The organism is Bradyrhizobium sp. S3.12.5 (assembly GCF_040548225.1).
GTDB classification, from domain to species: domain Bacteria; phylum Pseudomonadota; class Alphaproteobacteria; order Rhizobiales; family Xanthobacteraceae; genus Bradyrhizobium; species Bradyrhizobium cytisi.
On the sequence record NZ_JBEPRF010000027.1, the window covers coordinates 1 to 54,738 of the forward strand.

The 54,738-nt window shown below is 62.3% G+C and carries 57 protein-coding genes, 1 tRNA gene and 1 pseudogene (1 of these 59 only partly in view); 27 read left to right on the top strand and 32 right to left on the bottom strand.

Going from position 1 to position 54,738, the window contains the following annotated elements:
• Positions 1-211: 211 nt before the first annotated feature.
• The gene (locus ABIC09_RS30940) at positions 212-1,120 is read right to left on the bottom strand and encodes an EamA family transporter (RefSeq protein WP_354111635.1); all 909 of its coding nucleotides are present in this window, start codon (positions 1,118-1,120) and stop codon (positions 212-214) included.
• Positions 1,121-1,220: 100 nt separating this feature from the next.
• Between ABIC09_RS30940 and ABIC09_RS30945 the strand changes: the two genes are divergently transcribed.
• Positions 1,221-1,700, top strand: coding sequence for an Lrp/AsnC family transcriptional regulator (locus tag ABIC09_RS30945; RefSeq protein WP_354111691.1), 480 nt, complete (start codon positions 1,221-1,223; stop codon positions 1,698-1,700).
• Positions 1,701-2,045: 345 nt separating this feature from the next.
• Here ABIC09_RS30945 and ABIC09_RS30950 read toward each other — a convergent pair whose 3' ends face one another.
• The 4 genes from ABIC09_RS30950 to ABIC09_RS30965 all read right to left on the bottom strand — a co-directional run bounded on the left by ABIC09_RS30950 (position 2,046) and on the right by ABIC09_RS30965 (position 4,411).
• Entirely contained in the window at positions 2,046-2,189 is a 144-nt protein-coding gene (locus tag ABIC09_RS30950; protein WP_354082369.1) for a hypothetical protein, read from the bottom strand.
• 12 nt (positions 2,190-2,201) lie between these two features.
• Positions 2,202-2,804 carry a mobile mystery protein B gene (locus tag ABIC09_RS30955; protein WP_354111636.1) on the bottom strand — a complete coding sequence of 201 codons (603 nt, stop codon included), beginning with the start codon at positions 2,802-2,804 and terminating at the stop codon, positions 2,202-2,204.
• Positions 2,801-3,268, bottom strand: coding sequence for a mobile mystery protein A (locus ABIC09_RS30960; RefSeq protein ID WP_354035509.1), 468 nt, complete (start codon positions 3,266-3,268; stop codon positions 2,801-2,803). The genes ABIC09_RS30955 and ABIC09_RS30960 overlap by 4 nt, the downstream gene beginning before the upstream one ends.
• A gap of 207 nt (positions 3,269-3,475) precedes the next feature.
• The gene (locus ABIC09_RS30965; RefSeq protein WP_354111637.1) at positions 3,476-4,411 is read right to left on the bottom strand and encodes an AEC family transporter; all 936 of its coding nucleotides are present in this window, start codon (positions 4,409-4,411) and stop codon (positions 3,476-3,478) included.
• 450 nt (positions 4,412-4,861) lie between these two features.
• Between ABIC09_RS30965 and ABIC09_RS30970 the strand changes: the two genes are divergently transcribed.
• On the top strand, positions 4,862-5,203 hold the full coding sequence (locus tag ABIC09_RS30970; RefSeq protein ID WP_148751602.1) for a hypothetical protein: 342 nt from the start codon (positions 4,862-4,864) through the stop codon (positions 5,201-5,203).
• A gap of 346 nt (positions 5,204-5,549) precedes the next feature.
• Positions 5,550-6,227, top strand: a complete 678-nt coding sequence (locus ABIC09_RS30975) for an AAA family ATPase (protein WP_148751612.1) — start codon at positions 5,550-5,552, stop codon at positions 6,225-6,227.
• A gap of 75 nt (positions 6,228-6,302) precedes the next feature.
• On the opposite strand, the gene ABIC09_RS30980 is transcribed toward ABIC09_RS30975, so the two are convergent.
• The 5 genes from ABIC09_RS30980 to trxB all read right to left on the bottom strand — a co-directional run bounded on the left by ABIC09_RS30980 (position 6,303) and on the right by trxB (position 10,105).
• A complete protein-coding gene (locus ABIC09_RS30980; protein WP_187434884.1) occupies positions 6,303-6,449 on the bottom strand; it encodes a hypothetical protein in 147 nt (48 codons plus the stop codon).
• A gap of 132 nt (positions 6,450-6,581) precedes the next feature.
• Positions 6,582-6,728 (bottom strand): hypothetical protein, encoded by a 147-nt coding sequence (locus tag ABIC09_RS30985; RefSeq protein ID WP_354111638.1) that lies wholly within the window; start codon positions 6,726-6,728, stop codon positions 6,582-6,584.
• Positions 6,729-6,833: 105 nt separating this feature from the next.
• The gene (locus ABIC09_RS30990) at positions 6,834-7,763 is read right to left on the bottom strand and encodes a 4-hydroxy-tetrahydrodipicolinate synthase family protein (protein ID WP_354111639.1); all 930 of its coding nucleotides are present in this window, start codon (positions 7,761-7,763) and stop codon (positions 6,834-6,836) included.
• A gap of 447 nt (positions 7,764-8,210) precedes the next feature.
• Positions 8,211-9,134 carry a LysR family transcriptional regulator gene (locus ABIC09_RS30995; RefSeq protein ID WP_007614700.1) on the bottom strand — a complete coding sequence of 308 codons (924 nt, stop codon included), beginning with the start codon at positions 9,132-9,134 and terminating at the stop codon, positions 8,211-8,213.
• Positions 9,135-9,139: 5 nt separating this feature from the next.
• On the bottom strand, positions 9,140-10,105 hold the full coding sequence (gene trxB / locus ABIC09_RS31000) for a thioredoxin-disulfide reductase (RefSeq protein WP_148751599.1): 966 nt from the start codon (positions 10,103-10,105) through the stop codon (positions 9,140-9,142).
• Between the two features lie 267 nt (positions 10,106-10,372).
• Between trxB and ABIC09_RS31005 the strand changes: the two genes are divergently transcribed.
• Positions 10,373-10,852, top strand: coding sequence for an Lrp/AsnC family transcriptional regulator (locus tag ABIC09_RS31005; protein ID WP_148751598.1), 480 nt, complete (start codon positions 10,373-10,375; stop codon positions 10,850-10,852).
• A gap of 126 nt (positions 10,853-10,978) precedes the next feature.
• Here the strand turns inward: ABIC09_RS31005 and greA are convergent, their stop codons facing one another.
• The 3 genes from greA to ABIC09_RS31020 form a co-directional block, all read right to left on the bottom strand.
• Positions 10,979-11,452 (bottom strand): transcription elongation factor GreA, encoded by a 474-nt coding sequence (gene greA, locus ABIC09_RS31010; protein WP_027534300.1) that lies wholly within the window; start codon positions 11,450-11,452, stop codon positions 10,979-10,981.
• A gap of 211 nt (positions 11,453-11,663) precedes the next feature.
• A complete protein-coding gene (gene carB, locus ABIC09_RS31015) occupies positions 11,664-15,128 on the bottom strand; it encodes a carbamoyl-phosphate synthase large subunit (RefSeq protein WP_354111640.1) in 3,465 nt (1,154 codons plus the stop codon).
• A 143-nt stretch (positions 15,129-15,271) separates the two neighbouring features.
• Positions 15,272-16,441 (bottom strand): MFS transporter, encoded by a 1,170-nt coding sequence (locus ABIC09_RS31020; protein ID WP_354111641.1) that lies wholly within the window; start codon positions 16,439-16,441, stop codon positions 15,272-15,274.
• 113 nt (positions 16,442-16,554) lie between these two features.
• Between ABIC09_RS31020 and ABIC09_RS31025 the strand changes: the two genes are divergently transcribed.
• On the top strand, positions 16,555-16,926 hold the full coding sequence (locus ABIC09_RS31025; RefSeq protein WP_354035517.1) for an ArsR/SmtB family transcription factor: 372 nt from the start codon (positions 16,555-16,557) through the stop codon (positions 16,924-16,926).
• A 265-nt stretch (positions 16,927-17,191) separates the two neighbouring features.
• On the opposite strand, the gene ABIC09_RS31030 is transcribed toward ABIC09_RS31025, so the two are convergent.
• Positions 17,192-17,893: a class I SAM-dependent methyltransferase gene (locus ABIC09_RS31030; RefSeq protein WP_148751594.1), complete on the bottom strand. Its 702-nt coding sequence runs from the start codon at positions 17,891-17,893 to the stop codon at positions 17,192-17,194.
• A gap of 104 nt (positions 17,894-17,997) precedes the next feature.
• On the opposite strand from ABIC09_RS31030, the gene ABIC09_RS31035 reads away from it, so the two are divergent.
• Positions 17,998-18,522 carry a Dps family protein gene (locus ABIC09_RS31035; protein WP_354111642.1) on the top strand — a complete coding sequence of 175 codons (525 nt, stop codon included), beginning with the start codon at positions 17,998-18,000 and terminating at the stop codon, positions 18,520-18,522.
• A 119-nt stretch (positions 18,523-18,641) separates the two neighbouring features.
• Here ABIC09_RS31035 and ABIC09_RS31040 read toward each other — a convergent pair whose 3' ends face one another.
• Positions 18,642-19,169, bottom strand: a complete 528-nt coding sequence (locus ABIC09_RS31040; protein ID WP_354111643.1) for a cupin domain-containing protein — start codon at positions 19,167-19,169, stop codon at positions 18,642-18,644.
• A 202-nt stretch (positions 19,170-19,371) separates the two neighbouring features.
• Positions 19,372-20,562, bottom strand: coding sequence for a glutamine-hydrolyzing carbamoyl-phosphate synthase small subunit (gene carA, locus ABIC09_RS31045; protein ID WP_354111644.1), 1,191 nt, complete (start codon positions 20,560-20,562; stop codon positions 19,372-19,374).
• 225 nt (positions 20,563-20,787) lie between these two features.
• Between carA and ABIC09_RS31050 the strand changes: the two genes are divergently transcribed.
• Both ABIC09_RS31050 and ABIC09_RS31055 read left to right on the top strand, forming a co-directional pair.
• Complete coding sequence (locus ABIC09_RS31050) at positions 20,788-21,243, top strand: GatB/YqeY domain-containing protein (RefSeq protein ID WP_354111645.1); 456 nt, start codon at positions 20,788-20,790, stop codon at positions 21,241-21,243.
• A 116-nt stretch (positions 21,244-21,359) separates the two neighbouring features.
• Positions 21,360-22,499, top strand: coding sequence for an epoxide hydrolase family protein (locus ABIC09_RS31055; protein WP_354082359.1), 1,140 nt, complete (start codon positions 21,360-21,362; stop codon positions 22,497-22,499).
• A gap of 93 nt (positions 22,500-22,592) precedes the next feature.
• Here the strand turns inward: ABIC09_RS31055 and ABIC09_RS31060 are convergent, their stop codons facing one another.
• From ABIC09_RS31060 to ABIC09_RS31070, 3 genes are read right to left on the bottom strand one after another with little or no spacing between them, the layout of a single operon-like run.
• Entirely contained in the window at positions 22,593-23,105 is a 513-nt protein-coding gene (locus tag ABIC09_RS31060; protein WP_354035528.1) for an SRPBCC family protein, read from the bottom strand.
• Entirely contained in the window at positions 23,102-23,572 is a 471-nt protein-coding gene (locus tag ABIC09_RS31065; protein WP_354035530.1) for an SRPBCC family protein, read from the bottom strand. The genes ABIC09_RS31060 and ABIC09_RS31065 overlap by 4 nt, the downstream gene beginning before the upstream one ends.
• The gene (locus ABIC09_RS31070; RefSeq protein WP_354035531.1) at positions 23,565-23,879 is read right to left on the bottom strand and encodes an ArsR/SmtB family transcription factor; all 315 of its coding nucleotides are present in this window, start codon (positions 23,877-23,879) and stop codon (positions 23,565-23,567) included. Before ABIC09_RS31070 ends, ABIC09_RS31065 begins: the two co-directional genes overlap by 8 nt.
• Positions 23,880-24,026: 147 nt before the next feature.
• On the opposite strand from ABIC09_RS31070, the gene ABIC09_RS31075 reads away from it, so the two are divergent.
• From ABIC09_RS31075 to ABIC09_RS31090, 4 genes are all read left to right on the top strand, one after another.
• Entirely contained in the window at positions 24,027-25,472 is a 1,446-nt protein-coding gene (locus ABIC09_RS31075; RefSeq protein ID WP_354111646.1) for an LVIVD repeat-containing protein, read from the top strand.
• A gap of 2 nt (positions 25,473-25,474) precedes the next feature.
• Positions 25,475-26,023, top strand: coding sequence for a hypothetical protein (locus ABIC09_RS31080; protein WP_354111647.1), 549 nt, complete (start codon positions 25,475-25,477; stop codon positions 26,021-26,023).
• Positions 26,024-26,073: 50 nt separating this feature from the next.
• Complete coding sequence (locus tag ABIC09_RS31085; RefSeq protein WP_354035689.1) at positions 26,074-26,691, top strand: LysE family translocator; 618 nt, start codon at positions 26,074-26,076, stop codon at positions 26,689-26,691.
• 75 nt (positions 26,692-26,766) lie between these two features.
• A complete protein-coding gene (locus tag ABIC09_RS31090; protein WP_354111648.1) occupies positions 26,767-27,747 on the top strand; it encodes a DUF3592 domain-containing protein in 981 nt (326 codons plus the stop codon).
• Here ABIC09_RS31090 and ABIC09_RS31095 read toward each other — a convergent pair.
• Positions 27,744-28,550, bottom strand: a complete 807-nt coding sequence (locus ABIC09_RS31095) for an N-formylglutamate amidohydrolase (protein ID WP_354111649.1) — start codon at positions 28,548-28,550, stop codon at positions 27,744-27,746. The genes ABIC09_RS31090 and ABIC09_RS31095 overlap by 4 nt on opposite strands.
• Positions 28,551-28,642: 92 nt before the next feature.
• Here ABIC09_RS31095 and ABIC09_RS31100 point away from each other — a divergent pair, with 92 nt between their 5' ends.
• On the top strand, positions 28,643-29,554 hold the full coding sequence (locus ABIC09_RS31100; RefSeq protein ID WP_354111650.1) for a transglutaminase family protein: 912 nt from the start codon (positions 28,643-28,645) through the stop codon (positions 29,552-29,554).
• Between the two features lie 127 nt (positions 29,555-29,681).
• Entirely contained in the window at positions 29,682-30,080 is a 399-nt protein-coding gene (locus ABIC09_RS31105; RefSeq protein WP_354035539.1) for a gamma-glutamylcyclotransferase family protein, read from the top strand.
• Here ABIC09_RS31105 and ABIC09_RS31110 read toward each other — a convergent pair.
• From ABIC09_RS31110 to ABIC09_RS31120, 3 genes are all read right to left on the bottom strand, one after another.
• The gene (locus ABIC09_RS31110) at positions 30,077-30,640 is read right to left on the bottom strand and encodes a chlorite dismutase family protein (RefSeq protein ID WP_354035540.1); all 564 of its coding nucleotides are present in this window, start codon (positions 30,638-30,640) and stop codon (positions 30,077-30,079) included. The genes ABIC09_RS31105 and ABIC09_RS31110 overlap by 4 nt on opposite strands.
• Positions 30,641-30,711: 71 nt before the next feature.
• Positions 30,712-30,900: a BrnA antitoxin family protein gene (locus tag ABIC09_RS31115; protein WP_246229902.1), complete on the bottom strand. Its 189-nt coding sequence runs from the start codon at positions 30,898-30,900 to the stop codon at positions 30,712-30,714.
• A 67-nt stretch (positions 30,901-30,967) separates the two neighbouring features.
• Positions 30,968-31,282: a BrnT family toxin gene (locus ABIC09_RS31120; RefSeq protein ID WP_354111651.1), complete on the bottom strand. Its 315-nt coding sequence runs from the start codon at positions 31,280-31,282 to the stop codon at positions 30,968-30,970.
• A gap of 343 nt (positions 31,283-31,625) precedes the next feature.
• On the opposite strand from ABIC09_RS31120, the gene dnaG reads away from it, so the two are divergent.
• From dnaG to ABIC09_RS31135, 3 genes are all read left to right on the top strand, one after another.
• Positions 31,626-33,677: a DNA primase gene (dnaG, locus tag ABIC09_RS31125; RefSeq protein WP_354111692.1), complete on the top strand. Its 2,052-nt coding sequence runs from the start codon at positions 31,626-31,628 to the stop codon at positions 33,675-33,677.
• A 373-nt stretch (positions 33,678-34,050) separates the two neighbouring features.
• Positions 34,051-36,186, top strand: a complete 2,136-nt coding sequence (gene rpoD, locus ABIC09_RS31130) for an RNA polymerase sigma factor RpoD (RefSeq protein WP_148751576.1) — start codon at positions 34,051-34,053, stop codon at positions 36,184-36,186.
• Between the two features lie 172 nt (positions 36,187-36,358).
• Complete coding sequence (locus tag ABIC09_RS31135) at positions 36,359-37,336, top strand: DUF4268 domain-containing protein (RefSeq protein WP_354111652.1); 978 nt, start codon at positions 36,359-36,361, stop codon at positions 37,334-37,336.
• Between the two features lie 658 nt (positions 37,337-37,994).
• On the opposite strand, the gene ABIC09_RS31140 is transcribed toward ABIC09_RS31135, so the two are convergent.
• Positions 37,995-38,231, bottom strand: a complete 237-nt coding sequence (locus ABIC09_RS31140; protein WP_027534326.1) for a hypothetical protein — start codon at positions 38,229-38,231, stop codon at positions 37,995-37,997.
• Between the two features lie 322 nt (positions 38,232-38,553).
• Here ABIC09_RS31140 and ABIC09_RS31145 point away from each other — a divergent pair, with 322 nt between their 5' ends.
• From ABIC09_RS31145 to ABIC09_RS31170, 6 genes are all read left to right on the top strand, one after another.
• On the top strand, positions 38,554-41,040 hold the full coding sequence (locus tag ABIC09_RS31145; RefSeq protein WP_354111653.1) for an ATP-binding domain-containing protein: 2,487 nt from the start codon (positions 38,554-38,556) through the stop codon (positions 41,038-41,040).
• Positions 41,041-41,744: 704 nt separating this feature from the next.
• A complete protein-coding gene (locus tag ABIC09_RS31150; protein ID WP_354111654.1) occupies positions 41,745-42,551 on the top strand; it encodes a lytic murein transglycosylase in 807 nt (268 codons plus the stop codon).
• 207 nt (positions 42,552-42,758) lie between these two features.
• Positions 42,759-43,133, top strand: coding sequence for a response regulator (locus tag ABIC09_RS31155; protein ID WP_148755816.1), 375 nt, complete (start codon positions 42,759-42,761; stop codon positions 43,131-43,133).
• An 89-nt stretch (positions 43,134-43,222) separates the two neighbouring features.
• Positions 43,223-43,834, top strand: a complete 612-nt coding sequence (locus ABIC09_RS31160) for a LysE family translocator (protein ID WP_354111655.1) — start codon at positions 43,223-43,225, stop codon at positions 43,832-43,834.
• A gap of 580 nt (positions 43,835-44,414) precedes the next feature.
• Positions 44,415-45,617 (top strand): GGDEF domain-containing protein, encoded by a 1,203-nt coding sequence (locus ABIC09_RS31165; RefSeq protein WP_354111656.1) that lies wholly within the window; start codon positions 44,415-44,417, stop codon positions 45,615-45,617.
• A gap of 36 nt (positions 45,618-45,653) precedes the next feature.
• Positions 45,654-46,274, top strand: a complete 621-nt coding sequence (locus ABIC09_RS31170) for a peptidoglycan recognition protein family protein (protein WP_354035549.1) — start codon at positions 45,654-45,656, stop codon at positions 46,272-46,274.
• 9 nt (positions 46,275-46,283) lie between these two features.
• On the opposite strand, the gene ABIC09_RS31175 is transcribed toward ABIC09_RS31170, so the two are convergent.
• The 3 genes from ABIC09_RS31175 to ABIC09_RS31185 form a co-directional block, all read right to left on the bottom strand.
• Positions 46,284-46,625, bottom strand: a complete 342-nt coding sequence (locus ABIC09_RS31175) for a hypothetical protein (RefSeq protein WP_354111657.1) — start codon at positions 46,623-46,625, stop codon at positions 46,284-46,286.
• Positions 46,626-46,810: 185 nt separating this feature from the next.
• Positions 46,811-47,710 (bottom strand): RNA polymerase sigma factor RpoH, encoded by a 900-nt coding sequence (gene rpoH / locus ABIC09_RS31180; RefSeq protein WP_148755811.1) that lies wholly within the window; start codon positions 47,708-47,710, stop codon positions 46,811-46,813.
• A gap of 219 nt (positions 47,711-47,929) precedes the next feature.
• Positions 47,930-48,937, bottom strand: coding sequence for an RluA family pseudouridine synthase (locus ABIC09_RS31185; RefSeq protein ID WP_354082345.1), 1,008 nt, complete (start codon positions 48,935-48,937; stop codon positions 47,930-47,932).
• On the opposite strand from ABIC09_RS31185, the gene ABIC09_RS31190 reads away from it, so the two are divergent.
• Entirely contained in the window at positions 48,936-49,280 is a 345-nt protein-coding gene (locus ABIC09_RS31190; protein WP_354111658.1) for a hypothetical protein, read from the top strand. The genes ABIC09_RS31185 and ABIC09_RS31190 overlap by 2 nt on opposite strands.
• A 57-nt stretch (positions 49,281-49,337) precedes the next feature.
• Positions 49,338-49,412: transfer RNA gene (locus ABIC09_RS31195), tRNA-Glu, on the top strand.
• Positions 49,413-49,606: 194 nt separating this feature from the next.
• Here ABIC09_RS31195 and ABIC09_RS31200 read toward each other — a convergent pair.
• From ABIC09_RS31200 to ABIC09_RS31210, 3 genes are all read right to left on the bottom strand, one after another.
• Positions 49,607-50,026 (bottom strand): CBS domain-containing protein, encoded by a 420-nt coding sequence (locus ABIC09_RS31200; protein ID WP_148755808.1) that lies wholly within the window; start codon positions 50,024-50,026, stop codon positions 49,607-49,609.
• Positions 50,027-50,130: 104 nt separating this feature from the next.
• Entirely contained in the window at positions 50,131-50,601 is a 471-nt protein-coding gene (locus ABIC09_RS31205; protein ID WP_148755807.1) for an aminoacyl-tRNA deacylase, read from the bottom strand.
• Positions 50,602-50,945: 344 nt separating this feature from the next.
• On the bottom strand, positions 50,946-51,971 hold the full coding sequence (locus ABIC09_RS31210; RefSeq protein WP_148755806.1) for an alpha/beta hydrolase: 1,026 nt from the start codon (positions 51,969-51,971) through the stop codon (positions 50,946-50,948).
• A 287-nt stretch (positions 51,972-52,258) separates the two neighbouring features.
• Between ABIC09_RS31210 and ABIC09_RS31215 the strand changes: the two genes are divergently transcribed.
• Entirely contained in the window at positions 52,259-52,978 is a 720-nt protein-coding gene (locus ABIC09_RS31215; RefSeq protein WP_354111659.1) for a hypothetical protein, read from the top strand.
• 46 nt (positions 52,979-53,024) lie between these two features.
• Positions 53,025-53,558: a 2'-5' RNA ligase family protein gene (locus tag ABIC09_RS31220; protein WP_354035557.1), complete on the top strand. Its 534-nt coding sequence runs from the start codon at positions 53,025-53,027 to the stop codon at positions 53,556-53,558.
• 668 nt (positions 53,559-54,226) lie between these two features.
• Here the strand turns inward: ABIC09_RS31220 and ABIC09_RS31225 are convergent.
• Both ABIC09_RS31225 and ABIC09_RS31230 read right to left on the bottom strand, forming a co-directional pair.
• Positions 54,227-54,325, bottom strand: a pseudogene (locus ABIC09_RS31225) (SEC-C metal-binding domain-containing protein); the annotation flags it as partial.
• Between the two features lie 123 nt (positions 54,326-54,448).
• Positions 54,449-54,738: the final stretch of a DUF7986 domain-containing protein gene (locus ABIC09_RS31230; protein WP_502917716.1), read on the bottom strand. Its footprint extends 454 nt past the window's final position; 290 of the gene's 744 nt are visible here — the last part of the coding sequence; its start codon lies off the right edge, out of view; it ends in the stop codon at positions 54,449-54,451.

Genomic DNA, 54,738 nt, shown 5'->3' on the forward strand with positions numbered 1-54,738 from the left:
CTCCTCGTGGCCCAAAAGTGATTCGATGACTTCGAACTCACTTTAGCTCCACCGCCTTCTTGGTCGCGAAGGCCGGCTAGATGATCTTCAGTGCATAAAACTCCCGATCCCACAGCGTGCTCGCTGTCCGCAATGCGCAATCTCGTGCACCGTAACTCCGTAACTCCCCGATCCCGCGCCATCGTTCGCTAGGCCATCGGCAACAAGAAGCTCACGGCGCCGTGGATGCCAACTTCGGAATAGGCGCTTCCGGCACCGCGGGTTTGTGGATTGCGACCCCTGACATGACGAGCAATACGCCGATGATGTCTTGCCCGCTGGGGATTTGCGCCAGGACCATGAGGCCGAGCAGGGTGGCCGTCGCTGGCAGCAGCGCGAGCATCAGGGCGAAACTCGCCCGCGGCAGGCGGGACATCGCCAACTGATCGCAGACATAGGGTATGACGGATGAGCAGGCACCCACGGCGACACCCGCGAGGACCAGCACGGGCGTCGCGAAGGCCTTTGCGGCTTGGACGAACCCAATCGGCATGATGAACAAGAACGCTATTGCCATCGCCGCTCCGAGCCGCTCAACGCCGCCGCTCGCGCCGCCCTCGGATATCTTGTGTCCCAGTATGATATAGCCGACGAACAGTGCGCTGTTCAGAAACGCCCAGAACAGCCCGAGCGGGTCGGTTGACCATTTCACGTCGATCAGCAGAAACACACCGAGCGCCGCGAGCGCTAGCGCCGCAAAATTGCGAGCCGTCCGGAGTCCGTACAACGCAACGCCTATCGTCCCAACAAACTCCATCGCCGCAACCAGGCTCATGGGCAGTCGATCGAGCGCCAGATAGAACGACGTGTTCATTATCGCGAGACAGCCGCCGAGGCTGATGAGCATAAATCGCGTTCGCGGGTCGGCGCGCTTGATCGTCCGCCATGGCTTGGTCCACGGCGCAAAGATGACCGCAGCGGACGCAATCCGCATCCAGGCGACGCCGAGGACGCCGACTGCCGGGAAAAGCAGGACGGCGAAGGACGGGCCCAGGTAGTGGAATATGGCGCTCACGCCGAACCAGGCATGTGGTGGGGCGGACTGAGCGACCTTGGTGAATGTCAGGCCGAGATTGGGCATGCGGTTCCTCACACCTAAGTATGAGAGCCGCAGCGGCTCTTTAAAATGCCATCCGGAAGACTAGACTGCGGCAATCCTCCATTGATCAAAGGTGAACGACGTGAAACGCCTTCGATATGAAAATGGCGATCTGGACGTAACCGATGTCCGCATTCTGGATGCCCTGGCCGACGACGCCCGGATGAGCATCGCCGATCTGGCCCGTTCAGTCGGTCTATCGTCGCCGAGCGTGTCCGAAAGGATCAAGCGCCTGGAGGAAGTCGGCGTGATCGAGGGCTACACGCTTGCGATCAATCCAAAGGCCTTGGGCCTGCCAGTCGCGGCTTGGTTGCGCATCAGGCCCATTCCCGGACAACTGCAGAAAGTCGCGGACGTCCTGCGCGGACTGCGGGAGATCGTGGAGTGTGATCGAATTACCGGCGAGGACTGTTTTATCGCGCGAGCCCATGTCCAATCTGTCGAGGACCTGGAGAAACTGATCGACCAAGTCATCCCCTATGCGATGACCAACACGTCGATCATCCAGTCCTCCCCGGTCAAGAGGCGCTTGCCGCCACTCCTCCGCGGCGACAAGTTGTGATGCCGTGCTGCTGACAGTTGTTGCAAACGCCCGGACATGAGGCCTGCTGGCTGCGTTCGGCTGGATCATGTTCAGCATTTGGAGTAAGCTTTTGGATACAGCAACATGTCAGCGGAGGTCCTCGGTGGAACATCGCGGCGTAAGCTTCTCGATCGCTAGAATGAGCTATTTATCCGGTTGGCAGTGGACCGTCGGAAAGGGCCGAACCGTGTCGGTCGGGGTCTGCGCCACGAGGCTGGATGCGATCCGCCAGGCTCGGACTTTCATTGACGCGATTGTGGACTGGGCTGCCTGAGCGGCGCGGCGCTACTCACCCCCGCCACCACCATCACCGCGCTGGCAACGTCAACGCCGCCAGCAACGTCCCCAGCGCCACCCGCCCGACACTGTGTTCACCAGCCGCTGATGCTGCGCCGCGAAGATGTAGGCGTTCACGCCGGTCGGCATCGCTGCGAACAGCACGACGACGGCGGCGGACGGCAGATCCAATAGCTTCGCGCTTCAGAGATCATCTCGCGGACCAACGAACCTGATCAAAGGACCAATATCATCCTGGTCCGCAGCCTTGAGGGCCGCAATGTAAGCGGTACGTCGTTCGTTCATCTTTTGAAGATCATGTCCGCCTGCCCAATCGATTGGCTTTGCCTTGCAGACGCGGTCCAGGACAGCATCCGCCATGATGCGGGCGTGCCTGCCGTTGCCATTGGGAAACGGATGAATTTTGACGAGGCGATGGTGCAAGCGAATGGCAGCTTCGGAAGGCGGGTAGATTTTGTTGTCAGCCCAATACTGGGCGTCACCCATGAGGGTTCGAAGCTCCACAGGGATGTGGACGGGATCGATGCCGATGTTCTTTCCAGTCTTTCGGAACGTTCCCGCCCAGTTCCAGACGTCGCCGAACAAGCGCTTGTGCAAGGTGATGACGAAGTCGTCGGTCAGAACGTGGGCTCTCTGCCGACCGAGCCAGCGCAAGCCGGACCCGATGTTGGCCTGTTCCAGTTGATCGAGCTCGCCTTGCGTCGTGATGTGTTTATGCTTCAGCCCGTCAAGCTCGTTTGGGTCGAGCGGCGTCGCTGCGTCGGGATACTGGAGATCCCCGATCATTGATCGCTCCAGAAATTCGGAGGCATTTCCTGCGCGATCTCACGGGTGAGACGTTCGACTTCCTGATCAATTTTGTCATCCGGCAGTTTCTGGTTTTCGAGGGCCATGTGCGTGCTGGCTGTGCCAACGATGGCCATGGCTTTTTTTCGAGCTTGGGCGGTGATGATATCCTCGACATGTCCCGATGCCGGAACGATCGCATAGACGAAGCGACACCCCATCGCCTCGGCTGCCGCCTGCATTGATTTCAGGGTGACGCCGCCTGCGAGTTCGGCGCGCTCTGCCGCGGGAACGCGTGCGCGGGTGACGCCCATTTTCTTTGCGACGTCGGCACCCGACATGCCGAGCGCGCTGCGGACCGTGCGCAGCCAGCCTTCGGGCGGCGCTTTCAGGCCGGCCGCGCTTGCGGCCGCGCTGTCGACGATGTTGCGATACTGCTGCTGAACGATAGTTTTGACGCCCATTTGTCGACCCATCGAGCTACATGGATGTCTAACTTGGATACTTATATATATCCAGATGACAACAATCTGTATATCAATCTATATCCAAATGCCAAAATTTGGGTATATTTAAGTATACGACTTTGAGCGACGCTCTCGAAAGCCCGCTAAAACGGGCCCTTTTCGTGGTATTCCGGTACGAGGTCGCCGGGTAGGCGCAGCGAACCCCTACCTCACCCCCGCCACCATCACCACCACCACCGGCAACGTCACCGCCGCCAGCAGCGTCCCCAGCGCCACCGCGCCCGACACCGGGTTCACCAGCCGCTGATACTGGACCGCAAAAATATACGCGTTCGCGCCGGTCGGCATCGCCGCGAACAGCACGACGACGCCGGTCACGACCGGCGGCAGGTTGAGCAGGTTTGCCAGCACGAATGCCGCCGCCGGCATCGCCAGCAGCTTGAGCGCGCTCATCGCGACGACGCTCGGCATCTCGCCTTTTACCTCGAACCGGAACAGGTTGATGCCGAGCGCGATCAGCGCGGCCGGCGATCCCGCCTGCGCGAGCAGCTCGATCGTCTTGTCGACAACGGGGTTGAGGCCGAGGCCGGTGAAACGCCAGACCACGCCGAAGCCGATCCCCAGCATCAGCGGATTGCGCGCGAGATCTGCGAGCACGGGACGGATCACCGCCAGCGCCGAGCCGGTGCGCTTGCGGCTGACAAGCTCCATCTGCAAAATGCCGCAGAGCCAGAGCAGCGGCGTGTTCACCGACAGGATCAGCGACATCGGGCCTGCGGCTTCGTTGCCGAGCGCCGAGAGCACGAGCGGAATGCCGAGCATCACGATGTTGCCGTAGACCGAGCCGATCGCGAACACGACGCCGTCCTCGCGGTCCTTGCGCCGCAGCACTGAGATCAGGAGCGCCGCGACCCAGGTGAGGGCGAGCGCGCCGTAATAGGCGCCCCACATCCGCCAGGGGCTGACGTCGGGGAATTCCGAGACGACGATGGTGCGAAACAGCAGCGCGGGGATCGCGATGCTGAAGGCGAATTCGGAGATGCCCTTGTGCGCGCCCTCGGAGACGAAGCGAAACAGCACCGACGCATAGCCGGCCGCGATCAGCGCAAACACCGGCGCGACGATCAACACGGTGGCCATGCGGTCCTCCCCCTCACGGGGAGATTAGGCCGACCACCCCACGCAGCTCTCGATCCTGCCATCATGCCGGTGTTTTGCCCGACGTGTCAAAGGAAATTCGTAAAATCCGCAAATCGCGAAAATTCGCAAGGTGGCCCTGGGCCCTGGCTACTGTGCATGGGGTTGTTTTGCGGTTTTGTTCGGACGCTGCCCCGCACACCACTGTCATCCCGCGAAGGCGGGGGATCCAGTACGTCGCGCCCTCTCAGGGAACGTCGGGCGTCTCTGGAATACTGGATCGCCCGGTCCTGATGCGCAATGCGCATAAGGCCGGGCGATGACAGCGGAGAGGATGGCCGGAGGCCTCCCTGTTGCCGAGAGCGCACAGCGCCCGGGTTTCGCCTCGCGCCTCGTTGCCAACCAACGCCCGTTCACCCACTATCTCCCTGACTCGACATTTTGGGGGGATCGATGCCGGAATCTCGCTTCAGGACTTCCTTGGCTGCTGCAACCTTCGCTCTCGCGCTCGGCGTTCTGGCCCAGCCGGGCACAGGCTTCGCCTACACGCCGGAGCAGCAGCAGGCCTGCACGCCCGATGCAATGAACCTGTGCGGCGAGTTCATCCCGAACGTCGATGCCATCACCGCCTGCATGATCCGGAAGAAGTCCCAGCTGTCGCCGCAATGCGCGGTGTTCTTCCGCCGTGGCCCCGAGCCGGGCGAGGTCCGCGCCGGTCAGCCTACCAACATCAAGCCCGTCGTGGCGAGGAAGACCAAGCCGAAGGCCAAGAAGAAAAAGACCGCCGACGGCTAGGCGTGCGCCAGCTTCGCGATAGCCACCGGACTCGTTTTGTTCGCGCGGCGTGCCGCGAGCCCGCAGCGATCGCGGCCGCGCGCGATGAAACAAAAGCCGCGCGAGGATTTGCGCGGCAAAGTTGTAGTCCTGTTTTTCCCGAGCGATTGCCTGGAAAACATGCGGTTGCCAGCGTGAACAGCCATTCGTGACGGTTCGTGTCTGTCGTCGCACACAGCAGTGTGACTCAAAAGCCAACACGTCTTGTTATTTCGTGGCGGCGACGCCACTCCCGATAAATTTTTCTTTCACGAATCAGCGCGGTGATTCATTTTCGTGGCCTGGGGTCAATCTGGAGGCCAGAGGTATGAACGTTATTGTTTTTGCATCGCGTAAAGGCGGCTCGGGCAAGAGTACCCTGGCCGCACATCTCGCTGCGCAGATCAAGCAGAGCAAGCAGGTGATGCTTGTGGACGCGGATCCGCAAGGCTCGCTCACGCTGTGGCACAAGCTGCGTGGCACCAACGAGCCGCCGATCAAGGCGGCCGTGAACTCGGTCAGCGGCATCGTCTCCGCTGCCAAGCGCGACGGCTACGAGTGGGTGTTGATCGACACGCCGCCAAATCTCTCGGCCGTGGTCGACGACGCGATCAAGAACGCGACGATGGTGGTCATCCCGGCACGTCCCGGTGTGTTCGACGTCAACGCGGTGCAGGAAACCATCCAGATGTGCCGCGCGGCGCGCAAGCCCTACGCGGTCGTGCTCAACGGCGCTCCGGCGCGTCGCGACGAGTCCGAAAGCCCGATCGTCACCATCGCCCGCGAGGCGCTGGCCAAGTTCCGCGCTCCGGTGTGGGGCGGCCAGATCACCAATCGTTCGGATTTGTTGATGGCACTCAGCCACGGCGAAGGCGCGCGTGAGTATCAGGCCGAGAGCCGTGCAGCTCAGGAAATTGCAAGGCTGTGGGCGGCGATCGAGCGTTCAGTGAAAGCCATTCGCGGCACGGCGTCGGCGTCCGGCGCAATGCACAAGCAGGCGGCATAATTTCATCAATCATTTCCCCGGACGACAAACGCGCGGCGCTCCGCGCGTTTTGCGTTCGTGGGGTGAGGATGAAGGCTAAGCCACCATCAGCATGTAGAACACGATGACCGGCGACAGCGTCAGGATCACCGACCAGATGCCGACGGCCCAGATGATGTCCTCGGTGGAAAAGCCCTGCTGTCCGGCGCCGTAATGCGACGCCGCATCATTCTGGTTGTTCAAGATCGCCCCCGCGATTTCTTCGCTTATGGGTCGAACGATACGCAGGATGTTTTAAGATTCCGGCTCGCAGCCGCGCTCGCATTTTGAGCGCATTTGTGACCCCGGCTTAACCATGCAGGCGGTCTCTCGTGATCAGGCGAGCCAGACCCGAAACAGCAGCACCGGCATCAGGCCGAGCATCACCGCCCAGAAGCCGAACGACGACACCATCAAAATTCCCTGCAAAAGATCGGCAGGCGCGAAGATTTCCGCCGCGGTCGGGCGAACGCGTTGCCCCATGGTCATTCCCCCTGTTTGAAGACTTTGCGGGGGAACGATAGGCGGCATTGCGTAAACGAGGCGTGGATGCGCCATGCCGCAGCTGCGAAGGGAGTTGGTGCGCGGTTAACCACAGGCGGTGCTCTCTCGCGCCGCGACTTTCATCCGCCGCTCGATCTCGCGATCGAGTTGGGCGGCGAGCTCGCTGCTCACCTCCACCATCGGCAGGCGCACCTCGGGGCTGTCGATCAGGCCGCTTCGCCACAGCCAGTACTTCGCCGGCGCCGGGCTCGGTTCGGTGAAGAGCAGCCGCGTCAGCTCGGCGACCTCCTGCCAGTGCGCCTCTGCCGCATCCGCGTTGCCAAGCTTCAGCTCGGCATGCACGGCTGCGAAGGCTGCGGTCTCGATATGGGCTGACAGCAAAATGCCGCCATCGGCGCCGTCGCTGAGCGCCTCAAAATAGTTCGCGTCCTCGCCGGTCAGCACGCGAAAGCCCTTCGGCCTGTCGCGCAGCAGCGCGATCGACTGCTCGCGGCTTGCGCCGCAATCCTTCAGCCCGATGATGTTCGGATGCTCGGCGAGCCGCAGCAGCGTCTGGTTGTTGATGCCGACGGCGCAGCGATAGGGAATGTTGTAGAGCGCGAGCGGCCAGGCGGCGTGATCGGCCAGCGCCTCGAAATGCGCGAGGATGCCGCGCTGCGACGGCCGGACGTAATAGGGGCTCGCGATCAGATAGAAGTCGACCGGCCAGTCGGCGGTCTCATCGAGCCGCTCCTTCGTCCGCGAGGTGTCCGCGCCCGAAAGGCCAAGGCCAATCGGCAACGTCCGGCGGCCGGCCGCCATCTCGTCGCGCACGACGGCGACGAGGCGCTCGAGCTCGGCGTCGCGCAGCGTCATGCCTTCGCCCGAGGTCGCGCCCAGGATGAAGCCATCGATCGCCTGCGTGCAGTAGTGTCGCGTCAGCCGCCGCAGCGATGTCTCGTCGAGGCGACTGTTCCGAAACGGCGTCACCAGCGGCAGCCAGAGTCCATGCATATGGGTTCGCAAATCGGTCATGTTCTTATCTCCTTCTCGGGAAAAACCTGAGACGGAGGGCACATGAAAAAACCCCGTCCAGGCGGCGGGGTTTTCGGGATTTGGCTCGCGATGACGAAGTCAGCCTAGCGCGCGCAAAAATCCGAGGTCCCCGAATGGGGGCCTTTTTTCGAGACGATTGCGCACGACTTCGTGATCATTTGGAAATGATGCGGGGTATGCCTAAAACTGTCAATGCACGCGGAAGGCGAAAGCCGAATTGGGCAGAAAAAAAGCCGGACCCGAAGGCCCGGCTTAGGTATTGGCCACGTGAGGCCGACACAATCACCTTCCAAGAGGGATTACTGAACTCCCGCGCCACTGGAGGAGGGGGACAAATGCGCAACGCGAAGGCTCAGCGTCTAGTCAGTATGGGCTCGACGAGCGGTATGCAGCAACAGCCGGAGCCGCATGTCAGACATGCGGAAATCAGGACGGCCAGCGCTGCGCCTTGCTCACCACGAAGTCGCGGAACACCTGCACGCGCGCGACCGTCTTCAGCTCTTCCGGATAGACGAAATACGTATCGAGCTGGATCGAATCCGATTCGCCGAACAGCTGTACGAGGCGGCTCTGTTCTTCGATCAGGTAATCCGGCAGCGCCGCGATACCGAGGCCCTGCTGACAGGCGCGCACCAGGCCGAGGATGTTGTTGACCCTGAAATAGGCCTCGCGCGGACCCGAGCCGTTGCGCCCGGCTTCGACCAGCCAGTTGCGGTTCTGCAGATGCGGCGCGAAGTTGCCGTCTGACAGCGTGATGATGCGATGGGAGTCGAGCTCCTCCAGCGTCCGCGGCGTGCCGAAGCGCTTGATGTAATCCGGCGAGCAATAGGCGTGGAAGCCCATCGCGAAAAGCTTGCGCTGGATGAGATCCGGCTGCGTCGGCTTGCGGGTGCGGATCGCGACGTCGGCCTCGCGCATCGACAGATCCAGCTCCTCGTCGGTGACGATCAGCGAGATCCGGATCTCCGGATAGAGCGCAGTGAATTCGCCGAGCCGCGGGATCAGCCAGTTGATGCCGACGCCGGGCGTGGTGGTGATCTTGAGATCGCCGCTCGGCCGCTCGCGGCTGTCGGTCAGTTTCGCGCGCGCCGCCTGCAGCTGCATGAACACGTCATGCGCGGTGCGGAACAGGAGGTCGCCCTGCTCGGTCAGGATCAGGCCGCGGGCGTGGCGGTGGAACAGCGAGACCGAGAGCTCCTGCTCCAGCGCCGAGACCTGGCGCGACACCGCCGATTGCGACAGGCCGAGCTGCTCGCCCGCATGCGTGAAGCTGCCCGCTTCTGCCGCCGCGTGAAACACCTTCAGCTTGTCCCAGTCCATGTCCGTAAATCCGTCGCGTGTTCGAGCCATGATCGTTATTCCGCTGCCGCGCGCTCGCTGGCGCGCAGGGCCAAGAAACGTTCGGCCTCGAGAGCTGCCATGCAGCCGAGGCCGGCGGCCGTCACGGCCTGGCGATAGGTTTCGTCAGCGACGTCGCCGGCGGCGAACAGGCCGGGCACGGAGGTCGCGGTCGAGTTCGGGGCCACCTCGACATAGCCTGACGGTTTCAGCTTGATCTGGCCTTTCACGAGCTCCGTCGCCGGCGCGTGACCGATGGCGATGAAGACGCCGTCGGTCTTCACGTCCGAAAGCGCGCCGGTCTTGACGTTCTTCAGGCGCACATGGGTGACCTTGTACGGGTTCTCGGTGCCGCAGATCTCGTCGACGGCGGAGTCCCAGATCACCTTGATCTTCGGGTGCTTGAACAGGCGCTCCTGCAGGATGCGCTCGGCGCGGAAGTGATCGCGGCGGTGCACGATGGTGACCTGCGAGGCATGGTTGGTCAGGTACAGGGCCTCCTCGACCGCGGTATTGCCGCCGCCGACCACCACAACGTCCTTGTTGCGGTAGAAGAAGCCGTCGCAGGTGGCGCAGGCCGACACACCGCCGCCCTGGAATTTCGCCTCGGAGGGCAGCCCGAGCCAGCGCGCTTGTGCGCCGGTGGCGAGGATCACGGATTCGGCGAAATAGACGTCGCCCGAGTCGCAGGTCAGGCGAAACGGCCGCTGCCCGGTCTCCAGTTTGGTGACGAGGTCGGTGACGATCCTTGTGCCGACATGGACTGCCTGCTTCTCCATCTGTTCCATCAGCCAGGGGCCCTGGATCACGTCGGCGAAGCCGGGATAGTTCTCGACATCGGTGGTGATGGTGAGCTGGCCGCCCGGCTGGATGCCCTGGATCAGGATCGGCTCGAGCATCGCGCGCGCGGCGTAGATCGCGGCGGTGTAGCCGGCGGGGCCGGAGCCAATGATGACGACCTTTGCATGGACAGGGGCGGACATATTCACGGACGCCTTTCACCGGGGGATTGCAGCGCGGGCGCGGAACGTGCCGGGAGGCCTCGCGGAGGCGCTGAAATATCAGAGCTAATCTAAGCCTTCTGATGAGCTATGCAAGAATTGCATTCCCAATCGGCGGATTTTTCCAACAAGGAACAAAAGTCGGTTGGGTGAACGCGCAATAAAATTGCGCAAACGGGCGGGACTCGGCTATGAGGATGGCCATCAGACCCACCCGATACCGCCATAAAGCCCAGGAGTTCCAGTCACGTGTCGCGGAACCTAGACGAGATCGACCTCAAAATTCTCGCCGAGATCCAGGCCGACGGTCGAATCACCAATGTCGAGCTCGCCAAACGGGTCGGCATTTCGCCCCCGCCCTGCCTGCGCCGGGTCCGGGCGCTGGAGGAGGAGGGCTATATCCACGGCTACCGCGGGCTGCTGGATGCACAAAAGCTTGGCTTCGACGTCACGGTGTTTGCCGCCGTGCACCTCTCCAGCCAGGCGGAAGCCGATTTGCGCGCTTTCGAGGAATTCGTGCGCGCCGAGCCGCTGGTGCGGGAGTGCTGGATGCTGTCGGGCGAGGTCGATTTCATCCTGAAATGCGTGGCTCCGGACATGGCGACCTTCCAGGATTTCGTGACGCACCTGACAGCCGCGCCCCATGTTCGCAACGTGCGGACGTCGCTGGTGCTGCATAATTCGAAATACGAGGCGGCCGTGCCGCTGGACGTGAAGGGAAGACGGTAGCGCCTCCCCCGCAACGACGCGTGTGGAGCGGGCGAGCCTGCCTCACAACAGCAACACGACGAAACAAAAAAAGGCCGCGCAAATCGCGCGACCTTTTCGAAACGTAGTGCACGCAACGGCAGATCCTTACCGCCACTCCACCTTGGTGATCTCGTACGCCTTGGCGCCGCCGGGGGCATTGACCTCGACGGTCGAGCCCTTCTTCTTGCCGATCAGCGCGCGCGCCAGCGGCGAGGTAATGGAGATGCGGCCCTTCTTGGCGTCGGCCTCGACCTCGCCGACGATCTGCCACACCGCCTTCTTCTCGGTGTCCTCGTCGACCAGCGTCACCGTGGCGCCGAACTTGATGGTGTCGCCGGAGAGCTTGGAAATATCGATGATGTCGGCGCGCGCGAGCTTGTCCTCGAGTTCGGCGATGCGGCCCTCATTGTGGGACTGCTCTTCCTTCGCGGCATGATATTCCGCGTTCTCCGACAGGTCGCCATGCGAGCGCGCTTCCGCGATATGCTCGATGATGCGCGGACGGTCCTCGGACTGGCGCTTCTTCAATTCTTCCCCGAGCGCGGCAAAGCCGCCCGCAGTCATCGGAACCTTTTCCATCTCTTCTCTCGTTCTTCGGACCCGCGCCCCACAAGAACGGTGGGCGCGGCAACCTTGATTCGTCGGTATTTCCGGGGCTGAAAACGCCGCCGCCGGAACGTTATGTGGGTCTGGCGCCGGAACAGAACAACCACATGGCCGGACAGTTCCCCCGGCCATTGTGGCTTCATCGCCAATCACTTAGCGAGAGGCTTGGCCCTCTCGCTCGCGATCAGGTTTCCGAAAAGTAGCTCTGCAGGGTACGAACCTCAAGGTCTCCGCCAAGGTAGGCGCGGATGCCCTGCGCAGCCGCCACGGCCCCGGAAAGAGTGGTGTAATACGGCACTTTATGCAAGAGGGCCGCGCGCCGCAGCGATCGGCTGTCGGCGAGCGCCTGCGGGCCCTCGGTGGTGTTGAAGACGAGCTGGACATCGCCATTGGTGATGGCGTCGACGATGTGCGGCCGCCCCTCCAGCACCTTGTTCACCTTTTCGGTCGGGATGCCCTCATCGGTCAGGAAGCGTGCCGTGCCCGAGGTCGCCAGCACCTTGAAGCCGAGCGAATGCAATTCGCGAACGGCATCGGCGATGCGCGTCTTGTCGCTCTCGCGCACCGAGACGAACACCGTGCCCTTGCGCGGCACCCGTGTGCCGCCGCCGAGCTGGCTCTTGGCGAATGCCACCGCGAAGGAGCGGTCGATGCCCATGACCTCGCCGGTCGAGCGCATCTCCGGACCGAGCACGGTGTCGACGCCGGGGAAGCGGGCGAACGGAAATACCGATTCCTTCACGCCGACATGCTTGAAGTCGGCCTTCTTCAGCTTGAAGTCGGCAAGCTTCTCGCCGGCCATGATGCGCGCGGCGATCTTCGCGACCGGCGTGCCGACCACCTTGGCGACGAACGGCACCGTGCGCGAAGCGCGCGGATTGACTTCGAGCACGTAGATCTCGCTGTCCTTGATCGCGTATTGCACGTTCATCAGGCCGATGACGTCGAGGCCAAGCGCGAGTTCGCGGGTCTGCCGCTCCAGCTCCTCGATCATCTTGGCGTCGAGCGAGTGCGGCGGCAGCGAGCAGGCACTATCGCCGGAATGGATGCCGGCTTCCTCGATATGCTCCATGATGCCGACGATGAAGGTGTCCTTGCCGTCGCAGAGGCAGTCGACGTCGATCTCGGTGGCATCGGACAGATAGCGGTCGAACAGCAGCGGGTTCTTGCCGAGCACGGTGTTGATCTGCCCGGTCTTGTCGTTCGGGTAGCGCGCCTTGACGTCGGCCGGCACCAGCTCCGGCAGCGTGCCGAGCAGGTAGTCGCTGAGCTGGTTGTCCTCGCGGATGATCTGCATCGCGCGGCCGCCGAGCACGTAGGACGGGCGCACCACCAGCGGCAGGCCGAGATCGGTCGCGACGAGGCGGGCCTGCTCGACCGAATAGGCGATGCCGTTCTTCGGCTGCTTCAGCCGCAGCTTGTCGAGCACGCGCTTGAAGCGATCGCGGTCTTCGGCAAGATCGATGGCGTCGGGCGAGGTGCCGAGGATCGGCACTTCGGCGGCTTCCAGCGCCCGCGCGAGCTTGAGCGGGGTCTGGCCGCCGAACTGCACGATCACGCCGTGCAGCGTGCCGTTGCTGCGCTCCTTCGCGATGATCTCCAGCACGTCCTCGGCGGTGAGCGGCTCGAAGTAGAGCCGGTCGGCGGTGTCGTAGTCGGTCGACACCGTCTCCGGGTTGCAATTGACCATGATGGATTCGTAGCCGGCGTCATGCAGCGCGAAGCAGGCGTGACAGCAGCAATAGTCGAACTCGATGCCCTGGCCGATGCGGTTCGGGCCGCCGCCGAGAATGATGACCTTCTTCTTGTCCGATGGCATGCTCTCGTCGGCAACGCTGCCTGCAAACGGCGACTCGTAGGTCGAGTACATGTAGGCGGTGGGCGAGGCGAATTCGGCCGCGCACGTGTCGATGCGCTTGTAGACCGGACGGACTCCGAGTGCGTGACGCTTCGCCGTGAGCTCGGCCTCCGTCGTCTCGGCGAGCACCGCAAGACGCGCGTCTGAAAAGCCCATCGCCTTGAGCGTACGCATGCCGAAGGCATTGCCGGGCAGGCCGTGCTTCCTGACCTTCTGCTCCATGTCGACGATGCCGCGCATCTCGCCGAGGAACCACGGATCGATCTTGCAGGAGTTGAAGATGTCCTCGTTCGACCAGCCGAGCCGCATAGCCTGCGCGACCTGGAGAATGCGGTTCGGCGTCGGCGTGCCGAGCGCGGCGCGGATCGCATTCTTGTCGTCGTCACGACCGAGACCTTCGATCTCGATCTCGTCGAGGCCGGTCAACCCGGTCTCGAGCCCGCGCAGCGCCTTCTGCAGGCTCTCCTGAAAGGTGCGGCCGATCGCCATGACCTCGCCGACCGACTTCATCGAAGTCGTCAGCGTGGAGGAGGCGCCGGGGAATTTCTCGAAGGCGAAACGCGGGATCTTGGTCACCACGTAATCGATCGTCGGCTCGAACGAAGCCGGCGTCGCGCCGCCGGTGATGTCGTTGGCGATTTCGTCGAGCGTGTAGCCGATAGCGAGCTTGGCCGCGACTTTGGCGATCGGGAAGCCGGTGGCCTTGGAGGCCAGCGCCGACGACCGCGATACGCGCGGATTCATCTCGATCACGACCATGCGGCCGTCTTCGGGATTGACGCCGAACTGCACGTTGGAGCCGCCGGTCTCGACGCCGATCTCGCGCAGCACCGCCAGCGAGGCGTCGCGCATGATCTGGTATTCCTTGTCCGTCAGCGTCAGCGCCGGAGCGACCGTGATGGAGTCGCCGGTGTGCACGCCCATCGGATCGAAATTCTCGATCGAGCAGACGATGATGCAATTGTCCTTCTTGTCGCGCACCACCTCCATCTCGAACTCTTTCCAGCCGAGGACGGATTCCTCGATCAGGACTTCGTTGGTGGGGGACGCGTCAAGGCCGCGCTCGATGATGTCGAGGAACTCCTCCTTGTTGTAGGCGATGCCGCCGCCGGTGCCGCCCATGGTGAAGGAGGGACGGATGATCGCGGGCAGGCCGATCTCGGACAGCGCCATCATGGCCTGGCCGAAGGCATATTCCTGGTAACGCTTGCGGCGATCGCCTTCGCCGAGCGTCCATTGGCGGTCGAGCTCTTCGAGCGCCGCGCCCGACAGCTTCTCGCGTTCGGCGTGGTATTTGTCGCGGAACGACTTCTTCAGCTCGGACGCATTGGCGAGGCGCGATTTCGGCGTCTCCAGCCCGATCTTGGTCATGGCTTCGCGGAACAGCTGGCGGTCCTCCGCCTTGTCGATGGCATCAGCGGTCGCGCCGATCATCTCGATGTCGAACTTGTCCAGCGTGCCCTGCCGGCGCAGCGACAGCGCGCAGTTCAGCGCGGTCTGCCCGCCCATGGTCGGCAGCAACGCGAAGCCACCGGGGATGACGTGACGTTCCTTCTCGATGATTTTTGCGACGATCTCGGGCGTGATCGGCTCGATGTAGGTCGCATCCGCCAATTCCGGATCGGTCATGATCGTGGCCGGATTGGAATTGACGAGAACGATGCGATAGCCCTCTTCCTTCAGCGTCTTCACCGCCTGCGTGCCCGAATAATCGAACTCACAGGCCTGGCCGATCACGATGGGACCGGCGCCGATGATCAGGATGGTCGAGATGTCGGTTCGTTTAGGCATCACCGCTCGCGGGCTGGAATTCGGGCACAAAAAAAGGGCGCGCTTGCCGCGCGTCCCCTTGTGCGAGAGCGCGGGGTCGTCCCTCGCGCGCGGACGGGTCTTAGACCAGTTTTCGGGGCGGCGAAACCCCGAAAAACGCCCCATCAACCGGCAATTTTGACGGGTTTCGGCCGCGCCTGCCAGCCACGGGCGAGATGCACCAGAAGCGAGGCCGCAACGCTCGTGCCGCCGATCCAGCCGAGGTCGTTTGGCGAGAGGGTGGCCAGCACGGCGCCGCCCAGGGCCCCGCCGATGGCGAAGCCCAGATACATGGCGGAAGCGTTGAGCGAGAGTGCGATCATCGAGGCCTGCGGCTCGACCCGGATGATGCTGGCGATCTGGGCCGGATAGAACGCCCAGCCCGAGAGACCCCAGAGGAAGATCGCGCCCAGCACCGCGTAATGCGCCTGTCCGGGCATCAGTTTCAGGACCAGCGAATGCAGGATCAGCGCGCTCGCCATGCCGGCGAGACCGAGGGCTGCGGTCGCGAGCGTGCCGAGCCGGTCGGCCAGGATGCCGCCGAGCATGTTGCCGATCGCAGCCGCGCCGCCGAACACCAGCAGTGCCAGGCTGATCTGCGAAGCGTCGAAGCCGAGGCCGCGCAGCGGGACCGCGAAATAGGTGAACACGGTGAAGCCGCCCAGCGCCCATAAAATCGTGATCACAAGCGCGATCAATACATTGCTGTGACGTGCCACCGCGAGCCTTTCGCTAAGCGAGGCCGTGTTGCGCGGCAGGCCGCGAGGCAGGCCGAACAGGAGGCCGGCGAGCGCAACAGCGCCGATCATTGCGACCATGGCGAAGGTCGCGCGCCAGCCGAGCAGGCTGCCGACGAGATTGCCGAGGGGCACGCCGATGACGGTCGCGACCGTGAGGCCGGAGGTGACCAGCGCAACAGCGCGACCGCGCCGTTCCGGCGAGGCGACGGCGACCGAGACGGCGAGCGCCGTCGGCATGCAAAGTCCTGAGCCCAACGCCATCAGCATGCGCGAGGCCAGCAGTAAGCCGTAGTTGGATGCCACCATCGCCGCGAGGTTTCCAGCGATGAAGGTCAGGAGCGCGAGCGCCAGCACGGTGCGGCGGTCGATATTGTTCAGCGTCACCGCCAGGATCGGCGACCCCACGGCATAGGTGAGCGCGTAGGCGGTGACCAGTTGGCCGGCGGCAGAAACCGAAATCGAGAGGTCGCTGGCGATCGACGGTAAAAGCCCAGCAATGACAAAGCCTTCGGTGCCGATCGCAAAAGCCCCCAGGGCCAACCAGAACACGCTCATTGCAAACAACCCTTATGTTCAATATTTATTGAACTATCGAAGATGATGATGCGAGAGTCAATTGGTTCAAGAACTATTGAACATTCCGCCAGTATCGCTATGATTCCCGGACCATGAGCCGCACGCCTCCCCACCCCACCCGCGAGCAGATCGAGCTGCCCCTGGTTCTGGATTGTCTGAGCGATCCGATCCGGTTGGCGATCGTGTATCAGCTCGCCCAGCAGGAAGCTGTCAGCAGCGAGCTTTGCTGCGGCGACTTCAACGGCCTCTCCGGCAAGTCGAACCTCACCTATCACTTCGCAAAGCTGCGCGATTGCGGGCTGATGCGGACGCGCGTGGCGGGCACGAACCGCTTCGTACGGCTGCGTCGCGAGGATCTCGAGGCACGCTTTCCCGGCCTGCTCGACGCCGTACTCAGCTCGGCGGCCAAGGACGCGGACAGGCTTCAGCTTGTCGCAGAGTGCGACGAGGTCAAGGCGGATTGAGGTTTTGGGCAGGCAGTGCGATTGGTCTGCCGCGCCCCGCCCGGCTTCGCCCTTCGCCGAGGCAGCCTTCGCTACGACAAGGCTTGCCTAGCCGAAGCTGGCGGAGCCAGCGAAGGCTGGAGGCCCGGCCTGGATTTGAACCAGGATGAAGAGCGATGCACTGCTCTCGCGTAGACGCTTCCGCCACCGGGCCACGGCGATCATTGCCGATCGAGTTACGACAAGCCACCTCAGGTGATCGTTATGCTTAACGCACCCGGGAAGCTTAACGCACCAAAGGCGGCCGCGCGATAAACGTCATGCGCCAGCGGTTGTGGCCGATATTGGCGCTGGCACGCTGGCTGGCGAAGCCCGCCGCCTTCAGCCTGGCCGCGATCTCGTCCTCGCTGTAGCGCTTGAGCCCGACGCGCGCGCGCAGATGACGGTAATCTGACAGCGCGGTGCTGACCAACCCGACCAGCGCGTCCTTGAGGAAGCCGTGACGCAGGCCGAAGGACAGCAGCGCCGCCACGTCTCGCCCCATGCCGACATGCGGCTGGAGGATATCGCCGAGCACCAGCTTGCCGGACGGTTTCAGGATGCGCCTGACATTGAGGAGCGCGGCATCGAGCTCCTCGGCCGTCATGTATTGCGCGACCGAGTTCATCACGACGAGGTCGATGGACTGGTCCGGCATCTTGCGGACGTCGTCGAGCGAGCGGACGCGGATCTTGGTGTTCGGCGCAAACCGCGCGATCAATCGGCCGCGCACGCCGGGCGCGGGCTCGGCCAGGATCAGCTGGCCGCAGGCAGCCGCCACCTGGCTCGCCGACAGCGCCTCGCCGCAGGCATAGTCCAGCACGGTCGCCTCGGGCGAGGTGATGTAGCCGATGATGTCCCGCGCGATGATCTGGAAGTGCAAATCGCGATGCAGCTTGCTGACATAGATCGTATGCGTCGAGTCGTAATAATCGATCCAATCGTCCATGGTGTCCCGCCCAGCGGTTCCTGTCCAGGAACCGCGCTACTCGCCTTGCGTTAGGGGTGCGACGGCGTGCCGTCAATGTCCGCGTCCTAACAGGAAGGTTTCCCGTGAGCAAAGTCCCCAGCAAGGTTTCTCCCGACCTCGACACCCCCACCGATCTGTCGCCCCAGGCGGTCACCAAGGTCTCGGAGGCGCTCAACGTGCTTCTGGCCGATGCGTTCGCGCTGTACCTCAAGACCAAGAATTTTCACTGGCACATCAGTGGCCGGCACTTCCGCGACTATCATCTGCTGCTCGACGAGCAGTCGGACCAGATTTTTGCCACCACGGACCAGCTCGCCGAGCGCGTTCGCAAGATCGGCGGCGCCACGGTGAAGTCGATCGGCCAGATCGCAAAGCTCCAGACCATCAAGGACAACAACGAGGACTACGTCCCGCCACGCGAGATGCTGCGCGAGCTGATGCAGGACAACAAGCATGTCGCGGCTTCGATGCGCAAAGCGCACGAGGTCTGCGACGACGCTGGCGACGTCGCCAGCGCCAGCATCCTCGAAGTCTTCATCGACGAGACCGAGCGCCGCACCTGGTTCCTGTTCGAAGCCACCCGCCAGGAAGGCGGCAACGAGGCGTAGGAGCACACTATCGTAGGGTGGGCAAAGGCGCGCTTTTGCGCGCCGTGCCCACCATCTATCCGTACGGCATACATTGATTGGTGGGCACGCTCCGCTTTGCCCACCCTACAGCACCGCCCTTACGGTTGGCTCCACAGCCGCATCAATGCGCCGTGCTTGCCCGTCACGGGATCGGCCGGCGGCTGCGCGACCTTTGGAATCGTCTTCAGCGCCTTGGCGTGGTTCTCCGGCGTGGCCCGCGTGATCTCCATCTTCGATTCGGGCGGATAGGCGCCGATCACGCAGAAATCACCGCTCGCGTTGATGCACTGATGTCCGGTGCCGGCCGGCAGGATCGCGACATCGCCGGCCTTGATATCGAGCTCCTGGCCGTGATCGCCACCGAAGCGAACGCGGGCATGGCCGCGCGCGACACCGAGCACCTCATGCACCGTCGCGTGGTAGTGCAGGTAATCGTAGACGCCGTTGCGCCACGTGCCGCCCCAATCGTTGGTTTCGAACAGGTTTTCGATGGTCTCCTCGGGGCGCTCCGGATCGAGCTTCACCGCGCCCTGGTAGACCAGGAACGGGAGGATGTTGTTCGGCACCAGCCCGTCATCCTCGAACACGATGGCGAGCGGTTCGGCAGAGTCGCGGACGACGGACATGGCAGGGCTCCGGAAGAAAACCGTACGCCGTTAACCGGCATTGCCCGGATTACGTTCCTCTCGTGTCCTGGACGCGATGCAGCGCGAAGCGGTGCGTCGCAGAGCCGGGACCCAAAGTGCCGAGATTATGGGCCCCGGTTCAGCAGTGCATCACGCCGCCGAGAGCGGCGCGCTGCACTGCGCCCGGGGCACGAGAGCGCGCCTACGCGCTCTTCTTCTGCCGCATCAGATCGGCAAAGCGCTGGAAGAGGTAGTGCGAGTCGCGCGGACCCGGCGAAGCCTCGGGATGGTACTGCACCGAGAACACCGGCCTGCCGTCGAGCTGGATGCCGCAATTGGATCCGTCGAACAGCGAGATGTGGGTCTGCGTTGCACCCTTCGGCAGCGTGTTCTCGTCCACCGCAAAACCGTGGTTCATCGAGGTGATCTCGACCTTGCCGGTGGTCTCGTCCTTCACGGGATGATTGGCGCCGTGATGGCCCTGATGCATCTTCCTGGTCTTCGCGCCGAGGGCGAGGCCGAGCATCTGGTGGCCGAGGCAGATTCCGAAGGTCGGCGTGCCCGACTTGATCACGTCCTGGATCACAGGCACGGCGTATTTGCCGGTCGCGGCTGGATCACCCGGACCATTCGACAGGAACACGCCGTCCGGCTTCATCGCCAGAATGTCTTCAGATGAAGTCGTTGCCGGTACCACCGTCACCTTGCAGCCGACGCCGGCGAGCAGGCGCAAAATGTTGCGTTTGATGCCGTAGTCGATGGCGACGACGTTGAACTCGGGCTTGTCCTGGCGGCCAAAACCCTTGTCCCACAGCCAGGGCGTCTCGTCCCAGGTGAAGCGCTGGCCGGAGGTGACCATCGGCACGAGGTCCATGCCCTCGAGGCCGGGCCATTCGCGCGCTTCTTCCTTCAGCCCATGCAAATCGAACTCGCCGTTCCTGGCATGTGCGATCACGGCGTTAGGCATGCCCTTGCTGCGGATCAGCGCAGTCAACGCGCGAGTGTCGATGCCGGAAAGGCCGATGATGCCGCGCGCCTTCAGCCACTGGTCGAGATGCTTGGTGGCGCGGTAATTCGAGGGGTCGGTGATCGCGGTGCGCAGGATCACGCCGCGCGCGCCGGGCGTCGCGGCCATGTTCACCGTCTCGATGTCTTCCTCGTTGGTACCGACGTTGCCGATATGCGGGAAGGTGAAGGTGATGAGCTGGCCGGCATAGGAGGGATCGGTGAGGATCTCTTCATAGCCGGTCATCGCGGTGTTGAAGCAGACCTCACCGACGGCGTGGCCTTCGGCGCCGAGACCAAAGCCTTCGAGCACCGTGCCATCGGCGAGCACAAGGAGCGCGGTCGGTTTATGGTCCGGCCAGGCGGTATCGTTTTCATGTTGTGTCATGAGCCCGCTTCATAAGCCCCCCGCGCGCGCCCGTCAAAGCGGGAAACGGCGGATTCACATGCGTTTTTGCATATTTGACAGGTCCCCTCAGGTACTCAAACCTGGAACGGGTAATTTTTGCGCAGTTTCGGCAGCCAGTTCGGGAACAATGAACCGTGGGCCCGGTATGGCCTCTTTCCCGCAAACGGCCTAGATCAGGCGCAACGGATTGAAGGGATCACGGTCATGCTGCGCGACGACATCAACAATGCGGTCAAGGAGGCCATGAAGGCCAAGGACGAGCGCAAGCTCTCCACGCTGCGCATGGTCAACTCGACCATCAAGAACGCCGACATCGAGGCGCGCGGGCACGGCAAGCCGCCGCTATCGGATGCCGATCTGCTCGGCGTCTTCCAGAAGATGATCAAGCAGCGCCAGGAATCGGTCGAGCTCTACGACAAGGGCGGCCGCGCCGAGCTCGCCGCACAGGAGCGCGAGGAGATCGCGGTGATCTCGGCCTACTTGCCGAAGCAGATGTCGGACGACGAGGTGAAGAAGGCGATCGCGAACGCCATCACCGAGACCGGTGCCGCCGGCATGAAGGACATGGGCAAGGTGATCGCGGCGTTGCGGGCGAAGTACGCCGGGCAAATGGATTTCGGCAAGGCCAGCGGCCTGGTGAAGGCGGCCCTGACGGGCTGAGACCGTCATTCCGGGGCGCGCGTAAGCGCGAGCCCGGAATCCATCGGGCCGCCGATTCCGTTGATCAATGGATTCCGGGCTCGCGCCAAGAGGCGCGCCGACAAGGGAGGCAACCGATGACCGCCGCGATCAAGCCGTTCCGCATCGCCATCAGTGACGACATCCTCGCCGACCTCAAATCACGCCTCGCACGCACGCGCTGGCCGGAGGCGGAGCTGGTCGATGACTGGAGCCAGGGCGCGCCGCTGAAATGGATCCGGGAGATCTGCGCCTATTGGGCTGACGGCTACGACTGGCGCGCGCGTGAAGCAAAACTCAACCGCTTCGATCAGTTCACCACCGAGATCGACGGGCTCGACATCCACTTCCTGCATGTGCGCTCCAAGGAGCCGTCCGCGCTGCCGCTGATCATCACCCATGGCTGGCCCGGCTCGATCGTCGAATTCCATAAGGTGATCGCGCCGTTGGTCGATCCGGTCGCGCATGGCGGCAATCCTGCCGATGCATTTCACGTGATCTGCCCGTCGCTGCCGGGCTTTGGCTTCTCGGGCAAGCCGACCGCCACCGGCTGGGGTGTCGACCGCATCGCCGCGACCTGGGCCAAATTGATGGACCGGTTGGGTTATACGCGTTACGGCGCGCAAGGCGGCGACTGGGGCTCGGCGGTCACGACCTCGCTCGGCGGGCAGGACGCGGAGCATTGCGCCGGCATCCACATCACGCTCGCCTTCAACGCGGCGCCGAAGGTCGAGGGCGAGCCGACGGCGGAAGAGAAGCGTGCGCTTGCGGGGCTCAAGCACTATGTCGATCTCGATTCCGGCTATTCCAAGCAGCAATCGACGCGACCGCAGACGCTCGGCTACGGCCTGACGGACTCGCCGAGCGGGCAGGCGGCCTGGATCCTGGAAAAATTCTGGGCCTGGACTGATTGCGACGGCCACCCCGAAAACATTTTTGACAAGGACGAGCTGCTCGACAACGTCATGCTCTATTGGACGACCGAGACGGCGACGTCGTCCGCACGGCTCTATTGGGAGAGCTTTGGCAAGCGCCGGACGACGCCCAAAGTGACCGTGCCGACCGGTGTGGCGGTGTTTCCCAAGGAGATCATCACGCCGGTGCGGCGTTGGATGGAGCCGAACTTTCCAGACATCACGCATTGGAGCGAGATGGAGAAGGGCGGGCATTTCGCTGCGTTCGAGCAGCCGGAGCTGTTCGTGCGCGATGTCAGAAAATTCTTTGCGACGGTGCGCTGAGCCATGCTGACCCCCGCGAAGGCGGGGGCCCATATCCCCAGGGAGAAGTTGTCACGCTCGACTGGCAAACCGCGAGTCGTCGCCAAACATCTCCTACGGCGTCTTGATCCCCATCGCCTTCAACGCATCCAGCATCCGTTGCGGCGGCCCCATCTTGACCACGAGCGGCGTGCCGGTCTCGAGCATGCTCTTGAGGCTGGACAGGATCGCGGGCCAGCCCGAGCGGCCACCAGCAAGAATGTCGTCGCTGAGCGGCCGATCATGGCCCTCGCTCATGGTGAGCCGCACCGCGTCACCGACCTCTTCGATGTCGTAGGTGACGAGGGTTGGCCCGAGCTTCTCGATCAGATCGGGCCAGTTCACGTTGAACGTGACCGAGAGTTTTCTCGGCGGGTCATATGCGAGCACCTCGCCGCTGATGTGCAGGGCGCCGTCGGGCGTGCGCACGATGAACGCCCCGCCGAGCCGCGGCTCGACCTCCACGGCATTGCCGAAGAAATACTGCCGGCTGAACTCGGCCGAGGTCAGCGCCTCCCACACCTTCTCCGGCGTGGAGGCGATGTAGATGGTATAGACCGTCAGCGGCTTGAACTGATCGAGATTCATTTTGCATCGAATCCCTTGTTGAGCGCCGCGCGCGTGACGTTGAGCAGCTTGCCGGTCTCCAGCAGGGTCTTGAGCTGGGACAGGATCGCGGGCCAGCCGCTGGAGACAGCACCGAGATATTTGCCGCCCTCGATGAAGCCGTCATGCAGCACCGTCAGCCGCGTGACTGAATCGAAGGGCTCGAGCGTAAAGAGCACTCGCGTAACTGGTTCGCCGCGCAGCTCTTCGAACTTCTGGTGCTTGAAGCTGTAGGACAGGCGCCGCGGCGCATCGGCCTCCAAAATCTCGCCGGAATCGGTGATTTCGCCGTCCAGCAGAAGCGCGAAAGGCGAGCCGACCTTCCAGTCCGACCGTACCTCGGCGCCGAACCAGTATTGCCTGGTGAACTCGCTCGACGTCAGCGCCTTCCACAACTTCTCCGGCGTGGTTTCGATATAGGTCACGTAGACGAATTGCGGCTTACTCATCGCGTTTCTCCAACTGACGTTTCAACTCGCTGAGCGCGGCGAGCTTGCCGCGCTCGAATTTCCTGATCCAGCGTTCGCCGATCTGATGGATCGGCACCGGGTTGAGATAGTGCAGCTTCTCGCGGCCATGCCTGATGGTCGTGACCAGGTTGGCTTCTTCCAGAATGACAAGGTGCTTTGTCACGGCCTGACGCGTCATCGCGAGGCCTTCGCAAAGCTCGTTCAAGGTCTGGCCGTTCCTGGCGTGAAGCCCGTCCAGCAGCGACCGTCGTGACGCATCGGCGAGCGCTTTGAAGACCTCATCCATGGCGACAATAATAGGCAACCAAATGGTTGCATGTCAAGAGCTCCGTCATTCCGGGGCGACGCGTAAGCGATGGTGTCTTTGGCGTCCGCAATTGGCTGTGCTAGCCTTGAATCCCAGCCAGCGCAGATTGGTTCCGGGAGGACTTTGATGTTCCGTTGCGTCTTGACTGCTGCCGCCCTCGTCCTTTTCGCCGGCAGCACGTTTGTTCACGCCCAGAAGCAGACCATCGGTGCGCCGCCCGAGGCGTCCAACATGAAGCTGGTGGGCGCCAATGATTTGCAGGCACGCAGCGCCTATCAGCCGACCATCCATCACCAGGGCGACCGCTGGATCGCCTATATCGGACACCACGGCGGCACTGACGACGTGCCGGCGCCCGTCAATCCGATGACGGGCCAGGCGGAGCCGAACGGCACCTCGATCGTCGATGTCACCGATCCCGCGCATCCCAAATATCTCAGGCATTTGCCTGGGCAGGAGGGCAAGTATGAATCCGGCGGCGCGCAGATGGTGCGGGTCTGCGACGGCAAGAGCTTGCCGAAGGGAGATCCGAACGCGGTCTACATGCTGCGCACCTTCGGCAGCGAGGCGCATGAGATTTGGAACGTTGCCGATCCCGCCAATCCCGCGCTGATCACGCGCATCGGCGGCTTGAAGGACACGCACAAGAGCTGGTGGGAATGCGACACCGGCATTGCCTATCTCGTCTCGGGCGCGCCGGACTGGCGCACACGGCGCATGACGCAGATCTATGATCTCTCTGATCCCGCCCATCCACAAAAAATCCGCGACTTCGGCCTGCCCGGCCAGGAGCCCGGATCGAGCGGCGCGGTGCCGACCGAGCTGCATGGGCCGATCTCGACCGGGCCGAATGGCAACCGCGTCTATTTCGGTTACGGCACCAACAAGGGCGGCATTTTGCAGATCGTCGATCGCGAGAAGCTTCTGAACGGGCCGAAGGAGCCGACGCCGGACAATCTGCGCCTTCCCGAGATCTCGCGGCTGCCGATGTCGGCGTTCAACGGCGCGCACACCACGTTTCCGATGCTCGACATGCCGGTTGCGGAATTCGCCGAGGACAAGGACGGCAAGACCCGCGACATCGTCATGATCGTCGACGAGGCGATTTTGAACGAATGCGGCGAGGCGCGTCAGATGGTGTGGTTCGCCGACGTCACCACCGAAACGCGGCCGATGATGATCTCGAGCTACACCGTGCCGGAGGCGAGCGGGCAGTTCTGCCAGCGCGGTGGCCGCTTCGGCTCGCATTCCTCGAACGAGAGCATGGCGCCAGTCTACTACAAGAAGATGGCCTTCATCGCCTTCTTCAATGCCGGCGTGCGCGCGCTCGACATCCGCGATCCCTATCATCCCAGGGAAGTCGGCTATTTCATTCCTGCGATCACGCAGGCGACCGACAAGCGCTGCATTCCGGTCGAAGGCGGCGAGCGCTGCAAGGTCGCGATCCAGACCAACAATGTCGAGACTGACGACCGCGGCTACATCTACATCGTCGACCGCGCCAACACTGGCCTGCACATTCTCGAGCTGACCGGGCCGGCACGTGCCGCTGCCGGCCTGCCGAAGAACTGACGATGCGGCGCGCGGCGACGATCGCGCTTGCCCTTGCCGCACTCGGGATCGTGTCCGGCGTCGGGGTGTATCGGCTTGCGCCGCAGCCTGCGCCGACATCGGCGCATTGGCGCGAGCTCGCCTGGCCGTTCCCGTGCGACGGTTGGCCTGCGGGCCGTGCGTTTCGCTGCGAGAGCGGTGGCTGCGACGGCGCCGAGCTCTATATCCGCGCCAAGCGCGGCTTCTGCAATTGCGATAGCGGCGTCGCCGATGACGACGAGGTCGATCGTGTTGCCGATATCGATCTGATCTCTCCGCGCTTTACGGCGACCGCGCCGGGCGAGGTGGTGCATGTCGGCGAGATGCGCGGTCGTGCGCGGCGCTATGATCTCGCGAGATATGACGGTACGAGCCACGCCGCGGTCGGCGTCGCCGTCTCGCGGCGCTGCGATCTCTTCGTTGCGGCGGCGCAGGGGCGGGGCGACGCCAACGCGATGCAGCATGCGGCGCTCGCATTGCTGGAGACGCAGGAGATGAAATCGTGGCTGGTTGCGGCGCTGGACGGGAAGTAAGTGCCATGCATTAATACAAGCAAACGCCCCCAGCTTGAGTCTTCATCATGATGTCCATGCAAGCCTATCTCGCCTTCATCGCTGCCTGCATCGCGCTCGCGTTGCTGCCGGGCCCGATCGTCACCCTCGTCATTGCCAACGGCTTGCGCCACGGCACGCGCGCGGCGCTGACCAACATTCTCGGCGTGCAGGTGGGGCTGCTGATCGTGATCGGCATACTTGCGGTGGGCCTCACCACGCTCATGGCGACGATGGGCTATTGGTTCAACTGGGTGCGCTTTGCGGGCGCGGCCTATCTGGTCTGGCTCGGCATCAAGCTGATCCGCTCTCCGGTTGAGGGCGTCGACACCGACGCGCCGCCGCCACCCCCTCGCGGTGGCTTCCTTTTACAGGGCTTTGTCGTGGCGTTGTCGAACCCGAAGCTGCTGGTGTTCTTCGGGGCGTTCATTCCGCAATTCATGGACATGAGCAAGGATCACCTGTCGCAGGTCCTGGTGCTCGGAATCACCTTCATGGTGCTTGCCGGCTTGACGGACGGAATCTACGCGCTGCTTGCCGGACAGGTCCGCGGCTTTTTCTCGGCGCGCCGCACCCGCATGGTGTCCCGCGTGTCCGGCGGCTTCATGATCGGCGGCGGCATCTGGCTGGCGTTGATCAGGGCCAAATGAGCTGACAACCCGGTTGAACCTTCGTCAGCGGCGATGCGTCCAAGGAAGCATTGCCGCTGACGAAGGATTTTTGCCGTGCCGAATTTGCCTCCGCTGGTTTACGCGATGCTGCTCGCGCCGCTCGCGCTGATCCTGATTGCCGCCATCGTGAAGACTTGGCAGGCGCGCGAGGCGAGGAGCTGGCCGCAGGTATCAGGCAAGGTCGTCACGTCAGTTGCCGAGGTGCGCGAGGTCAGGGTGTCCGACGACGAGCGTGAGGACGGCTACCGCATGGAGAGCCGCAACTTCGCGAATGTGACCTACGAATATTCGGTGAGCGGCCGGAAACTGAGCTGTAACCGCGTCTCGATCGGAGAGGACCTCGGCAATTTCCAGGTCACCGAGAAGCTCGCGAAATATCCGGCCGGCAGCATCGTCACGGTCTACTACAATCCGCGCCATCCCGATCAGGCGGTGCTGGAGCGCGACCTGCCCAAGGGCCTGTGGGGCTGTCTCGGCATCGGCTCGGCCATCGTCGTCGCCATCATCTTAGGCTCGGCGTTTGGCCTCAACCAGAGCTATGCCTGGCTCGCGCGTCACATCGGCCGGCCCGACCTTGCGGGGATGGTCGTGGGCTTCGGCGCGTTCGGCCTCGTCATCGCTCTGATGGGCTGGGCGGTGCGGCGGCAGGCCGCGGTGGCGACGCGTTGGCCAGTGGTGCCGGGCACCGTCAAGCTGTCGGAGATGGAGGAATATCACGAGGCGAGCGAGCCGGGCGAAAGCCGTGGCGTCGAGATGTTCGGCAAACGCGTCACCTATACCTACAGCTACCAGAATGTCCGCTACACCAATGAATGCGCGCGGGTTGCGGCCGGCACGCCACAGGCCTCCACCAATTTGCTGGAGAAGCTGATGTCGCTCTATCAGGATGGTGCGACTGTGGAGGTCCACGTCAATCCCGACAACCCCGCCGAGGCCACGCTGGATGTTCGCGGCGGCGGTCGCTTCGCCTATGTGCTATGGGGCATCGCCGCGATCTTTGCTGCGCTCGCGCTGTTCGTCGCGACGCGCGGCTAGTCGACCAACAGCTCCGGCTTCAACTCCATCTCGATCTCCGCAAAGATCCTTGCCAGCCGCTCCGCCCATTGCTGCTGGCCGGGTTGATCCGCGATCAGATCCTGGCGGATCTCGATGCCGGTGTTGACGAGGCCGCGGGCCTCGCCGTGGACGGGGATGGTGTAGTCGCTGAGATCGCTCACCGCATAGGGCTCATTATCGCCGACGACGAGATCGCCCTCTGCGCGCAGATGTTTCAACAGCAGCTTCGGCAGCACGGTGTCACGATTGTAGAGCGCCCCAATGTGCCAGGGCCGCGCGACACCGGCATAAACAGGCGTGAAGCTGTGCAGCGATACCAGCACGGTGGGCCGCTTTGCGTGTATCCGGCTGTCGATCACCGTGTCGATGCGATGATGATAGGGCTCGAAGATCTCGCGCCGCCGTGCCGCGCGCTCGCTGTCCGGAATGCCCTCGTTGCGCGGGATCGCCGTCGCCTCCGATATCACGGGGATCGAGCTCGCCAGGCCCGGCGGCCGGTTGCAGTCAATCACGAGACGCGAATATCGCTGTGCGACAAGATGGGCATCCAGCACCTCCGCCATCCGCTCGGCAACGCCGGCAATGCCGATGTCCCAGGCGATGTGCCTGACAAGCTCGCTTTCCGAGACCCCGAGATCGCCGAGCGAGCGCGGCAGGATGCGGCCGTAATGGTCCGATGTGAGCAGGAAGGGTGATGTGCCAGCTGCATTCACCTCATGCACTGGCGGAATATCGCCTTCGCCAAGGAGTTGATCCGTTGCCTCGGCTGTGTCTAAAGCCATCCTGATTGCCTATGGAAAAAGCAGTCGCCCCGGAAATTGGGCAACGAATCGCTATAGATGGGTCTGCCCAAAATCACCATGATCTCCCGACGATGCCGCTGCTGACGATTCATCACAAGACCGAATATCGCTACAATCGTCCGGTGGCCTTCGGTGAGCACAGGTTCATGCTGCGTCCGAGCGACGGCCATGATCTGCGCGTGCTCGCCTCCAAGCTCGAGATCTCGCCGGAGCCGCTGTCGCTGCGCTGGATCCACGACGTGTTCGGCAATTCGGTCGCGATCGCTGATTTCGACGAGCGCGCGGACCGTCTGATCTTCGACTGGCACGTCACCGTCGAGCACACCCCGGCCGAGGAATTCGCGCTGACGCCGGACGATCCCGCTTACTTCTATCCCTTCGTATACGATAACGCGGAATTGCCCGATCTCGTCCAGTACATGACGCCGCAATATCCCGATCCCGACGGCAAGATCGCGGCATGGGCGCGCGGCTTTCTCGACGATGACGCGCCGTCGCCGACCTTCAAGATCTTGAGCCGCATCACGCACGCCATCCGCAAGCAGTTCAAATACCGCAGGCGTCACGAGCCCGGCACGCAAGCCCCGTTCGATACGTTGCAGTGGGGCACCGGCACCTGCCGCGACTATGCGCTGTTCATGATCGAGGCGCTGCGCCGGCTCGGCATCGCCGCGCGCTTCGTCTCCGGCTACATCTTCGTGCCCGAAGACATCGCGCATCACCATGTCGGCGGAGGCTCGACCCATGCCTGGGTGCAGGTCTATCTGCCGAGCGCGGGCTGGATCGAGTTCGATCCGACCAACGGCATCGTCGGCACCCGCGATCTCATCCGTGTCGCGGTCGCCCGCGACCCGCGCCAGGCGATCCCGCTGCACGGCATCTATATCGGCACCCAGGACGCCTTCGACGTCATGGACGTCAGCATCAAGGTGATCTCGGACGAGCAACGCAGCGGCGCGGAGCTGGCAGCGGAGGTCTTGTAAATACAGCTGTCTCCTTCGTCATTGCGAGCGAAGCGAAGCAATCCAGGGTCTTTCCAACGGCGATAGTCTGGATTGCTTCGTCGCAAGAGCTTCTCGCAATGACGGCGTGGAGAGTTTATAGAGCCCCATGACCTCCGATCGTCTCTTCGTCTACGGCACCCTGATGCGCGGCTTCGACCACCCGATGGCGCGGCTGCTGGCGCAGCATGCGGATTTTCTGGGCGAAGCGAGCTGCCGCGGCCGGCTCGTGCTGGTGAAGCATTACCCGGGATTGCTGCTGTCCGACGCGCCGTCCGACCTTGCGCACGGTGAGCTTTTTCAACTGCGCGCAGGCGACGAGCTCCTGCGCGAGCTCGACATGTACGAGGCCTGTGGCGAGGGCTTTCCGGAGCCGACGGAATATTTGCGCCAGCTGATCGACGTGACCGGCGCGGACGGCACGACTGCGCCGGCCTGGACCTACATCTACAATTGGCCGGTGACGGACCTGCCCCGCATCGAGTCCGGTCGTTTTCTCGACCACTAGGCCGACAGCACTTCCTTTACCAAGCGGATGTCGACCTCGCGCTCGACATAGGTCCATTCTTCGGTCCGCCTGAGCATGCCGACCAGCTCCTCGAACAGCGAAGCGTGGGTGGGCGCGAACTCGAACCAGGTCAGGAAATCGAAGGGCTCGCCGAGGTCGCGGCAGTGATAGAGCTGGCGCGCGATCGCGGGCAGAAAACGAAGACTGCTCGCGATGTGGTGCGATATGTCTTCAAAGATCTTGCGCCGCTCTTCCTGCGTCAGCTCCCACCAGGCCTGCGATTTGCGGATCGGGATCAGCGCCGCGCTGGTTGCCTCCGGTCGGCCGAGGCCGGCCTGCATGCTCACGAGCTGCTGCTTCTCGGCGCGCTCGGTGTAGCGCAGGCTGCTCGGCACACCGACGAGGCGCCAGGCATTGCGCGAGGGCACCAGCGGCAACGAGACGGCGTCGCTGTCGTTGACCGACAGCGCCGGCATGAAGGGCAGGGGCTCGCCCGTCACCGGTAACATCGAGGTCACGCGCCAGCCCCCGCTCTGGCCACCCCGAAAGGTCCTGAACATGGCCTATGGAAGCGTGGAACCGGGCGGGGTTCAAGGGCTCCGTCACCAGCATTCGGAGGTTTTGCCCCGGATCAAGCCCGCTTCTTCGGCTTCGACTTCTGCTGCATGTAGGAGCGCAGCACCGCATTCATGCGCCGCTGATAGCCCTCGCCCTCGCGTTTGAAGAAATCGAGCACGTCCTCGTCGAGCCGGATGGAGATCGCCTTCTTCCTCGGCGGCATCACCAACACGGCATCCGACCAGTCGATATCAATCGGCACCGCATCGGGGTCGTTGGCGACAGCCTCGGCGATGTCTTCGTCGGTCAGCGCGTCGACGCGAGCCCAGTCAGTCTTCCCCTTCCTCGGGGAGTCCCTTGAAACGATTGTAGTATTTCTGCCGTTCGTCTTCACGCGCACGCCGGACCGAGATGAACCGGCAGACCGTCCCGCGGATCGCACAGGCGACCGCGACTTCCCGCCCGTCGATGTAACCGAAGATTTGGTACCTGATTTCGTCATTGCGATCCGACCGGCGGATGAAGGTATGGCCGTCGAGAATTCCGCGCGCGTCTTCGAAGTCGATGCCGTGAATGCGCAGGTTTGTCGCGCGCTTCTTTGGATCCCATTCGAAGTCGCGAACGCTCGCGAACAGCAACTGCAAATCTTCCGTCATGGCAAATTGTCCAAATGACACCGCATTTTGCCGCGCATGAGGTTTGCTATGACGTCTGAAGCCGTAGCCGCGACTTCATCGTGTGCGTGTATATACAAACGTAATCGTTGTATGTCAACAATCCCGGTCCCGCCGGGAAAGGTCGAAACTGATTGCTCCATGGGCGGGTAGTCTAGGAACCCCGGGTAGGGATTTCGTTTCGCGAGAGATTTCCCGCCCTGTGCATAGGTCGAATAACCCGCATAACCCTGACAAACCTGACTTCTGGGCTGGCCGCACCTATATCCCTGATCCTTCGCCCGACTCACTCTGGATTGCGCTACACATGGCCGTGCGCTTCACGCCCCAATTCCTCGACGAGCTTCGTGCCCGGCTTTCGGTCTCCGAGGTCGTGGGCAAGCGCGTCAAGCTGAAGAAGGCGGGGCGGGAGTGGAAGGGGCTGTCGCCGTTCCAGCAGGAGAAGACGCCGTCTTTCTACGTCAACGACCAGAAGGGCTTTTACCACGACTTCTCCTCCGGCAAGCACGGCGACATCATCAACTTCGTGATGGAGACCGACGGCCTGCCGTTTGCCGAAGCCGTCGAGCGGCTCGCCAGCATGGCCGGCCTGCCGCTGCCGGCGGTGACGCCGGATGCGGCGCGGCACGAGCAGCGCCGTCGCACGCTGCATGACGTGATGGAGCTCGCGGCCAAGTTTTTCGCCGAGACGCTGGCCTCGCGTGTCGGCGCGAAAGCCCGCGGCTATCTCGCCGACCGCGCCATCTCGCCGGCGACGCAAGTGCAGTTTCGGCTGGGCTATGCGCCGCCACCACCCGAGCGCTTCGCGCTGAAGGAGCATCTCGGCAAGCTCGGCGTGTCCGTCGAGGACATGATCGAGACCGGTCTGCTCGTGGCCGGCAACGACATTCCCGTGCCCTACGATCGCTTCCGCGATCGCGTGATGTTTCCGATCACTGATTTGCGCGGTCGCGTCATCGCCTTCGGCGGACGCGCGCTGGAAAAGGACGTTCCGGCCAAGTACCTGAACTCGCCGGAGACGCCGCTCTTCCACAAGGGCGACAATCTCTACAATCACCAGACCGCGCGCAAAGCCACGCATGACGGCGCATCGCTGATCGTGGTCGAAGGCTATGTCGACGTCATCGCCATGGTCACGGCGGGTTTCCCAGGCGCCGTCGCGCCGCTCGGAACTGCGCTGACCGAAAACCAGCTCGCGCTGCTCTGGAAGATGGCGGACGAGCCGATCCTCTGCTTCGACGGCGATCGCGCCGGACAGAAGGCCGCTTATCGTGCCGCTGACCTTGCCTTGCCGTTTCTTGCGCCGGGCAAGAGCCTGCGCTTTGCGCTTTTGCCGGAAGGGCAGGACCCCGACGATCTCGCGCGCTCCGGCGGGCGCGGTGCGATCGAGGAGGTGATCGCCGCGGCGCGTCCGCTTGCCGACATGATTTGGTCGCGCGAGCTCGAAGGCGGCAATTTTGCCACGCCCGAGCGCCGTGCGGCGCTGGAAGCGCGCATCAAGGAATTGTCTAACGGCATCCGTGATGAGGTGGTCCGGCGTTACTACCGCAACGAGTTCGTCGAGCGGCTCCAGCGGACGTTTGCACCCGATGGCGGGCGCGGCGGCTTTGCCGGCCGCGGCAATTTCCGTCAGGGCGGCGGCCGCGCATTCCAGCCCCGCGGCGGCGGGCAGGCGAATCGATTCGGTGGTCAGGGATTTGGCCAAGGATTCGGGCAAGGATCTGGACAAGGATTTGGCGGAGGCCGCCGCGGCCCGCCCGGCCCGGCCCCGCTGCCCTCCGGCCCCTACCAGGCGGCGAGCCCCCAGCTGGCGGCGAGCCCGATCATGCGGGGGCAGCGTAGCGCCATCTCCCGCCGCGAGGCCCTGATCCTGCAAAGCCTGATCAACCACCCTTGGCTGCTGCATGAGCACCTCGAGGAAGTCGCGGCCCTGGAGTTCGCCCACCCCGAGGCCCACAAGCTCAGGGCCGGCATCATCGCGGCTTTCGCCAACGATCATCACCACTCGCCAGACCCCGGCGTGCAGGCCGAGAAGATGCGGGCCGATATCGAGAAGGGCGGATTTTTGCAGCTTCTTCAAAGAGTTGAGGGTGGCATCACCACCGCGGCGGTGTGGGGTGCCCGGGAGGGCGCGGCCCGCGATGACGTTCTTGCGACCTGGCACCAGCTCGTTGCCTTGCATCGGCAGTACCATTCACTACTTAGAGAGCTGAAAGACGCCGAGCTGGCCTTGGGGGACGATCCCAGCGAGGCCAATCTGGCGTGGCTGCGTGACGTCAAGGCCCGGCTGGCCGCGGTCGACGGCACCGAGGCCCTGATCGAGGGTTTTGGCGAGTTGTCGGGCCGGTTCCAGAAGAGCGTGTGATGAAAGAATCATGCGGACGGCCGCGCTAGGCACCGCTAAAAGACTCGCCAAATCCAAGGTTTGGCGGCAAAAACAGGGTTAATCGAGGCTTAACGGTCTTGTAGCACTTTGGCCCCCAGGCGGCCGCAGGCAGAACAGACGCGTCAGGAATGAATCCGCGCAATAGCTGTTGGCACTTCACCTGCATCCGCTGCGACAAAGAGGCTCACGAAGCGTTAGGCAAATCCGGCGAGAGAAAGGTCGGGGTGGCGAGAAATGTGCGCGCCGCCCTTTCCGTGTCGAGATCTGACGAAGCGAGAGCGTCGAGCAACAGGTTCAAGTGATTTCACGCGGGCGCGCGCACGCCTGCATGAAACGCGTTTAGGAGCAATGGATGGCCACCAAGGCAAAGACGCTGCAGGCGAAGGATAAGGAAAAGGACGACAAGGCAGCGGACGCGCCGGAGAAGGACTCCCAGGACGCGCCGTCTCCGTTGCTCGATCTGTCCGACGCGGCAGTGAAGAAGATGATCAAGCAGGCCAAGAAGCGCGGCTTCGTGACCTTCGATCAGCTCAATGAAGTTTTGCCGTCCGACCAGACCTCGCCCGAGCAGATCGAGGACATCATGTCCATGCTCTCGGACATGGGCATCAACGTCACCGAAGCCGACGACAGCGAAGGCGAGGAAGAAAAGGACGAGGGCGGCGAGGACGAGACCGACAACGAACTCGTCGAGGTCACGCAGAAGGCCGTCACCGAGGTCAAGAAGAGCGAGCCGGGCGAGCGCACCGACGATCCCGTGCGCATGTATCTGCGCGAGATGGGCACCGTCGAGCTGCTCTCCCGCGAAGGCGAAATCGCGATCGCCAAGCGCATCGAGGCCGGCCGCGAGGCGATGATCGCGGGCCTCTGCGAAAGCCCGCTGACCTTCCAGGCCATCATCATCTGGCGCGACGAGCTCAACGAAGGAAAGATCTTCCTTCGCGACATCATCGATCTTGAAGCGACCTATGCCGGACCCGATGCCAAGGCCGGCATGAACACTGCGATGATCGCCGGTCCCAACGGCGAAGCGCCGGCCGAAGGTGACCAGCCCGTCGCTGCCGTGGGTGCGCCCGCACATGTCGCGCCGCCCGCCGCTCCCCCGGCGCCGACCCCGTTCCGCGCCGCGCCCGCCGGCGGCAATGCCGGCGAGGCCGAGAAGGATCCTGCGGAGTCCGCCGCCGAAGCCGACATGGACGAGGACGACGAGTTCGAGAACCAGATGTCGCTTGCGGCGATCGAGGCCGAGCTCAAGCCGAAGGTGGTCGAGATCTTCGACAAGATCGCCGACAGCTACAAGAAGCTGCGCAAGCTTCAGGAGCAGGACATCCAGAACCAGCTCCAGAACGAGTCGCTCTCGCCGCACCAGGAGCGCAAGTACAAGAAGCTGAAGGACGAGATCATCGTCGAGGTGAAGTCGCTGCGCCTGAACCAGGCCCGTATCGATTCACTGGTCGAGCAGCTCTACGACATCAACAAGCGCCTCGTCTCGCATGAGGGCCGCCTGATGCGCCTCGCCGACAGCCACGGCGTCGCGCGCGAGGACTTCCTGCGCAACTACACCGGCTCGGAGCTCGATCCGCGCTGGCTCAACCGCGTCTCGAAGCTTTCGGCCAAGGGCTGGAAGAACTTCGTCCACCACGAGAAGGACCGCATCAAGGACCTCCGTCACGAGGTGCATCAGCTCGCGGCGCTGACCGGCCTCGAGATCGTCGAGTTCCGCAAGATCGTGCACTCCGTGCAGAAGGGCGAGCGCGAAGCCCGCCAGGCCAAGAAGGAGATGGTGGAAGCCAACCTCCGTCTCGTGATCTCGATCGCCAAGAAGTACACCAACCGCGGCCTGCAATTCCTCGACCTGATCCAGGAAGGCAACATCGGCCTGATGAAGGCCGTCGACAAGTTCGAATACCGCCGCGGCTACAAGTTCTCGACCTACGCCACATGGTGGATCCGGCAGGCGATCACCCGCTCGATCGCCGACCAGGCGCGCACCATCCGCATCCCCGTGCACATGATCGAGACGATCAACAAGATCGTGCGCACGAGCCGCCAGATGCTCAACGAGATCGGCCGCGAGCCGACCCCGGAAGAGCTCGCCGAAAAGCTCGGCATGCCGCTCGAGAAGGTCCGCAAGGTCCTCAAGATCGCCAAGGAGCCGCTCTCGCTCGAAACGCCGGTCGGTGACGAAGAGGATTCACATCTCGGCGATTTCATCGAGGACAAGAACGCGATCCTCCCGATCGACGCCGCGATCCAGTCGAACCTGCGCGAGACCACCACGCGCGTGCTCGCCTCGCTCACCCCGCGCGAAGAGCGCGTGCTCCGCATGCGCTTCGGCATCGGCATGAACACCGACCACACCCTGGAAGAAGTCGGCCAGCAGTTCTCGGTCACCCGCGAACGTATCCGCCAGATCGAAGCCAAGGCGCTGCGCAAGCTGAAGCATCCGTCGAGGTCAAGGAAGCTGCGGAGCTTTTTGGATAACTGATCCAGGAGTTTTTGGCCGGCTCAGCCCGGCCTTAGCCTCAATAAACGGCGGGCCGCAAAGCCCGCCGTTTATTTTTGATCGTTGGTCTGGCACAATGACAATTGGAGATAGAACTTAGCACAATTGTCGCGCTTCTGACAGCGCGACGACGGTGCATTTTTCTGGGGGAACTATGTTGGAGCTAGGTACAGTAAAAGCAGTTTCGCTGAGGGAGCTTTGGTCTGGAGAAGCTACGCATTTCACGCCGTGGCTATCGCAAAACCTGGACATTCTGTCCGAGAAACTTGGGATGGATTTAGAGCTTGAGACGATTGAGGCGGCGGCGGGGGATTTCGCCGCGGATATTATCGCAAGAGATCTTTCGACCAGTCATCGCGTTGTTATCGAAAACCAATTTGGAAATACTGATCACCGTCATCTCGGGCAGCTTATTACTTACGCGTCTGTCCTTGCGGCGGGTACCGTAGTTTGGATTGCCGAGACGATTCGCTCTGAGCACAAATCTGCGATCGATTTTCTCAATCAGAATCTAAAGGAAAGTCTGCGACTATACGCCATCGAAGCATCTGCAATTCGAATTGATCAATCAAAGCCCGCGTTTGTGCTGAACGTTATTTCGCAGCCAACTGAGCCCGCAATCAGGGCGACTGAGCGTGGCGAAACGATTTCCGAAACGCGCGAGAAGTATCGAGCTTACTTCCAATCGCTGATCGATGAGCTTCGAACGAAGCACAACTTCACGAACGCTCGGGCGGGTCAGCCGCAAAATTGGTACTTCTTTGCTTCGGAAAACTCGAGAGTTTACAAGTATGGTACGAGCTTTGCCAATGGCGATCGCGTACGCGTAGAGATCTATCTGGAGTGCGGCGACAAGGCAAAGAACGAGCTTTTGTTCGATTGCTTGGAGCGGCAAGCGACCGCCATTCAGCAGGAGTTTGGTTCCGAATTGAATTGGGAGCGTCTCGACGGCAAACGAGGCTGCCGTATAGCAACCTATCACGATGGGAACATCGACGCTGACTCTGAGCAATTGTCGCAGATAGAAGACTGGGCCGTTGCGAGTCTGCTCAAGTTGAAATCCGTTTTCCCGCGCCGGATAGAACAGTGCCTTAGTAAAATCGAGTCTCCGGCGGTTCGCGCCCACACTTAGTCGTTGGGACGTCTGCTCGAAGCGAGGGGTTACTGCGTTATGGAGGGGTGGGCGAACGAGCCGCCGCTCTAGTAGGCACTTGTTTCTTCAACTGTGGGTTTTATAATCTCAATTGCAGTAACTTCGTTGGTATTATTGAGGCTGTATCGCATTTTATTCGGGGGAAGCGAATAGTGAAGAAAACGATGAAATCTGAAGAGACGGCGCGTAGATATCGATCGGCCCGTATCGATGGAAAGGTCGGATCGTTAGAATCTAGGATTGCGAAAGACTATGGTTTGCCGCCCGGTAGCGTCATGATCGTCGGTCCCGATGGCAGGGATAAGAGGTCGGACGCAAAAGTTAGGAGTCTTCTCGCTGAATGGGATTGGCTCTAATCCGGCTGTCGATTTAGACAGAAGCGATAGCTGTAGGTTCTCGAACTAAAGGCCCAGGCCTGAGCCGTGTAACCATCGAGACAAGAGCGGTGGGCGGAGACCCGTCGTTTTTTCTTTGGTGATGATCGAAAAGCTCGGGAGCGATTCGCGAGAAGGCTGGTCTCTCGCTTCCCTGCCGGGGAGGATGGGTGCCGCCACGGCAGATATCTTGCCCGGGGAGAGTCCACCCGCTGCGGTGCGGATGTTGGCCTCGCCCGCAATCGGAAGAGGCGAAGAACGATTTACTTCTTCTTCGCCCCAACCCGGTCGAGGCTCTTGATCTCGAGCGGCGGGCGGCCGGATTTTTCCGCGATCTCGCGGTCCTGCTCCATGATGAAGGCGCGGGCGGGCTCATCGCCATCGAGGCCGCCGAGCAGCTCCGAAGGCACGCGCCGGTTGGAGCGTTGGGAGCCGTCTTCGTAGAAGACGTTGAAGAAGGCGAATTCGCCTTTGGGATTGGTTCCGGGTTTTTTGGCCATGGCGGGCTTGTCGTCGATAAGGGCGCCATAGTCAAATGACTTTGGCGGGTTTCCGGTGGTGAGTGCGGCACTCGCGGGGCAGAACCGGCTGCGCGGTCGACCGACGAAGTCTGTTTGCGAGATGCTAGGGTGGAGGATGGAAGGGGCCAGAGCTTCATAAAATCCGATGCGACCCTTCGGAGAGACCTTGACCTAAACGGCGGGCCGCAAAGCCAGCTGTTTATTCGCTAAAAGAGTATTTTACACCTATAAGTTGCTGTAAATTTCCAATATAGCTCAAGATTTGAATACCCATTCTCTGCACTGCTGCGGGAGGCCCTTTGTGCGCACATCCGATGTAGACACACGAGAACAGCAGGTCATTATAGCCGCTCGCGAGGAAATCGCTGTACTGGACACCCTATCTAGCGGTCTGTCGGCGACGATATCGGATCTGCTTCGCCAGAGACCTCAATTTGAAAAACGCGAGTCGGGCGTAGAGTTCGCAATAAACGAACTGAAATATTCCTCGCTAGAAGCATACAGAGAACTCGCCCAACGCACTTACGGGCGAACCGTCGTAGGCGAAGAAACCAATGAGGATGGTAGTCCGCTACGACCATTCACGTATCGAATTACGCAGGCCAACGTTGGATTTATCGATGGTGGATGCAATGTTCTGGCACGAAATTCACTCATTGCTTCGAAGCTAGTCTCAGTCGACGCTGGCGAGGAAGTTGAAGTCGAGGTTCCGGCACGAACACGCTTCTTAGTAGCCAAACAGGTTAGAGTCTTTGACGGACCAACGAGTCTTCTTTCGTCTAGTCAAAGGCCCAACTTCCGATCAATGGTACTTAGCTCGGTAGCTCTTGGAAAAGAGCTGATTGTCCGAAACCTTCGACAATTTTTGCAGAGTGACGACGCCGACGATCGAGTCGTTGGACAAGTTACGACTGAGGTTGAGGTAATCAGCAATGATCCAACTTGGATCGATGACTGGAGCAATATCTCTCTAGGTGATTCCGAGAATACCTCACTTAGCGTCCAATTTTTTACGCGAACCACTACAAAGCAAGAGAATGCTCTAAATAATCCGAGAGGTATCTCTTTCGTCGAGGGCGTCGCAGGTTCGGGAAAAACTTCAGTAGCCTTGGGGAGGCTCAAGTTCTTCGCAAATTTCGAGTCGGGGGAGCATCTCGACGAATATGGCCTGAGAGGCGCGGGAGCGAAGGATTTCTCGCCCACTAACATGGTGGGATTTGTTCTCAGCCATAGTTTGAGGCGATATCTAAAGGAAGCAGCGACTGAACTCAGCATGCCGCTGCTACCTGTTTTTGACTTTCGAGAATTTCGAGCGGATCTGTCTAATCGATATGGCCTGACTAGGATATTCAAGCGCAATCGCGCGGAAGCTCCATCATGCCGTACCCAGCTTTCGTGGTTGCTAGCGATTGACGCTGCCCTAGCCCAGATTGCCGCAAAGAGGCTCCGCGAGGTGCTTGATAATACGCCAGAGCTGGCTGCCCCGGTTCAAAGTGTTGTGCGTCGCATAGCGGACGACTTGCAAGCCGCTGAGCCGAACTCGGATCGCACGCAGTTTCATTTGGCTGGGTTGGCAAGCAGAGTTTGCGACGTTGCCATGAGCGCAGAGTTTCGGGCACGCGAAGCGGCCATCCGCATGAAGATGGCCACTGAAACTCTAAGGGTCGCTCGAGTTGATTTGCAGAATGATCTCGATCGGGTTCTCCGAGATGAAGAGCGTCGAGTTGTGTCGCCTTTAGCCCGCAAATTGCTCGATGCTATCCAAGTTCAGGATATGATTGGAGACGTGACAGAGCTTGATAACTTCGATTCAATCGTGCGTGGGGCGTTTAATGATTGTGACGAATCGCAACTGGCAGAAGTAGATGGGTCTGTCGCTTCATTTTGCTCAGCGTTGCAGGCCCACGAGGACCAGGGTTTGCGATCAATTTCGGATGCAGATCTAACTACATTGGCCGTACTATCGGCGATAACGGTCGATGGCTTCGATCGCCCGGAGGCGCCTCCGCACTATTACCAAATCCGGCGAAGGACAGCTGTCTTCATTGACGAAGTGCAGGACTTTACAGAAATAGAAATACTCTTAATGGGCATGACTGCCACGAGTGCGTACAGCCAAATCACGCTATCGGGGGACCGTCGTCAGCGACTCCAAGAGCGTGGAACCGAAGAATACAGGGGACTCTTCCCATTTATCTCTCGGGCACAGATGAATCCAACCATCTTTCTAGACAAGAATTTCCGTCAGCGAGAGCCGATGGCGACTCTTAGCGCAGGGTATAGGGCTCTTCTACAGGAGGGGAGTTCAAATTTTGCTCCACCGACGCTGCCCCCTGTCGCTTATCTGTTCGACGATCCCAGGGATATGGCTGATTTTGTATTGCAGCGATTGTTGACTATTGACCCTTACGCGACTGTCGCGGTGATTTTACCTGACGAGCCAGAGGCTCGCCGCTGGTACGGACTCTTGCGCGACGATCTGGGAGCTTACCATCGGCCGGCGTTGTTATCGCATCGCGATGACCTGACCCGCAGAAACGATATTCATTTCGCGGATGTGCGCGAGACGAAGGGATTGGAGTTTGATGTCGTCATTGTGCCCGACATTTCTTCGTTTACGCTCGATGATGTAGTCGGTCGAAACAGGCTCTATGTAGCCCTTACGCGCCCGCGGCATGCTCTTTTAATGGGAATGCAACGGAAAGCGCAGGCCAATCAGCATCTAAGGACGTTGATCGAGGCGGGGCTTCTAGAGGGCAGGGCACTTCCAGATCATCCGGCTGCATGAGCGAGGTGGGTGAGAGCGCCAGTGTGATCATTTCTCGGTGTAGGTCGTTGCGGCTCTGAAACCGCTGACCTTGCCTCAATAAACGGCGGGCCGATAAGCCCGCCGTTTATTTTGGGTCTTCAGCGTCGCCCGGGGCTGGCGGGGCAACAACCTGAGATAGAAGGCTATAGCTTGCGCCCTGCGATGGCAAGATAAATTGTCGTCGCGCTGATGTCGCAGCAAGCGCATCGGATATGCGGCTGATGGCATCACGGGTTCCTGCAGTTTCGAAAAGCGGATGCGTGGATCCCCAAAGTAGTTTGTTCATCTCACCGCGCTATCGCAACGCAGCGAGCTCGCGCGGTGGTCGGGATTTGAGCCGCAGGGACGTCCAAACATGCGCAGTGGGATCTCCGGTGCTGTCGGGCATGATGGTCGATCGCACCACGTTTTCCGGACGCGGCGCGGGAAGGCGCCAAGGTCTGGAATCTGCGATGCTGGCACCATACCCCTGTTTTGCCCGACGGGTCAACTCAGATTCGGAAAAATCGTAGACGATCGGTGCTCTGCTCCTACTGTGCATGGGGTTGTTTTTCGATTTTTGTTTCGGCGCAGTTGATCGCGGGCACCGATATGATCGGGTCGGTGTCCGCTTTGACGCGAATCCAGTTCCCGGGCATGATCGCCCGCCGCTTTCCGCGCATGGCTTCTAAGGATTTTCCCGCATGTTGAGATACGCTCTTGCCGTCGCATCCATCGTTTGTCTGGCGGGCGGGCCGGCCGAGGCCGCGCGTTGTGGTGGCGACTTCAACAGCTTTGTCGCCGGCATGACGGCGGAAGCGCAAGGAGCCGGCGTCTCGGCGGGCGTGACCAGCGCGGCGTTTGGCGGCATCACCCAGGATGGTGCCGTGCTCGCCTTCGACCGGCGCCAGCGCTACACCTTCAACAAGAGCTTCGAGCAGTATGTCTCGACCCGCGTCGGCCCTGGCCGTATCAATGGCGGCCGCGCGCTGCTGCAGCGTCATGCCGCGCTGCTCTCGCGTATCGAGCAGCAGTTCGGCGTGCCCCGGCAGATACTGGTCGCGATCTGGGGGCTGGAGAGCGATTTCGGCAAGGGCGACATGGGCAAGCTGCCGGTGATCCGCACGCTTGCAACGCTCGCGCATGATTGCCGACGCACCGAGCTGTTCCAGGGGGAGCTGCTCGCAGCCCTCAAGATCGTGCAGCGCGGCGACCTGCCGCTGCGCGACCTCATCGGCGCCTATGCCGGCGAGATCGGCCAGACCCAGTTCCTGCCGTCGTCCTACATCAAGTACGGCGTCGATTTCGACGGCGACGGCCACGTCGACCTCCGCCACAGTGTCGCCGACGTGCTCGCCTCGACCGCGAACCTGCTGCACACCAACGGCTTCAAGATGGGCCAGCCCTATGACGAAGGCTCGGCCAATTTCGACGCGATGCGCGAGTGGAACAGGGCGGTGATCTACCGCAAGACGATCGGCTATTTTGCGGACCGGTTGGTGGGGCAGTGAGGCGCTAAGAGGGCTGAGCCTTGTAGGGTGAGCAAAGGCGCGAAAGCGCCGTGCCCACCACTCTCGCGTTGCAGGAAGCGGTGGGCACGCTACGCTTTGCCCACCCTACAAACTCGCAATGATATTTTCAGTATGGAACCGAACCATATCGCCTCTCGCGTTCTTAACCCAGGTTAGTTAGAGCGGATGCGAGCATGGAGCAGCCAAATGGCACAGGCCCAGCCATATCAAGCGACCGCATTGATCGTTGAGGACGACGCCATGCAGCGGGAGATGCTCTGTCTCCTGCTCGAAGAGAGCGGGTACCAGGTCATCCAATGCGAAAGCGCGGAAGCGGCCGAGCTTGTGCTTGACAAGAGTGCCGGTGCGCTCTGCCTGATGCTGACCGACGTGCAGCTCGCCGGCCGCATGAACGGCGTTGAGCTCGCGCACGTCGCCAAGGACCGCAATCCGAAGCTCGACGTCGTCGTCACTTCGGGCCGCCCACTGATGCAGCCCCTGCCTGACGGCGCAAAGTTCTGGGCCAAGCCCTGGGCGCCGCTAGACGTCCTGCGCGAAGCCGAGATCGCCCAGCTGAACTGAGACGCATTCGCGCTTTGGCTTCCTGTCTGGCGGCGCGGCTGACCGTGTCGTGACTTTTCGGCAAGCGTCAGGGGTGGTAGGGACGAGGTATGTCCTGGTCCTTCCTGCTCACCTCGCTCATCGTTGTCGCCTCGCCAGGCACCGGCGTGCTCTACACGCTGGCGGCCGCACTCACGCACGGCTCGCGCGCCAGCGTCGCGGCGGCCTTCGGTTGCACGCTGGGGATCGTGCCGCACATGATTGCGGCGATGCTTGGCCTCGCCGCCTTGCTGCACACCAGCGCGCTCGCCTTTGCCGCGCTGAAATGGTGCGGCGTGGCCTATCTGCTCTACATGTCCTGGCAGGCGCTGCGCGAAACCGGCGCGCTTGCCGTCGACGATGGGATCAAGGAGCGCTCCAGCGGCCGGATCATCGTCACCGGCTTCCTGATCAACATCCTCAACCCAAAGCTCTCGATCTTCTTCCTCGCCTTCCTGCCGCAATTCATTGCGGCGGACGAGGCTTCCGTGCTGGCGCGGATGCTGGAATTGAGCGGCGCCTTCATGGCGATGACCTTTGCGGTGTTCGTCGTCTACGGCTTCTGCGCGGCGTCGGTGCGCGAGCGCGTCATCTCCCGTCCAGGTGTGATGGCCTGGCTGCGCCGCTCCTTTGCGGCTGGCTTTGCCCTGTTGGGCGCCAAGCTCGCGTTCGCCGAGCGGTAGCCAATAAAAAAGCGGGCCTCGCGCCCGCTACCTTCAGCCTCACCCGGAGCCCGGGCGGAGCGAGGCTCCACCCGGGCGAAATGAAAAGAAGCTGCGTTACTTCTTCTTCGCCTTCTTGGCCTTTTTCTTCGTCGCCTTCTTCGCCTTCTTCGCTTTCTTAGCCATAGGATCCTCTTAAGGGTTAATGGTGAAACGCGACACGAGGAACGCTCGGCGGAGGGCCAGCCTCGCAACATCCTCGACGACAAGCTCAGCAGATTCGCGGGGCGCTGCCTCGCGCTGTCACATCCGTGTCATCCCGTTATCCACAGCTCAGATGCATTTTTGGGTGATTTTGCTCCGCGAATCCGCTTCGCGAAGCGCGATCGACTGATCGCGCGATGCGCCGGTGACGTACCTAACGATCTGATAATCGAGACGCGGCGTTCACGAATCCAAAACCAAGGGCGCGCTTTCGACGATCGCAGTGAGGTTCCGTTAAGCGCACCCGCGCATGATCCTCCGCAAGAACACGGGGAGGGGTCATGGACGAACTTCTGCCAGAGACAGGGGGCGGGACGCTGCGCGTATCGCGGGCGTCATGCTGAACGTGCCGACACTCTGGACGGTGTTCGTCGTCAACTTCCTGGCGCTGGGCCTGATCTGGGCCTACGTGATCCGCTCCTATCCCAAATTCGAGGCCGCGCGGTTCTGGATGGCATCGGCCTTCGTCGGCGCGGCGGGGGCGTCGACGGCGCTGGTCCGCCTGTTCGTGATGTCTCCTCTGCCGCTTCTGATCGGGGGCGCCGGCGTTATTGCGGCGGTCTGCTTCGCCGCGATGGGCATCCAGCGCTTCTACGATCGGCCGGTGTCCTGGCGCGTCATGGCCGCGACCGGTGTTTTGAGCATCTGCGGCGTGGTGTTCTTCAGGTTTGTCTTCGACCACATGCCGCTGCGCATGCTCTGCTACACGATCGGTCAGGCACTGCCGCTGTTGCTGACGCTCAATCTGCTGCTGTCGCCGCCGGAAGGCCGCGCCAGCCCGGGGGCCCGGCTGTCCGGCATCGTGATCATCACCATGATCGCGATCTTCGTGGCGCGCACGGTCGGCAATCTGCTTGGGGGCGACTTCTCGTCGATCGCCGGCAGCCAGTCCCATGCCGTCATGGTGCTGGGGCTCATGTTCCTGTCGATGACGCTCAATTTCGGCTTCCTGCTGATGGCGATGGACCGCTTGCGCAACGAGGTCGCCGACCTCGCGCTGCTCGACGATCTCACCGGAGTAGCCAACCGCCGCCATCTGTTGCAGCGGCTGTCGGAAGAATGCGCCCGCTCGGAGCGCAGCGGCGAGCCGTTCTCGCTGCTGGTGATCGATCTCGACGGCTTCAAGACCATCAACGATACCCATGGCCATGCCGCGGGCGATGCCTGCCTCCAGCACTTCACCCTGATGGCGCAGACGCGCTTGAGGCCTGGCGACATGCTGGCCCGCACCGGCGGCGACGAGTTCTGCGTCGTTCTGCCGTCCTCCTCGTTGCGCGAAGGCGCGCTGATCGCCCGCCGCGTGCTCGAGATCTGCCGCCAGGATGCCGCCGCCTGCTCCGGCAACGACATCCCGATCGCGATCTCGATCGGCGTTGCGGAATGGGATCGCGGCATCGGCCAATTCCCGGACCGGCTGATCGCCCATGCCGACCACGCCCTCTATGCCGCCAAGAAGAACGGCAAGAACGACTTTGCGGTCTTTGATCCGGCGCCGCCGCTCTCGCCCGAGCCGGTCGAAGCCGCGCGCAAATTCGCTTGAACCCTGCTAGGCTCGGGTCCGTTGTTGGATCCCGATATGCTGTCCCGCCTTGTCGCGGCTATTCTCGCCGCGCTTCTGATCGCTCCCGCCGCCGCAATGGACGCCGAGCTCACAAAGCTCGCGCGCAGCTCCGGCACGCCCGACATTCCCGGGCTGAAGATCGTCTGGCTCGCGCCATGGGGCGATGTCCGTGATGCTCATGCCTGGCGCAACATCATCGTGCACCAGACCGAAGGGCCAACCGGGTCAGCGCACGGCGGCGCCGAGGCGCAGTCGAAGAATCCCACCCGGCGCGGCGTGATGGTCTGGGTCGAGACCGACGGCACGGTATACTGGTCGGTCGCGGACAATCTGGTGCCGACCCACACCGACGGCGCCAATCGCAACGACAACAAGTACGTCGATAACACGGCCACCTATCATCAGGTCGTTCGCGACAATTCGATCGGCGTCGAGTTCGCCGGCAATTATCCCGATGTCACGATCGGTCCGACGGCGGCGCAGGTCGCTGCCTGGAAGATCCTGGTCCAGGTCCTGCGCGCGCGTTACGGCATCCCGCTCGACCACGTCTATGCCCACAACTGGATCGACTTCAAGGACGCGCGCTATTGCGAAGGTTGCTGGCTCGCGACGCTGGCGCGGACGTGGGGGGAGTGACGGTCGAGACTACACCGGCTGCGTCATCCAGCCGAACAAGCGCCGGATCAGTCCCGGCTGCTCCGGCAATTCCGGCGGCCCGTCTGCGGCCAGCACGCGCTTGAGGAAGTAGTCGAGGAACACCATGTCATTCGGCTCAGTGACGGTGAATGTCTCCTCGCCGAAATACACGCTGTAGTTAAAGAAGAACGGCCCGATGATCGGGATCGTCGCGGTCGAGGCATAGTCCTTGGAGATCACGAATTCCGATGGATCGAGCCCGTGGTCGCGCATGGCCTGTTCGACCAGCGGCAGCTTGCGCATGAACTGGGCGGAGATGCCGCCGACGGTGGATTGCAGGATGATCGACACGATGTGTGCCCGTTCTCTGGATGTGGCCCGGTCATATTGGTCGTCTGACCCGTCGCGTGCGTTCAATATGCCCCGCCGGCGCCTCCCGCGAACATGCTGCAGCTCACACACAATAGAAAAGCCGGCGTTGCCGCCGGCTTTTCGTCTTCTCGATCCGCCAATTCGTGGGCCGCGGAAGCCTGCGCTTAGTGCGCGGCTTCCAGCGCGGCCTGTTCGGCCCTTGCGATCGTGCCCTTGACCGCGGACTGCACCTTCTCGAAGGCGCGGACCTCGATCTGGCGGACGCGCTCGCGCGACACGCCGAACTCGGCGGCAAGGTCTTCCAGCGTCATCGGCTCATCGGCGAGGCGACGGGCCTCGAAGATGCGGCGTTCGCGCGGGTTGAGCACGCCCATGGCGCCGTTCAGCGCGTCACGGCGGTGATCATACTCCTCGTGCTCGGCCAGCATGGCTTCCTGGTTGGGCGTATTGTCGACCAGCCAGTCCTGCCATTCGCCGGCTTCGCCGTCGTCGCGGATCGGAGCGTTGAGCGACGCGTCGCCACCGAGGCGGCGGTTCATGTCGATCACGTCCTGATCGGTGACGCCGAGGCGCTTGGCAATGATCTTCACCTGGTCGGGGCGGAGATCGCCTTCGTCCAGCGCGTTGATCTTGCTCTTCGCCTTGCGAAGGTTGAAGAACAGCTTCTTCTGGTTCGCGGTGGTGCCCATCTTCACGAGCGACCAGGAACGCAGGATGTACTCTTGAATCGACGCCTTGATCCACCACATCGCATAGGTGGCGAGACGGAAGCCCTTCTCGGGCTCGAAGCGCTTGACCGCCTGCATCAGGCCGACGTTGCCTTCCGAGACGACCTCGGAGATCGGCAAGCCGTAGCCGCGATAGCCCATGGCGATCTTGGCGACGAGCCGGAGATGGCTGGTCACGAGTTGGTGCGCCGCGTCGCGATCGTCATGCTCGCGCCAACGTTTGGCGAGCATGTATTCCTGCTGGGGTTCCAGCATCGGGAACTTGCGGATCTCGGCGAGGTAGCGGGAGAGGCCGGATTCTCCATTGAGGACCGGCAAAGCAGCGGTACGGGCCATTGTGAAGCCCTCCAGAGGTTCAGGCCCCCGATAGCGGCGGGCCAGGCAGACGACCGCTTGGTTAAAGCCGGTCGTAGCTGCGATGTTCCACGTTGGTCATTTCCAACGCAGGCGCAATATACCCTATCGGGGGTCAAAAAGGGAAGGATTGCTGACGTCACGTCCCCGTGTGGCAGCTATAACTTTTTGTAAGGTAACGGTTTTCTCAAAACCCCTGCGTCATAGCGCCGCTTTTAAAGCGCGCTCCAGGAGAAGCAAATCCTCCGGCAGGCCGGCCTCCCAGTGAAGAAGTTCTCCGGTCCGGGGGTGTTCAAGTACCAGCAAATAAGCATGCAGGGCCTGACGGCCAAGCGCCGTCAAAGCGCCTTGCGACTCCGGTCCGAGCTGGTTCGCCTTGGTCTTGAAATGCGGGCCATAGACCGCGTCGCCCATCAGGGGGTGGCCGATATGGGCGAGGTGGACGCGGATCTGGTGAGTACGTCCGGTCTCGAGCTCGCAGGCCAGCAGCCCCGCGATCGGCTTGCCGTCGCGCCCTGTAAAACTCTCGAGCAGCTCCCAATGCGTCACCGCCTCGCGGCCGCCCTGGCGCACCGCCATCTTCTCCCGCGCATACGGGTGGCGGTCAATTGGCGCGTCGACGGTACCGCGATGGCGGCCGGGCAGCCCCCAGGCGAACGCCATGTAGCCGCGCCGCATCGGCCCGGTGCGGCCATGGTCGGCGAATTGGGCGGTGAGCGAGGCGTGCGCCAGGTCGTTCTTGGCGATCACCATCAGTCCGGTCGTGTCCTTGTCGAGCCGGTGCACGATGCCGGGCCGGCGCACTCCGCCGATCCCCGACAGCGAGGTGCCGCAATGGGCGATCAGTGCGTTCACCAAAGTGCCGGTCTCGTGCCCGGCCGCGGGATGCACCACCAACCCCCTAGGCTTGTTGATGACGATGATGTCGTCGTCCTCGAACACGATATCGAGGGCGATATCCTCGCCCTTGGGCTCCGGTGGGGCCGCCTCCGGCACGTCGATTATGATCGTATCGCCGGATGCGACGTGATAAGCGGGGTCGCGGACCGCGGTGGCCTTCAAGCTCACGGCACCCGCCAGAATCAGGGTTTTGAGCCTTGATCGCGACAGGTCGGGAAGGCGCGCCGCCAGCACGCGGTCGAGCCGGGCCGAGCCCTCGTCGCCTTCGACCGTGACCTCCAACCTTTGCGCAGAGCCTGAGCTATCCATGACGACGTCTGATACCGCTGTTCCCGAACCGACCCCTGAGCAGGCCGCGCTGTTTGCACGGGTGCGGCGGATGATGCTGATCGCGGGGCTGACCTCGGCGCTGGCCATCTGCGCCGTCCTGATCGCGGTGGGCTACCGCCTTTTCAAGTCGGAGGGAAGGGCGACTGATCCCGTGAGCGACATCACCGCCACCCTGCCGAAGGGCGCCAGGATCGTTTCCACCGGGGTCGCCGGCGACCGTCTCGTGGTCACGCTGGATATCGGTGGGGTCATCGAGATCCGCACCTTCGATGCCCACACGCTCAAGCCGGCCGGAAAGCTGAAATTTGCCAATGAGCCGTAAAAGGCCCGTTCGGGTCCTTGCGGCGGACAAATTTCGAGGTTATTGGCTAGCCCTCACGCTCCCTTCGTCTAGCGGTTAGGACGCGGCCCTCTCAAGGCTGAAACAGGGGTTCAATTCCCCTAGGGAGCGCCAAATCCGCGATATTCCAGATCGACGTCCACCCACATCGCCTTGCGTTCAAGCCGGCGTAATGGAAAGCGCTTCGCGCCGGCGCCTTTGTGCCGCGCGATGGTTGCATGTTGAAGGCATAGCTCCTTGAAGGCATAGCTCCGGCCCAGCTCGACGCCTGACCGAGCGGCGATCGCGAGCGGAGCCCTGGCCGTATTTCAGTGGTGCGCCGAAACGCTCCTGACGGTCTCGGTCAGCAAATCACCTGCCGCGGAATGGCCGACGTCACCCAGACTGATGATGCCGACCATCCGTTTGCTCTTGTTGATCACCGGCAGCCTGCGGACCTGTAGCTTCTCCATATGATGCATCGCCTTTGCGAGGTCATCATCCTCCCGGCAGCAATGGATGCCCTCGGTCATCACGTCGCGCGCCGTCGCGCGGCCGGCGTCGAAGCTGTGGCTCGCGAGCCCTTTGCAGACGATATCGCGGTCGGTCACCATCCCGACCAGCTTGTCGTCCTCGCCAATCGGAATGCAGCCGATGTCATGCGTCCGCATCAACTTGGCGAGCTCGGTGATTGGGGTGTTGGGGCTGACCCAGTCGACACCCTTGTGCATCACGTCCTTGACTTTCATGGCGAACCTCCGTTCGTGGGTTTCAGGTGCATTGAAGCAATGCAGCGGCGCCCCCAACCCCATCTTCCGAATTGTACGACCGTAACAGGCAGTGTGCGAAATGCTCAATCGTGCGCGCTGAACCGCCCGTGCGGCGCATTGGCCGTCAGGCGCGCGAACTGCGCATGACCCATATGAAGCAGCGTCTCGTGATCGCCGGCTTCGATATAGATGTCCGGCTGTGCCTCGATGCTGTCGTCCACGATGATATCCAATCCGTAGCATTTGCCGACGGCAGGAACCGCACCGTGTGCACAGTCGCTGAACAGCCGATTGATCTCGGTTTCATCGGCCATGTGGAGATTGTCGCCGAGACTTGTCCTCAAGTCCGACAGGCGGAGATGATGCGATGCGGGCAAGATGGCCAGCATGTATCCGCCGTCGCGCCGCAATACGATGCCCTTGGCGAGGCGGTCGCCCGAGATATGGCATGCCTCGGCCGTCCGAGCGGACGTCATGCTGAGCTCGTGCGGTATCACCTCGTATTGGATGTTTTCAGCGGCTAGGTATTTCTGGAGCGTGGGAGCAATGGCCATGACATCACCTCCGATGCGGAATGCAAACCATCCACCGTGAGGGTCATCCCAGCAGACTCTCACCACGCGATGGGCGGCTGCCTGACTATGAATCCAACATAGGTCTTTCATCGGCAAGCCGCAATTCGTTGACGGGCTCTGGCTGCTGTCCTTTGAGCACATGCGAGCATCGCATGCGGGGTTTGCGTCGAGGTTATGTAGCGATTTCAATTACATAAGAGTTCGTAGTTTTATTCTGAATGGCGCGCCATTTGCGTACGAGACCGGGCATTCCGAAACCCGGCCGTTTTTCCGCTTGTAGCCGCAACCAGCCTGCCCACGAGCTTTCGCGGTTAGGCGCTCTCTTACGCGGTCGTGCCGTCGATCGAGCGGCGGATCACCCGCTGCACTTCCGCATTGGACAGAAACAGATCGTGGTTGATGATGCCCCAGCCTTCCTGCGAGGCATCGACCACGCGCACACCAAGCCGCGCGATGGCGGCCTTCTCGGCGGCGCCGACCCTGGTCATTCCGCCTGCGATCTGTCCCGACAGTGCCAGCGCGCGATCGTTCGTCGCGGCGATCACGGTAATCTTTCCGGCGAGCGGACCGATGCGCTGGATCGCCGACGAGAACACATCCATGTCGATATCAGGCGCGGCAAACACGACCGCGCCGATCTTGCCCGTGACTGTGTCGCCGTATCGCGCATAGAGCTGACGCAGGCTTTCGAGCGTCAGCATGGTTCCCATACTGTGCGCAACGATGTGCACGCGGCCGCCGCCTGGCGCCGACACCAGCGCAGAGAGCACGCGTTCGAAATCGTCGCGGGACCACATCGCGCTGTCGCGGTCGTAGGCGTAGTCGAATAGTCCTGCTTTGGAGGGCCAGGAGAACACCATGGTCCGGCCGCGAAACTTGATCCCATCGGAGAGATGGGCGCCATCGAGCACCGCCGTCTCGAATGTCTGCTTGAAGCCGTGCACATAGATCAGCACGTCTCCTCCGCCGGCCTGCGCAACGAGATCGCCAACGTCGGCCGACACCGGTTCGACCCGGTCAAGGCGCCAATCGCCAATTCCAACCGACGCGAGAGAAAGACGGCCCTCGTCGGGCGCCACCAGCTTCGCCCGCGCGACTGTCATGGTCGTGGCGCGCTCCGGCCCGAACCAGGGTTTCGTGCGACCGCCGTTCACGGGCTTGCGCGTGGTGGTGACAAGCAATGTGGGGTCAGCCGAGAGGGACGACGCGTCGAAGCGCGCGCCGGCCGCACTCAGGCCGGCGCATCCGCCGAGCGCGAGGGCACTTCCCGCCGACAAAATTCCGCCGAGGAGCGCGCGGCGCGAAATAGAATGACAGGAGTCGCGTTGCAGAATACGTCGGACGATCACACGGAACCTTTGGAACTTTGCCCACCGTAGCGCCACCCCGCCTAGCTCACTGAATGACAATGGGGGCGAGAAGACGGCGGAGCAGCTTCACGGCAGGTTGCATGGGTTCGAAACCGATCCTTCGTAGTGGCCGACCGAGATACGAGCGGCTCGGAAAATTTCCACTTGAAACTCCCGATCATCAGCCTTTGAATCCCGGCAAGATGGCGTGTGGCAGGGCTTTCGTAGCTCGTTTTTCCCGGAATGGCGGGCTGGTCGTGGTTTGCAGCGGATTTGGTTGAGTCACCATGAGCCGGAAGAATAAGGTTCCCCTCGCTGATCGCGTCGTCAGGTCGGCTGAGGCCTCGCTTGCCGCCCGGCACTTTGCAAGTGCCATCGATATTCTCGTCGGGATCGGATGGCTTGACCCTGGAGCGGCGGAGCGTTGGCGCCGTGGCCAGGTCGACTGCCTTGAGGAGGCTATCCCGACCGATCCGGCGCGCGTCTCGGAAGCCATGCGGCTGTTCCGGTCTTGGGCGACCGCGCAGGGACTGCTCGCAAACCCGACGGAATATGTCGCGCGTACGCCGCGTCGCCAACCGCTCCGATTCAGCCGCAGCGGTGATCCGGCTCTCGAGGAGTCGTACCGCACACATTGGGTGTCGCCGGAGCTTTCCGAGAAGAAGCGCGAGCGCCTGGCGGAAAAGGTGAGCCGTGCCCCGGAGCTGGTTGTTGTTCAACCGTTGAACACGGACTGGACATGCCATCGGTGCGGCGGCACCGGCGATCTCCTGATGATGGAGACTCCCGGCCCGGCATGCTTGCGCTGCGCTGGCCTCGACGGTCTCGAATTTCTTCCCGCGGGCGAGGCTCTGCTGACGCGGCGCGCCAAGGCGAGGAGCACCCGATATGCCGTCGTCGTACGCTTCAGCAAGACCCGCCGCCGCTACGAACGACAGGGGCTGCTGGTCGAGCCCCAGGCCGCAGCGGATGCGGCCCGACCAACTCCCGCGGCCGGAGGCGGCTGATGGCCGGCAGCACTCTGCGTCCCCGCTTCGCCCGTCGGGTAAGCCGATGGCGTTAGCGATCAACATCCGAGCCGACAACGGTTCAGCCGGGGAGATCGAGCGGCTGTGGGATCACGTCGCTGCGTTCGAAGCCGAGCCGTCGATGCGTGCGCTCGGCTACCGGCCGCATCTTACATTTGCGATCTACGATGCGCCTGAGATCGACGAGAAAACCGCATGGGGCGCGATGCGGGCCGCTGTCGCCGACGAGGCGCAGTTGCGCATCGAGTTCAAACGACTTCGTTGGTTCGAAGGCTCGCCGTTCGTTCTCTGGGCGGAGCCGATCTCCAATGCGGCGCTAACCCGCATCCACAGCTCCATCAGCGCCGCAATCGACCCGGCGCATTGCCGTCCGCATTACCGGCCTGGAACATGGACCCCGCACTGCACGCTCGGCATGCATATCGCCGACGAACGGCGCAACGATGCGATTGCCTTTGCTCAGGCGTTCGATCGCAGCATCGAAGTGATGTTCGACGTGGTGGATTGCGTTGCGTTTCCGCCTGTACGGATCGTCGCCGAGCGGAGATTGGCGCAGTAGTTGGTTGTCGCCTCACAACCGGGCGACAATTTTTCCCTCGTCGCGACGACCCGCGACCTCCGGGCCTTGGCCCGGAGCTCTTGACTGCGCGGAGAACCTGGGGAGCTGCACGTTGTTCACCTCGTCCCCTGAAGGTTGGGACCGAAGTCGATTCCTCGAGGGCGCGCCATTTCGAGGCGTTGACGCGCCGATCAGGCCGACCGGCGCCACCCTTCTGCGGTCAAAGCTTCGAGCTCAGCGAAATAGCCCTCATTCGGATCGTGGCCGGACGTGGTGTCCAGGTCGTCGCCGTCCGATTTGATGCCGCGCATCAGATCGTTGATGTGTCCGGCAAGCACAGAGCCGATCGCATGTATGGCTTCGTGACGATCGAGCCCTTCGGACATCAATCGCTGTGCCGTTCCTCGCACCGGCAGCTCGGCATCCGCAATCTGGCTCTCGACAACGGCGTGAATGACAGCGTGCAATTTCTCCCGCGGGAGGCGGATGCCAGCATGTCGATGATACGCCAGTACGAGATCGACCCGCTCTTCTTCTTCCAGCGCAAGCCACCGATCCGGGCGTGGCTCCACGAATGGATCATATCGCCAGGTCGCGCCTTTCTCTTGCTCGATCGCTGTTCGGGAAACGTCGCGCGCTTGCGGATCAGCTCGCTGCAATCCGGACGACGGCTCGTCCAGGCGTTGTGAATTGAGGCAGCACTTCTTGAATTTCTTGCCGCTGCCGCAGGGGCAGGGGTCGTTTCGTCCGACACTTCTCTGAGGATTGACCATGGAGCACGCCTTCACACATCCTGCCCGAGCGACCCCGCAATGTCGCTCCGCCGGGTGAACTGAGAGCCTCAGATTAGCGAGTTCTTCGACTAGAGGGCATTGAATGAATCAACCAGCTCAGCCGGGCTCGACGTAGGCCAGGCGATCCATGACGCCGTCGGCCAGCCCCACCTTGTATACGGCTTCCGCAAAACGTCTGTCGTCGGCGACCTGGCTCAGCTTGCTGTCGGCCACGCGCCGCGGCAGCATCATGCAGATCGGTTCGAGCATATCGATCTCGAACGGCACGTTGACGCCGGCTGTCATCGAGAACGTCTCGACGGTGAGCAACCGGGTCGCGAATAATTGTCCGCTGTCCATCGAATGCTCGAGCCCGACGTCGATCAGCCATACCTTGGAATTCCGAA

What these genes read in the sequence shown, in the direction of transcription:
- ABIC09_RS30940 (WP_354111635.1), bottom strand. Translation starts at nt 1,120, where the DNA reads ATGCCCAATCTCGGCCTGACATTCACCAAGGTCGCTCAGTCCGCCCCA.
- ABIC09_RS30955 (WP_354111636.1), bottom strand. Translation starts at nt 2,804, where the DNA reads ATGATCGGGGATCTCCAGTATCCCGACGCAGCGACGCCGCTCGACCCA.
- ABIC09_RS30960 (WP_354035509.1), bottom strand. Translation starts at nt 3,268, where the DNA reads ATGGGCGTCAAAACTATCGTTCAGCAGCAGTATCGCAACATCGTCGAC.
- ABIC09_RS30965 (WP_354111637.1), bottom strand. Translation starts at nt 4,411, where the DNA reads ATGGCCACCGTGTTGATCGTCGCGCCGGTGTTTGCGCTGATCGCGGCC.
- ABIC09_RS30970 (WP_148751602.1), top strand. Translation starts at nt 4,862, where the DNA reads ATGCCGGAATCTCGCTTCAGGACTTCCTTGGCTGCTGCAACCTTCGCT.
- ABIC09_RS30975 (WP_148751612.1), top strand. Translation starts at nt 5,550, where the DNA reads ATGAACGTTATTGTTTTTGCATCGCGTAAAGGCGGCTCGGGCAAGAGT.
- ABIC09_RS30985 (WP_354111638.1), bottom strand. Translation starts at nt 6,728, where the DNA reads ATGGGGCAACGCGTTCGCCCGACCGCGGCGGAAATCTTCGCGCCTGCC.
- ABIC09_RS30990 (WP_354111639.1), bottom strand. Translation starts at nt 7,763, where the DNA reads ATGACCGATTTGCGAACCCATATGCATGGACTCTGGCTGCCGCTGGTG.
- ABIC09_RS30995 (WP_007614700.1), bottom strand. Translation starts at nt 9,134, where the DNA reads ATGGCTCGAACACGCGACGGATTTACGGACATGGACTGGGACAAGCTG.
- trxB (WP_148751599.1), bottom strand. Translation starts at nt 10,105, where the DNA reads ATGTCCGCCCCTGTCCATGCAAAGGTCGTCATCATTGGCTCCGGCCCC.
- greA (WP_027534300.1), bottom strand. Translation starts at nt 11,452, where the DNA reads ATGGAAAAGGTTCCGATGACTGCGGGCGGCTTTGCCGCGCTCGGGGAA.
- carB (WP_354111640.1), bottom strand. Translation starts at nt 15,128, where the DNA reads ATGCCTAAACGAACCGACATCTCGACCATCCTGATCATCGGCGCCGGT.
- ABIC09_RS31020 (WP_354111641.1), bottom strand. Translation starts at nt 16,441, where the DNA reads ATGAGCGTGTTCTGGTTGGCCCTGGGGGCTTTTGCGATCGGCACCGAA.
- ABIC09_RS31025 (WP_354035517.1), top strand. Translation starts at nt 16,555, where the DNA reads ATGAGCCGCACGCCTCCCCACCCCACCCGCGAGCAGATCGAGCTGCCC.
- ABIC09_RS31030 (WP_148751594.1), bottom strand. Translation starts at nt 17,893, where the DNA reads ATGGACGATTGGATCGATTATTACGACTCGACGCATACGATCTATGTC.
- ABIC09_RS31040 (WP_354111643.1), bottom strand. Translation starts at nt 19,169, where the DNA reads ATGTCCGTCGTCCGCGACTCTGCCGAACCGCTCGCCATCGTGTTCGAG.
- carA (WP_354111644.1), bottom strand. Translation starts at nt 20,562, where the DNA reads ATGACACAACATGAAAACGATACCGCCTGGCCGGACCATAAACCGACC.
- ABIC09_RS31050 (WP_354111645.1), top strand. Translation starts at nt 20,788, where the DNA reads ATGCTGCGCGACGACATCAACAATGCGGTCAAGGAGGCCATGAAGGCC.
- ABIC09_RS31055 (WP_354082359.1), top strand. Translation starts at nt 21,360, where the DNA reads ATGACCGCCGCGATCAAGCCGTTCCGCATCGCCATCAGTGACGACATC.
- ABIC09_RS31060 (WP_354035528.1), bottom strand. Translation starts at nt 23,105, where the DNA reads ATGAATCTCGATCAGTTCAAGCCGCTGACGGTCTATACCATCTACATC.
- ABIC09_RS31065 (WP_354035530.1), bottom strand. Translation starts at nt 23,572, where the DNA reads ATGAGTAAGCCGCAATTCGTCTACGTGACCTATATCGAAACCACGCCG.
- ABIC09_RS31070 (WP_354035531.1), bottom strand. Translation starts at nt 23,879, where the DNA reads ATGGATGAGGTCTTCAAAGCGCTCGCCGATGCGTCACGACGGTCGCTG.
- ABIC09_RS31075 (WP_354111646.1), top strand. Translation starts at nt 24,027, where the DNA reads ATGTTCCGTTGCGTCTTGACTGCTGCCGCCCTCGTCCTTTTCGCCGGC.
- ABIC09_RS31080 (WP_354111647.1), top strand. Translation starts at nt 25,475, where the DNA reads ATGCGGCGCGCGGCGACGATCGCGCTTGCCCTTGCCGCACTCGGGATC.
- ABIC09_RS31085 (WP_354035689.1), top strand. Translation starts at nt 26,074, where the DNA reads ATGTCCATGCAAGCCTATCTCGCCTTCATCGCTGCCTGCATCGCGCTC.
- ABIC09_RS31095 (WP_354111649.1), bottom strand. Translation starts at nt 28,550, where the DNA reads ATGGCTTTAGACACAGCCGAGGCAACGGATCAACTCCTTGGCGAAGGC.
- ABIC09_RS31100 (WP_354111650.1), top strand. Translation starts at nt 28,643, where the DNA reads ATGCCGCTGCTGACGATTCATCACAAGACCGAATATCGCTACAATCGT.
- ABIC09_RS31105 (WP_354035539.1), top strand. Translation starts at nt 29,682, where the DNA reads ATGACCTCCGATCGTCTCTTCGTCTACGGCACCCTGATGCGCGGCTTC.
- ABIC09_RS31110 (WP_354035540.1), bottom strand. Translation starts at nt 30,640, where the DNA reads ATGTTCAGGACCTTTCGGGGTGGCCAGAGCGGGGGCTGGCGCGTGACC.
- rpoD (WP_148751576.1), top strand. Translation starts at nt 34,051, where the DNA reads ATGGCCACCAAGGCAAAGACGCTGCAGGCGAAGGATAAGGAAAAGGAC.
- ABIC09_RS31135 (WP_354111652.1), top strand. Translation starts at nt 36,359, where the DNA reads ATGTTGGAGCTAGGTACAGTAAAAGCAGTTTCGCTGAGGGAGCTTTGG.
- ABIC09_RS31140 (WP_027534326.1), bottom strand. Translation starts at nt 38,231, where the DNA reads ATGGCCAAAAAACCCGGAACCAATCCCAAAGGCGAATTCGCCTTCTTC.
- ABIC09_RS31150 (WP_354111654.1), top strand. Translation starts at nt 41,745, where the DNA reads ATGTTGAGATACGCTCTTGCCGTCGCATCCATCGTTTGTCTGGCGGGC.
- ABIC09_RS31155 (WP_148755816.1), top strand. Translation starts at nt 42,759, where the DNA reads ATGGCACAGGCCCAGCCATATCAAGCGACCGCATTGATCGTTGAGGAC.
- ABIC09_RS31160 (WP_354111655.1), top strand. Translation starts at nt 43,223, where the DNA reads ATGTCCTGGTCCTTCCTGCTCACCTCGCTCATCGTTGTCGCCTCGCCA.
- ABIC09_RS31165 (WP_354111656.1), top strand. Translation starts at nt 44,415, where the DNA reads ATGCTGAACGTGCCGACACTCTGGACGGTGTTCGTCGTCAACTTCCTG.
- ABIC09_RS31170 (WP_354035549.1), top strand. Translation starts at nt 45,654, where the DNA reads ATGCTGTCCCGCCTTGTCGCGGCTATTCTCGCCGCGCTTCTGATCGCT.
- rpoH (WP_148755811.1), bottom strand. Translation starts at nt 47,710, where the DNA reads ATGGCCCGTACCGCTGCTTTGCCGGTCCTCAATGGAGAATCCGGCCTC.
- ABIC09_RS31190 (WP_354111658.1), top strand. Translation starts at nt 48,936, where the DNA reads ATGACGACGTCTGATACCGCTGTTCCCGAACCGACCCCTGAGCAGGCC.
- ABIC09_RS31185 (WP_354082345.1), bottom strand. Translation starts at nt 48,937, where the DNA reads ATGGATAGCTCAGGCTCTGCGCAAAGGTTGGAGGTCACGGTCGAAGGC.
- ABIC09_RS31200 (WP_148755808.1), bottom strand. Translation starts at nt 50,026, where the DNA reads ATGAAAGTCAAGGACGTGATGCACAAGGGTGTCGACTGGGTCAGCCCC.
- ABIC09_RS31205 (WP_148755807.1), bottom strand. Translation starts at nt 50,601, where the DNA reads ATGGCCATTGCTCCCACGCTCCAGAAATACCTAGCCGCTGAAAACATC.
- ABIC09_RS31215 (WP_354111659.1), top strand. Translation starts at nt 52,259, where the DNA reads ATGAGCCGGAAGAATAAGGTTCCCCTCGCTGATCGCGTCGTCAGGTCG.
- ABIC09_RS31220 (WP_354035557.1), top strand. Translation starts at nt 53,025, where the DNA reads ATGGCGTTAGCGATCAACATCCGAGCCGACAACGGTTCAGCCGGGGAG.